This window comes from Brevibacillus ruminantium (assembly GCF_023746555.1).
Taxonomy (GTDB): Bacteria; Bacillota; Bacilli; order Brevibacillales; family Brevibacillaceae; genus Brevibacillus; species Brevibacillus ruminantium.
This window is the reverse complement of sequence record NZ_CP098755.1, coordinates 4985001-5042671: the sequence shown is the minus strand read 5'-3', so window position 1 is coordinate 5042671 and position 57671 is coordinate 4985001. Positions and strand designations below refer to the sequence as shown.

Sequence of the window (57671 nt, the reverse complement as noted above, 5' to 3'; positions counted from 1 at the left end):
TCGCAGCCAGCCCGATTCACCAGGTGTTGATTGAACGCAGTGTAAAAGGCTGGAAGGAAATTGAATACGAAGTGATGCGCGATGCCAGCGACACGTGCATCATCGTTTGCAACATGGAAAATCTAGACCCGGTCGGGATTCATACGGGGGACAGCATCGTGGTGGCTCCGTCCCAAACGCTGACGGACCGCCAGTATCAGATGCTGCGAAGTGTCTCTACCAAGGTTATCCGTTCGCTCGGCGTAGTGGGCGGATGCAATATCCAGTTTGCGCTGGACCCCCATTCAGACCGCTATTACCTGATCGAGGTCAATCCGCGTGTCAGCCGCTCCAGTGCCCTGGCCTCCAAAGCTACGGGCTACCCGATTGCCCGGATCGCGGCCAAACTGGCGCTGGGCTATCGGCTGGATGAAGTCGTAAACCCGATTACCGGATACACCTACGCCAGCTTCGAGCCGACGCTCGATTATATCGTGGTAAAGATACCGCGCTGGCCTTTTGACAAGTTCCCGCTAGCAGACAGACTGCTGGGCACACAGATGAAAGCAACCGGTGAAGTGATGGCGATTGCCCGCAACCTCGAGGCGGGTCTGCTGAAAGCCGTCCGCTCCCTGGAGCTTGGCTGCACACATCTGTCACGTTCTGAGCTTGCGGCATGTGACAAGGATACGTTAACCACGCTTGTGCAAGAAGCTACAGATATCCGTTTATTCGCTCTGGCGGAAGCAATTCGCCAAGGCTTTTCTGAGGAAGAGCTGCATCAGTTGACGGGGATCGATCCCTTTTTCCTGAGAAGCCTGAGCAAAATCGTTTCTTTGGAGAAAAAGCTGGCCGAAAGCGCAGATCTCCCGGCGGAGCTGCTCCGAGAAGCCAAGAAGCGCGGCTTTGCAGACGAGACGATTGCTGCATTGAGCGGACGCACAGCGGCGGAAGTGAAGCAGCTTCGCCAGCAGCACGGAATCGTGCCGCTGTATAAGATTGTCGATACCTGTGCAGCAGAATTCGACGCACAGACGCCATATTACTACTCAGATTGGCATGGTGTCGATGAGGTAGAGCCTCTGACCGGGAAAAAAGTGCTGGTGCTCGGGTCAGGACCGATCCGCATCGGTCAGGGCATCGAATTCGACTACTGTTCCGTTCACGCGGCCAAGGCTTTGCAGGCAAAAGGCATCGCGGCTGTCGTGGTGAACAACAATCCGGAGACGGTGAGTACCGATTATGCGACAGCCGATCATCTCTATTTCGAGCCCCTGCACATTGAAGATGTCCTCCAAGTGGCAGAACATGAGCAGGTGGACGGGGTGATGGTGCAGTTTGGCGGGCAAACGGCCATCAATCTGGCAGCGAAGCTGGAAGCAGCGGGGCTGGCCGTGCTGGGGACCAAGCTGGAAGCGATCGAAAGGGCAGAGGACAGGGAGCTCTTTTACACGATGTTGAGAAAGCTGGACATCCCGCATATCCCTGGCAAAGGTGTCTCCACACTGGAGGAAGCGGTGGCCGCAGCCGACACCATCGGCTATCCGGTGCTGATGCGTCCCTCCTACGTCATCGGGGGTCAGGGCATGGTAGTCGTGCAGGATCAGCAGGAACTGACGGCAACCATCAACGAGTGGCTGCATCATCCAAACAGCGAAGCCTTTTTTCCGCTGCTCGTTGACAAGTATCTGCCAGGCATGGAGGCAGAGGTAGACGCGATCTGTGATGGCGAATCGGTACTGATTCCCGGTGTCTTCCAGCATGTTGAAAAGGCCGGGATTCACTCGGGCGACAGTATCGCACTGTTTCCGGCGCCGTATTTGTCCGAATCGTGCAAAGAAACAATCGCACGCTATACGGAAGCGATTGGCCGCGAAATGAGTGCGGTGGGCTTGATCAACATCCAGTTTGTCATCAATGAGAACACGGTGTACGTCCTCGAGGTAAACCCTCGTGCTTCGCGTACGGTGCCGATAACCAGCAAAGTGACGGGAATCCCGATGGTGGAGCTCGCTGTCCGGGCGCAGCTTGGGGAAAAGCTGAGCGAAATGGGCTTCGGAACAGGGCTGCTGCCTGATATTCCGTTTGCAGTGGTGAAAGGGCCGGTGTTTTCTACAGTGAAGCTGACGGGTGTGGACCCCGTCCTCGGGCCGGAAATGAAGTCGACCGGTGAAGTCTTGGGGCTGGGAGCTTCTTTTGCAGAGGCGGCGGGCAAGGCGTTTGCCTATAAAGATAACATTTTTGCGGAGTGGCAAGAAGGTCAGGTTTGCTTGCTCTCTCTGGCAGATGCAGATAAAACGGACCGTCTTTTGCCTGCGCTCACCCGCATGCAGGAGCTGGGGGCGGTTTGGGCAGCGACGCCGGGAACAGCAGCTTGGCTAAAGGAACAGGGGTATCATGTGTCCAGGATCATTCAGGATGAACAGCAGCTGGTGGAGCTGGTACAGGAAGAGACGGCAGCGTTTGCCCTCATCACCGCCACCAAAGGAAACCAGCGCGGGCGTCGGGGATTTGCCCTGCGCAGCCGCGTGATGCAGCAAGGAGTCCCCTTGTTTACCTCGAGTGATACCTTTGATTTGTACGTGAAAGCTATTTCGGAGAAAAGAGGTGCAGGCAATGCAGTCTGTGAAGATATTGGATCACTTTCCAAACGTGCAGTGGGCCAGCTTTAAAGGAAAAGATCTGCTCAGAATCGACGAGTTCAGCGGAGAAGAGCTGATGCAGCTGCTGGAGCTGGCAGCCCATATCAAGAAATTGCAAAAAAACGGCCAGCCGTACCAGCCGCTGCTGGGCAAAACGATGGGCATGATTTTTGACAAGGCTTCGACACGCACACGTGTTTCTTTTGAGGTGGGCATGCATCAGTTGGGCGGCATGGCTATGTTTATGAGCGGAAAGGAACTGCAGCTGGGCCGGGGCGAGCCGATTAGCGACACAGCCAAGGTCATGTCCCGCTATGTCGATGTCATTATGATTCGCACCTTTTCCCACGCTGGTGTCGAGGAGTTGGCTGAACATGCCACCATCCCGATCATCAACGGCTTGACAGACGAGTTTCACCCCTGCCAGGCATTGGCAGACATGCTGACCATCTGGGAGCATAAAGGCAAGCTGAAAGGAATCAAGCTGGCCTATGTGGGAGACGGAAACAACGTGGCCAATTCGCTGGTGCTGGCGGGGGCACTGCTGGGCCTGGATGTCCGGGTGGCAACCCCGCCTGGGTATGAAATGAATGCAGAAATTCTGGAGAAGGCAAAAGTGTATGCCGCGGCAAACGGAGGAGCGCTGCTCGTCACGAACGACCCTGTGGAAGCGGTGCAAGACGCAGACGTGGTCTACACGGATGTCTGGACCAGCATGGGCTTTGAGGAAGAGAACGAACAACGCTTGAAGAATTTCGCAGCTTATCAGGTAAACGATGAGCTGGTCAGTCACGCCAAGCCGGATTATCTGTTCCTGCACTGCCTGCCGGCTCACCGGGAGGAAGAGGTGTCAGCCAGTGTAATCGACGGATCGAACTCCGTGGTGTTCGATCAGGCAGAAAACAGATTGCATGCACAGAAAGCAGTTTTGGCGGCTGTTGTAAGGATATAGTTCTAGGCACTTATTCCTAGCTGCAATTGAAGCTAATAGACTAGGAATCTACCATTGCCGAAAATTGTCATTTTCGTGTAAAATGTAGGCAAAGAAGGAGCGAAGAAGTACAGACTGTATCTGGTCGCTTGGTCTGTATGGAGCCAGTAGCGAATCCGCCCCCTTTTTATGCAAGGGGAAAGGCATGCAAGGGCTTTATTTGGTCGCTTGGTCCTTGCAGAAGCAAGTAGCGAATCCGACTTTCTCCATTATAAAAAGGGGAGGGAAAAGGCTATGAAAAAATGGTTCGTAGGTATCATGATGGTAGTTGCAATTGTAGCTGCTACATCGGCAAACTTCCACATCGGCTAATAACTTTTTGGAAGAAACACCGCTTGGTTGAGTGGTGTTTTTTCTTAAACTTTGGAGGAAAGTTACATGCTTTTGGATGTGATTTGTGTTTCTTTTCTTGTTGCCTTGATTCGGGGCGGAAGAATAAAGGAATTGCCCAAATTCTACAAAGTAGGGCTGCTGATTGGAAGTTTGGTGCTGCAAGCTTGCGCTGCGTTCTTTCCCTCTTTGAGCGGAATCTTCATATCGATTTCCTATGTGCTCATTTTGGGATTTTTCTTGTTTAATCGCCAATTTGAGGACATGCGAATTTTTATGGTGGGCTGGTTTTTGAATGCGCTTGCGATTTGGAGCAATCGCGGAAAAATGCCGATTGATCTGGAGCAGGCCAAACGATTGCCCTATGATTTGGAGCCGGTCATTAATGGCACCAACTTTAAACACAGTGTATTGACGGAAAGCTCCAATCTTCCGTTTTTGACGGATGTGATTTACATGCCTTCGATCATTCCGCGGGTGATCAGTATCGGCGATATCTTCATCATGCTGGGGGCATTTTTACTTGTTCAACGGCTGATGAATAAGCCAATCTCGCTATTACAACTTCGAGAAGGTAAAAGTTATGCAACCAAAAGTTAGCCTGCAAAGAATGACAAAGGGTATTGTTGTTCAAATTGGATTTGTTGTGGCTGCCATTCTGATTCTTTACTCATCCTTGTTTGAATGGCAGTCACGCGAACACTGGGGAGTATTAGTTGCCTATACTCTCCTTACCATTCTTTCAACCTTTACCCCGGTACGGTTATCCAATACGATTCTGACGGTAAACAATGCCGTCATTTTCTCGGGTATTTTGCTGTTTGGCACATGGATTGGCGTTTGGTGTGCAGTTATCGAGGCATTGATTATTGCCTTTTTGGTAAGAGTAAATCCGGTCAAAGCGGCGGTGAATATCGGTCAGCTGGTTATGACCATATGGACAGTCGGTGCGTTAAAAGACTGGCTCATCACGTTTGATTCGGTTTCTCCCATTCTCTCTGATCTGTTTTTGGCACTCGTTTATTGGTTCGTAAATTTGGTTTTATGCGGATTGGGAATTTCCTATTTTTATAATAAAGACTGGGTTGGGACCATTAAGGAAATGGCAAAGGGTTTTACTTCTACGTATTTGCTGCTGCTGATCCTGGCCGGGGTAGGCTCCCGTCTGGTTGAATCATACGGTCTAATGCCGTTGATTCCCATGATGGCAGCGTTTGTGACCATCAGCTACGTTTTCCATCATTACTATAGCAGTGTGCAAAAGCTGCAACAGAAAGTAGAAGAAATCAAAACCTTCAACCATAGATTCCTCACGACGATGGCCGCTTCCATCGATGCCCGCGATCACTACACCAGCGGACATTCCCAGCGCGTTGCATATTGGGGGCGCGAAATTGCCCGTGCGATCGGCCTGCCCTCGGATAAAGTGGAAGAAATATATTTCGGCGGAATCTTGCATGACATCGGTAAAATTGGCATCGCAGATGAGATTCTCAATAAAAAAGGGAAATTAACACCAGAGGAATACGACAAGATCAAGCAGCATACGGTGATTGGATATGAGATCATATTGCAGGCAGGGATGTTTCATGAGCTGTTGCCTGCCATCCGCTCCCACCACGAACGGATTGATGGAAAAGGATATCCGGATGGCTTGAAGGGATTGGATATTCCGCTTATGGCCCGAATTTTGGCGATTTCCGATGCGTTTGATGCCATGGTAGCGGACAGGCCCTATCGCAAAGGCCTCCCGGTAGAAGATGCATTGCAGGAGATCAGACGCGGTGCTGGCACACAGTTTGACAGTGAGCTTGCTGAGCAATTTATACGTGTCGTGAACCAGTTGTCACGTGAAGAGCTCGAAACCATTATTCAGCATGACGGACAAACCGAAAAGCAGTTACAGGAGGCGATTCACTAGAAGAACCTCTCTGTAACTGTTTTTCTGTGAAAAACGCCCCCCTCTTCGGGGGATTGAACGCCTGCTCTTTGCCTCATGATCTGGACCATAGACAAATGGGCGAACATGGATAATAATGGAAGGATATTCATTTCAAAGGAAAAGGAAGTGGCGAGTCAACATGATTCCTACCTATCAGGATGCTGACATTGTATTGAAGCTGTACGATCAGTTTGAATCAGAGCGGCTGCGCGAGGCGAAAAAATGGTTTTCAGTCACATTTCGGGATGAAGTCTGGACCTATGAATCCTTTATTCAGTCGAATCCGCGGGGAAGTGAAGGTTTTACCCAATTCGTGACCCTGTATGGTTTTTTTGAAATGGTGGGAGTGCTGCACAAAAACGGTCTGGTGCACCCTGATCTGCTGTTTGACATGTGGTTTATTAACGGCTACTTCATCCCGCTGTATCCCATCATTGCGGGCTGGAGAGCCGAAGGAGATATCCATGTGGCCGAAAATTTCGAGCGCCTCGCCCAGGCAGAACTGACGTGGATCGGAAAACATAAGGGAGCAGCTTTCGTGCCGCAGGTTCCCTACAAGACAGGCGCCTGAGCAGCGGAGGAGAGCGGCTGAGCGCATCATCCGTGAAGGATGGGCGGCAGATCGTCCAGATTGTATTTGACCTCGGAGAAATTGCGGATCATCAGCTCCTCCGAAATCCGGTTTCCCGTTTGTTTATCGTACACCAACCGCCATATCTCATTGCGGCGATAGTTCTTTGCTGCCTGCTGAAGAAACTGGTGGTTTCGCTCTTCCAGGTGATAGGAAAAAGGCCAGAGCTGATCGGAAAAAATGGCACCTTTCAGATGCTTGTCAGTCAGCCACACGCGCAGTTGAAATGTCTGTTGGGTGGGGTTGTGGAAGCGCAGGTCGACATAATTGTAAAAAACACTGGCCCCGCTGCCAAAAGGAAGAACCCGCTGGTCATCCGGAAAGGGGTCAAACTGGTGGTGGTGTCTTTCCGTTATCTCTAAAGGCGTATGGAGAGCCATCCAAAAGAGCAGGTTGGCAAGCTGACAAAGTCCGCCGCCAATACCTGTAGTGACTTCGCCCTGCGACAGGAGCAGGCCTTCCACATAGCCTTTCTCCGCCGTTGTCTTGCCAACCCGCTGCCAAAAAGAAAAGGTTTCGCCAGGCTGGATCAAAAGTCCGTCGAGAGCAGGGATGGCCAACTGAAGATTCATGATCTTGTTCTCCTGCAGCCGGGGATCGGATTGGCCCAGTTTTCGCCGGAGCAAGGATTGGTGTTTTTTGCAGGAGTACGTGTATTTCGTTGTATCTGCCTGCTGCCGGGCAAAGCGAGTGCCGCCGAAGCGATCAGACAGTTGCCTTCCCAGTCGCTTTTGGGCGACTCGCAAGTGGTAAAAAACGGGGTGAATGCGGGAAAGTTTCAAACCCTCAACATCTCCTTTTCAATTGCCACGGGTTGCGTTCCGAGTTGTGTGTATCATGAGACTGGATCTATCCTTATCGTAAAGGGATGAGGGTCTTATTTCAATTCAAATGTAAAAATTGAAAAAAAAGGGTGTGCCAACGCGGCAAGACGCTGGTACACCCTCTTCTTTTACTTCGTTTGACCCGTAAAAATCAGAATGGCATCTCGCAAAAATTCTGCCGTACCCGGTTGCTTGGCATCGTAATGGGCCTGAAACCGTTCATCCGCGACGTACATGTGGGCAAGTCCGGCATGCGCTTCTTTACTGTAATCACTCCAGTAATAAAGCAGCCATTGCTTGTGCAAACCCGCAGCTTTTTGGGCGAGCGGACTTGCGGGATCGCCGGTTTGCATTGCTTCCGCTAACGTGGATGTCAGCTCATTTTCGATACGGGTCGCTTCTTCATACTCTTCGGCGGTCATCTTCAGCAGCTTTTCATTCGATTTGTTGACAGCAGTCTCTCCATACTTTTCGCGGATCTCAGCACCGTACTTCTTCTCATTCTCATCGAGCATCTCTTGCTTGAATCCCTCAAATTTTTCACGATCGGACATGGTTATCTTCCCCTCCATAGCAGCAATTGTGTTTTCTACATTACGAATCAGCAGATCCAACTGCATTCGTTTGTCAAGGAGTTTAGAACGGTGTTCTCGCAATGCTTTTCCTCGATGAAAGGATGGGGACGTGACGATTTCCTTGATCACCTCAAGCGGAATTCCCAGCTCCTTATAAAATAAAATCTGCTGTAATCTGTCGATTTCCGCCTGACCGTAGAGGCGATATCCTGACGAATTGATCCTGGCCGGCTTCAGGATGCCTATTTCGTCATAATACCGCAGGGTTCGAGTGCTAATCCCCGCCAACTGCCCAAGCTTTTGCACTGTATATTCCACAGTGTTCACCTCCCGACAACATCACTGTACACCTTTACGTATAGGTGAAGGTCAACTCCTAATTTCAAAAAAGCTTCTTCAAATTAAAAGGAAGCTGCCCCCATCCGTTTTTTTCCGAACATAGCTCCCTTGGTTCTGTGCATTTTAAGAATGTACCACCATCATATAAAAGAGGTGACACCCTTGAAAAAAATTCTCTCTCTCGCGCTGGCCACATGTGTAGTATTTGCGGGTACGTCCGTTTTTGCAGAAACGGATCACAGCAAAAAGCACAAGACGCACCATAAAATGCACACGAAATCCATGAAGCATAAGGTGCATACCAAAGCAGCCAAAGGACACAAGCTGCATATCAAAGCAGCTCCTGGAATGCCAAAAACCGGTATGGGCGGAGCTAGCGAAAGCAACTAAGAAAAAAGAGGGCATGTCCCTCTTTTTTCCCCACCAATATCGTGAGGATGAAGAGGATGAGGAAAAGTTTTGTTCTGATAGGGGTCTTATTCATTATATGTACGGCTTGCTCTTCCGCAGCAAACGACGGAAAAACGGATGGATTGCTTGCCGCGGATCACATCACAAACCATTCAGCTGCGCTTAAGGCAGACGATCAAGCCAGGCTGTCAAACACAGAGGGAACGGGACAGACGAGCCACCCTCAAACAGGGCGGCCAACAGGGCTTGCCACACATTCAGCGGAATTAACGGATACTGCAAAATCAAAAAATGCGGTGCTGGGTACGGACACAACTGCTGCCGAAACGGTAAAGCATGCTACTGCAGAAGCGGTAAACCATACGTCGGCAGAAGCAGTTAACCATGCGGAGACAGAAACAGCAAACCAAGCGGCGACTAACGTAGACCATACTACTAATAAACCAGCAGATGCAGGCGACAAAATGGCGAAAACGTCCGCGCCAGAACAAGTAGCCGAAGCCAAACCGCAACAAGTCGTAAAGGGCTTTCAAGCCGCCAAAATTCGCATCCCCGCGATACGTCTGCAAACGGCCATTGAAAAAGTAGGGGTTTTGGCCAATGGCCAAATGGGAGTCCCCAAGTCTTTTGACAAGGTGGGGATTTTGGCGCCCTGGACCAATCCCGGAGAGCTGGGCAGTGCCGTGATTGCCGGACATTTTGACCATTACACCGGACCTGCTGTCTTTTATCGGTTGCGTGATTTAAAGGCCGGGGATGAGATCATCGTCTCCGATCCGAAAGGCTCTAGTCTAACCTTTCAGGTTACGCGGGTGGAATCCTTTAAAACCAGTGAAGCGCCTGTTGAAGAAATTTTTTCCCAGTCAAAGGGGGCTCACTTGAATCTCATCACCTGTTCTGGTAAATACAATCGCAAAACAGGAGAGCATGAGAAAAGGCTGGTCGTTTTTTCAAAGCTGGCGAAAACCATGTAACTTAGTTTTTCATGTGTACGGGCAGCTTTCCTCTGATGTGAATCAGTTCGGAAACCGTTACAAAATGAAAACCTCTCCGCTTTAGCTCGGGGAGGATTTTTTCCAAAGCCCGGACGGTTTGGGAACGGTTGCCGCCATAGTCGTGGAAGAGAACAATATCTCCTCGTCGGGCATTGTTTAATACCTTTCTGACGATTTTGTTCACGCCTGGATTACTCCAATCCCGGGTGTCCTGATGCCAGGACCACATAACTGTCAAAAGTCCCAAATTTTTCACCGTATTCACAATGGTTTCGTTATAGACACCCCCAGGAGGCCGAAATAAGACGGGAGTTTTGCCCGTGACAGCCGTAATGATCTCAGACGTGATTTCAATCTCTTGTTGAATCTGATCAGGCCGCAGCTTGAAAAAATTGGGATGACTGTACGTATGATTGCCAATTTCATGTCCTGCACCCACAATCGAACGTGAAAGCTCCGGGTTTTTCTTTACATGTGCACCCAAAACAAAAAAAGTCGCTTTCGCGTCGTACTTCTTTAAGAGCGCAAGTATTTGCGGGGTATACACCGGATCTGGTCCATCATCAAATGTGAGCGCGATCATGGGGTGTTCCGTCTTTACTTCCCAGACGACATCTCCCCGCTCTTCATAGTAATCTCTTCCTTTGTCGGGAGCTTTTGAAGATAAAGGATGTACCAACGACGACAAACTGAGGGATATACAAAGGAAAAGAGACGTTGCGGTCAGATTCATTCCATCGACCTCCTGTTTTCTCCATTACTGAATGAATGCAAACGTCGTTACTGAGACATCTTTATTATGGAACGACCTGGAGATAAATATGTGGTGACAATCTTAATGGAGGGCAGCTGCATGTTGAAAAAATTGGTGGCCGCGATCGTCATGACATTTCTTTTCACGTCGGTCCTCGCAGGGTCTTACACGCTAAAAGCGACAGAGGGAGTAGACGAGGAAAGCAGCAAACAGTTTTTGGAAAAGCTGTACAACGCGAGGGCCAAGATGTTGGTAGATCGCAACATTAGTGCATTGGAGCCCTACTATATCCTCGAAGAGAAGCAGGGGAGGGCGGCACTTGGGCGTGAAAAAGCGAGGATGAAATATATCCAAGCCTGGGCCAAAGAACGCGGTGTCGCCTTTACCGATGTCGAGACGCGCATTCGTATTGCGCGGATCAAAAAGGTCGGCGACGGCTTCAGAGTGGGATTGGTTCAATCCTTGAAGCTGACCTATCAATACCCAACGGATGGGACACTCCACTCTTTTGGGGTTGGGACCAGACACGGATTAACCATCAAACGGCAGGGCGGCGAATGGCGGGTAAAACAGGAGTGGTATCTGGACCCTCTTGATGAAAATCCTGAGTTGATCCCGGTACACAAAAAGCCCCATGTCAGCGGCGTTATTTCTCTTCCGCAGCAGCCTGTCGGAAAGGTGAGCGGAAAGCGGAAGTACAACCGGGAAAAGGCAGTCGAATACGCTAATAAATATGCAGGCACCGCTTTTTTTGCCGGGAATAACAACCGCTACAATCCAAAATACCTGGATTACACGTACCAAGGCGGGGATTGTACGAATTTTACTTCACAGGTGATCGGAGATCGTGAAGAAGGCGGCGGCTTGCCCATGAGAGGCGGCTGGTTTTACAAATACAAGCAGGGTGGATCTGCCGCGTGGGTAAGAACGGACTCCCTCAAGCACTTTTTATTGTCCAGCGGCTACGGGAAGCTGATTGCACGAGGAAACTACAATGCGGTCGCCAAGCCCACCAAGAAATTTCCGCACTCAGCCCTGGCAGAGCTGAGGCCAGGCGACTTGATCGGCTACGAAATGGGAGGCGATCTCGACCATTTTTCCGTTGTGACGGCACTTGATCCCAAGGGGTACGTTCTGGTCAATTCGCATACGGCTGACCGCTATCATGTTCCCTGGGATCTTGGCTGGGACAAGCATACAAAGTTTTTGCTGATTCGCATGGTCGATTAGATTCAGTTGGAAAAAGCATAACGAAGACAAGCCGTACATACGTTGATAACAACATATCCATGTTGGGGACTCAAACGTATGAGAGCAAAAAAAATCACAGGTGCTTTTGAACAATTGGTCATGCGTGCTGGACTGATTGCGATGGTGAAAGTGATTGGGACGATCGGGAAAATGTTTCTGTTTCGCGTGCTGGGAGCAGAAGGTACCGGTCTGTTCCAGATGGCGTATGCGTTGTTTGGTCTGTTGATCACGCTGGCCACAGGCGGATTCTCCACGGCGCTTACCTTTTTTACAGCTTCAAATGCCCGGGTAGGTGAGCGGCTCCTCCACGTTATTTTGCCGATTGTTGCGTTTCTGGCATGCGTCGGGGCGCTGCTCACCTATGTTTACGCTCCAGAGATATCGAGTTGGATGGGAAATCAGGACTTGATCATCCCCCTCCGCTTTTTGCTTCCGGCGCTGATCATCGTGCCGGTTTTAAATCTGATCCGAGGGTACCTTCAGGGAATGGAGCGGTATCGGAGTATTGCCGTATCGGAACTGGTTGAACAAACCGTGCGGATTGTCGGGATGATTCTCCTGGCTACCTTTTTGCTGGACGCCGGGCTAACTAAGGCGGTAGGGGGAGCTGTTGCGGCCGCAGCGATTGGTGCTCTCGGCGCATTTTTGTTTTTGCTTCCCGCGCTGCGGCGTTCTTTTTCGGAAGATACCGACTCTTTTGGCCGGGATTTGCGTCTGGTTGGCAAATTGCCAGTGGGAGGAGTCTTCCGAATGGCGATGGCCATTCTCGCTACGCGGATTATTTTGCCGTTGCATGACTTTCTTGATTCACTGATCATCCCGAATCGTCTTATCCAAGGGGGGATGAGCGAAGTAGAAGCGGCTACCGTATTTGGCGAGTACATCGGAATGGTCAGTACAATCGTCTATACACCGACGCTGATAACGGCTGCGTTGTCCCATATTATGGCCGCCAAGCTTGCCTCAGACTGGGAGAGAGGAAGGCTGCCCTCGTTTCACCAGCGCGTCCGAAAAGCATTGTCCGCGGGGGCTTGGTGGGGGCTGCTTGCCTCAACGGGGCTATTTCTGTGCGGACCGACTCTCTCATACCTGGTATACGGCAATACTTCGCTGGGCGGTGAAATCCGCTCGCTGGCACTGCTTCCCCTGCTCTGCGGGATCAGGGAGCTGACGACAACGATCTTGTGGACAGCGAACAACAAAAACGGTCCGATTCTGGGATTGCTCTTCGCTTCCTTTGCATCTACCGGTGTTACATACGTCGTGGTAGGGATTCCAGAGTGGTCACTTGCAGGGATTATTTGGGGGATGGTTGCGTTTGAGGTGGTCGGTGCCGCTGCCAATCTGCTGATGATTCACCGGATCAAGAGATGAAATATTGATACACTGTGAACTACTCTCCACTTAGGCTAACGCCTTGAAGTGGGAGCTTCTCAAATCCACGACGAAAGTAACCTTTCGTCTCCTCGAGCGTTACTTCGGGTAGTCCCTACCCTAGATGTCCGACGTTTCGGAGTTCTTTTGTTACCTTGGATATTTTACGCATGGAAGGATAAGCTTGGTTTTCGCATTTTGTTTCTCCATGCAACCCCATATATCCAGTTATCAAAGAACATCATAAGTAGATTTTACCAAAGTGTCGGACAACTGAACAGGCAAAAGCCTGTCCTTGTCCAAAGTCGATTCATCCCCTACTTACAACCAAACGCTGTAAGGTTTTAGAAGTGGGAGACTTCTCGACCTATAAGTTAAAAAAACGTATTGTATTTTTATAAATTCATTTGTATAATTACTCATGAACAATTCACCGATTTATTCTAAGGGGAGAAAACCGATGGCAAAAGAAAAAATCGTGTTGGCCTATTCTGGCGGTTTAGATACATCTGTTGCAATTAAGTGGCTCCAAGACACATACAACTACGACGTTATTGCTGTAGCACTGGACGTGGGAGAAGGCAAAGATCTCGATTTTGTTCAGAAAAAGGCTCTGAAGGTCGGCGCGCTGAAATCCATCGTAGTGGATGCCAAAGAAGCGTTTGCGCGTGAATACGTCCTCCCGGCACTGCAGGCGAATGCCATGTATGAAGGCAAGTACCCGCTGGTATCTGCGCTGTCCCGTTACCTGATTTCCCGCGTGCTGGTAGAGATTGCGGAAAAAGAGGGCGCAGTAGCGGTAGCCCACGGCTGCACCGGGAAAGGAAATGACCAGGTTCGTTTCGACGTTTCGTTTACCGCTCTCAATCCCAATCTGAACATCGTGGCGCCTGTACGCGAATGGGGCTGGACACGGGATGAAGAGATTGAGTATGCAAGCAAAAACGGTATTCCGATTCCAATCGATCTGGACAATCCGTACAGCATCGACCAAAACCTCTGGGGCAGAAGCTGCGAGTGCGGTGTTCTGGAAGATCCATGGGCAGCTCCACCAGAAGGTGCATATGATCTGACCAAATCAATCGCTGATGCACCAGAACAGGCGGAAGAAGTGGAAATTACTTTTGTAAAAGGCGTACCGACTGCGCTGAACGGTGAAGAGCTTCCCCTGTCTGAGCTGATCCTGAAGCTGAACAAAATTGCCGGAAACCACGGGGTAGGACGTATCGACCACGTAGAAAATCGTCTCGTGGGCATCAAATCCCGCGAAGTGTATGAAACCCCTGCTGCGACGACACTGATTCTTGCCCACCGTGAGCTGGAGTTTTTGACCCAACCGCGTGAAGTGGCGCAGTTCAAGCCGATTGTGGAGCAAAAGATGGCACAGGTGATCTACGAGGGTCTCTGGTATTCGCCGATCCGCAACGCGCTGCAAGCCTTTATCGAAGAGACGCAAAAACATGTAACCGGCGTTGTCCGCGTGAAGCTGCACAAAGGACATGCGATCGTGGTCGGCCGCAAATCTGACTCGACCCTGTACAGCCACGAGCTGGCAACCTATAATGCTGGCGATCAGTTTGATCATAAAGCAGCGATTGGCTTCATCAAGCTGTGGGGTCTGCCAACCAAGGTATACGCCCAGGTAAATGAAGGTGTGCTGCATGAAAACATCAAGACACCGATCAAGATTTTGGACGAAAAGGATGCGATCACGCAATGAAACTGTGGGGAGGACGCTTCACAAAGCCGACGAATCAGCTTGTAGAGGAATATACAGCTTCCATTTCTTTTGACAAGCAGATGTGGCGGCAAGACATCGTCGGCAGCCTGGCTCACGTAGCAATGCTGGGCAAGTGCGGCATCCTGCCGATGGACGAAGTCAGACAAATCATTGCCGGTCTGAAAAAGGTAAAAGAGAAGATCGAGCGGGGGCAAGTGCAGTTTCTCGTAGAAAACGAGGATGTGCACATGAATATTGAAAAAATGCTGATCGAGGAGATCGGTCCGGTAGGCGGCAAGCTGCATACCGGACGGAGCCGCAACGATCAGGTGGCACTTGATATGCACCTCTATTTGCGGGAAAAGCTGATGGAGATCATCCAGCTTTCCATGTACCTGCAGGAAGCACTGTTGGAGCAGGCGAACAATCATCTCGACACAGTGATGCCGGGTTACACCCACTTGCAGCGTGCTCAGCCGGTTCTCTTCGGCTACCACATGATGGCCTATGTTTCCATGCTGCAGCGCGACATTGAGCGGATGCGCGACTGCTGGAAGCGGGTCAATGTCCTGCCGCTGGGAGCGGGAGCGCTTGCCGGGACGACGTTCCCGATTGATCGCGCATTCGTCGCCGAGATGCTGCAGTTTGACGGAATCTATTTAAACAGCATGGATGCCGTAAGTGACCGCGACTTTATCGTTGAGTTCCTGGCAACCAGTTCTCTGCTGATGGCTCATCTCTCACGCCTGTGCGAGGAACTGGTCATCTGGAGCAGCCAGGAGTTCGCTTTTGTCGAGCTGGACGATGCCTTTTGCACGGGCTCCAGCATCATGCCTCAGAAGAAAAATCCGGATGTGGCTGAGCTTGTCCGCGGGAAAACAGGACGTGTCTACGGGAATCTGTTTGGGCTGTTGACGGTACTCAAAGGACTGCCGCTGGCCTACAACAAAGATATGCAGGAAGACAAGGAAGGCATGTTCGATACGGTGGCTACTCTGCACGGGGCTTTGGCGCTGTTGACGCCGATGATTCAGACGATGCAGGTCAGAGCTGACCGGATGCGCCAGGCGGTGACGCAGGATTTCTCCAATGCGACTGATTTGGCTGACTATCTGGTTCGCAAGGGGATGCCGTTCCGTCAAGCGCATGAAGTAGTAGGGCGTGCCGTGCTTTACTGCATCGAGCAGCAAAAATACCTGCTCGATCTCACGCTGGAGGAGTACAAAACCTTCTCTGCTCTTATCGACGGGGACGTGTACGAAGCTCTGGCTGTGGAAACCGTGGTAAACGCCCGCAATGTCTTGGGTGGAACCGCGCGCAATCAGGTAGAGGTACAGATTGCGGAATATCGGAAGCTTCTCGCCGATACGCATGGCTGGGTCCATCAAAACAGTCAGAAGGTCATGATCGAATCCTTGATTGACGTCGGATCACCAGCGTAAAGGTGAGACGTATACTGCAAGTAAAAGAGGGACAGAGAAATTTTGTCCCTCTTTTTGTCGTTCTCGATTTCAAGGAATGAAAGAGGGATTTTGTAAAAAATTTTGAACCAAATCATGATGGACGGTGAATATACAGCAAAGACCTTTCAAGGAGGCACCAGATGTGCAGGAAATGAAGGAAATAGAATGGCTCGCAAAGAGTCGAAACGGGGATAGTGCCAGCTTTGAGCAGTTGGTTCGGCCCCATTTGGAGACCGCCTATCGGACCGCTTATCTCATCATCCACGATCGTCAGCTGGCCCAGGATGCCGTGCAGGAAGCGTTGTTTGAAGTTTTTCGGTCGCTGGATCGCTTTGATCCCGCCAGAGGGACATCTTTTCGCACGTGGTTTGCCAAGATTGTGATGCATCGTGCGCTCAATGCCGTTCGGCGTCAAAAACCGATGGGTGAATTCCAGGAGTGGGCAGATATGTCGGCCAATCCGCTCGACAGTGTAATCGAAAGAGAGCAGCAGCAAGCGATTTGGAAAGCGATCTGTTCGATGAAGGTCAAGCATCGGACTGTCGTCATCCTGTACTACTATGGGGATTTTCAAGTCTCGGAAATAGCGCAGGTGCTGGGTCTGTTTGAGGGAACCGTAAAATCTCGGCTGCACTATGCGCGCAAACAGATTGCGGCACAGATGCAAGGCTGGGTAGAGGGAAGAGCGATGTCCAGGATGGGAGTGAGTGGAAATGAATAAGCTGGATCAGCAAATCTCAGCCGTACTGGAGCGAGTAGCCCAGCGCGAGCAAATGCCGGAGTTTACGATGCCGGAAGCAGACAGTATAAAGGAGGAGGCGGGTCGGCTCACGCGTAAACGGCACTGGTTTCGCTGGACCTCGATGTCGATTGCGACAGCAGGAGCCATCCTCTTTCTCGTCGGTGTCGGAACCTATGTCTCACCAGAGTTTGCATCCCAGGTAAAAGGTGTGCTGGGTCAAAGCGGGGGAAACACAGAACCGGGCAAAGAAGCACAGGTGCCTGCGGAAATTTCCCCCGTGTCCCCATCGGATGCTGCTGATTTCTTTCCGCCAGGAGAAGTGGATGGCGGCATCGAGAAAGCAGTGAAGGACGGGTTTGTTCAGGTGGTGAACGCCTCTGTTGCCGATCAGGGAATCACGTTTTGGGTGAAGGCAATCATGGCTGATCCAACCCGGGTCGTAGTTGCGTATCAAATCACCGGACCGGATGGCAAGCCGCTCAAGCGAGAGAAGCAAGAGAACCTTGTTGCAGAACTGGTGGGCAGCATCCGGCTAGTCAATGAACTTGGTGAAGGGATTATGAATCATCCCAGGCCCACGGCTACTGCGCGTGCTGCCGGTAAGCAGGGACCTGATATTGGCTTTCTTGATTTTTCAGACCTGGACGGAGAAGAAACAGAGCAGATGAAGCTTCTCGTCGATATCAGCACACTGGGAAACGTCGAGGGGAAATGGAAGCTTGAGGTGCCATTTTCCTTAAAGAAAGCAATGGAAGCCACCAAGACGATACCTATTAATAAGGAATACGTGACCCCACAGGGATTGAAAATCATACTGCATGAAGTCACACAGGCGCCATCGTCAACCGTACTCAAATGGGAAACGATGTGGGAGGAGCAAGCGAAGAAGAGACTGGAGCAGTATGCCAAGGAGATGTCAGGCAAAACGCAAAACAAAAGGTATGCTTCTGATCCCTTTCAACATTACGATGTGGAGTTGCGGATTCTGGACCGGAACGGCATGGACGTTGGCGTTTCCCAGAGAGAAGCGGAAATGGGAAGACGAGGGCACCTGGACGATTATAATCTCGGCCGTGATGAATTCGGTCACTTTATCCGGAATTCGAGATATACGCCGTTTGGCGATCAGGGCCCCTATACCTTCGTTCTGGACGCGGTTACCATGGTGGAGCCAGTCTCCCTGACCATTCCTTTTGAGCCGGCGAAGCTGCAAAATAGCCCAAAGCAGGCGGAATATGAGGGAAGTCTGTTCACCGTCAAGCAACTAAAGGAGGGGGACGAAGGCGATCGGAGGGCGAGAAAGAAGCTGGAGCTGGAAGCCTCTCTGCAGGATATTTCTTCGATTGAACATGTCTGGTGGGAGCTAAAGGATCAAAACGGAAAGTCATATCCGATCCGCGGTTCCAGTTATACTTGGAATGGCGAGGATGAGCAAGGGCGCAGTTTGGTTCAAATGGAGTTGAAACTGGAGGAAATGGAAGAAATTCCGACACAGTTGACGCTTTCACTCGCAGCAGTCAATAAGAGATATCCGGATGGAAAATGGAAGGTTGAATTGCCGAAAAAATTCCCATCTACAGTCAAGCCATAAGGTAACCGCTAAGTTCATTGGATAAATGCTTTGAAAACATCGTCTCCTAAAGGTGGCTAGTTTTAAGCAAAATGGAGCTGGTGAAAAACGAGTTGTTTTCACCGGTTCCATTATTAATTTAGCACCATTTTGGAAAGTCAAAGGCTTTCTTACTAACGGCGCCGTGCATGGAAAATGTCATGGATAAGAGGAGGCGAAAACGGTAAAAAGTAAAAAAAGTGAGTTGATTTCTAGATAATCTTGAGGTATATTAAGACCATAAATAAGCATACATTTTACTGAAATGTAAATTTAATACATATCCTCTTTGCCTCCCCATGAACCACTTTATTTAAATCTCACGTATAATTTCCCTATCAGATGAACCGTAAATGCAAACATCACAATAAGTTGCACAAAGCTGAAATGGAAACGTTTCAATTAAAGCTGGGAACGGAAAGTTCAGAAAATGAAAAAGTGAAAGCATTAACCTATGCACTAAATACGATGAGGGATAACATGATGAAAGCCATTCATACGAAATCCACCTCTCACTTAGGGATGGTGCACGTAAAAATTTCTTCTGATCGATTACAAGAATATATTGAAAGAGTGAAGAAGTTACAAGAGGAGTTTGATAAAGAATTTGACCGGGACAGTTCCGATCATGGAACAGCCGCTAAGATATGGTACTCCATGGTAATGTCCATTTTTCCAGGGCCTAATTTCCAGTGAGGTGGTAGTTTTGTGAATTCTAATTCTGCTCCTGTAATAAAAGAAAAACAATCTTCCACTTCCAGTAGCCATGTATTTTCAATAAAAAACTACAGATACTTGTTAATTGCTCAGGCCGTATCAGATTTAGGTGACGGCGTATACGCGATGGCGTTAATTTGGGCGATGAAGATAATGACTGGCTCTTCTCTTCAAATGTCAATCATACTGGTCGCTGAAATTGTACCCTTAATCTTGCTAGGTATGATTGCGGGAGTATTTGTTGACAGTTGGAGCAAAAGAAAGATCATGGTCGTTTCTGATCTTTTTCGCGGGGGAATTGTGCTTATTTTAAGTGTATTGTCTTTTCTTAGTTTACTGGCCCCCTGGATGTTAATTGTAGGTGCCGTTCTGCTTTCTTCGTTTAGCGCTTTTTTTTCACCGGCAAGGACTGTGGCAGTACGTTATATCGTTCCGGAAAATCTCATCATGCAAGCGCAAAGCTTCTCGACAACGGTGCAAACGATTGTTGGGTTGCTCGCACCGGTTATTTCAGGGATTTTGATCAGTATAGACATAAAGTATGCCTTTTTATTTAATGCAATTTCTTATTTGTTGTCCCTGGTTTTTATAGTTCTGATAAAGCATGAAGCTTTGATTAAGAAAACAACAGAAACACTGAGAATGAAGGAATTGGGGGAGAAAATCCTTATAGGATACAAAGCTGTCTGGGAAATTTCTATTTTGCGCGGATTGGTTATTTATTTAATAGCAATAAACTTCATTTTTGCTCCGATTAGCATATTATTTCCTCTCTATGTTACCAATGCTTCCGAATTGGCTACGTTGGAAGTGTTCTTCTTTATCGGGGTTCTGAGCGGCTCCCTACTGATTGGATTTTTAAAAAAGGTAAAGAAGATCATGATTATCCTGTTAGGGTTGAGTATGGTCCTCTTATCGTTTATAGGTATGGCGTACTCGGGTGACATGTTCATCACAGTTGCGTTTGTTTTGCTTATGGGGATGGGCAGTCCTTTGGCGAACATAACCCTCCAATCATTGTTTATTACAAAGGTTCCCAGTGATGTTCTAGGCAGAGCCGTTAGTTCCTTAAAAGTCTTTTTGGGACTTGCAAAGCCTGTATCTCTACTATTAACAGGTTCATTGTTAGTCATGTACAGCGTCAAAGATTTGCTTCTTTTTATGTCAATTTTGGGAATATTCGTGGTCATTTTAATCAGCCTAAACGCAAATTTTAGAAAAGAATAGTAGCTAGTAAAATTATGTAGAATGAGGGGATGAGCATTATGTTTGCTTTTGTCCAACCATCTTTGATGTCAAATGATTTTATTATGCAATTATTCGTCAAGAAGTACAAAAAAAATTCGAACATGTAACTCAGTTTATGGAAAATGGCTATTTTCATAGCTTGGGTTTGTCCGAACAAATGATGTAGAATTGTGGAAAGAAATTCTCCATCCCGTTTTTATCTTTTGGCTATCTCAGAGGTGGCAGCCAGTCGTTACGGCAGGTGACCAAGAGGGGATTAAAAAAGAACAATACGAATTGAATAGGTTTTTGTTGATCCCTTTGCTTCGAAGAAAGCTATTGTTACCTAGCATGAGTTTTCTATTAGATGACCGCGCCGAGTTGCGGTTTCTTGGCCATCCCTATTTTCTTAGATTTCATGTGCGGTATGCTAACCAACCCTTGGAGATGACTTTTCACAACAATACCATATCTTTAAGTGTTAATGAGTTGGTTAAAGAACTATCAATGGATCACTTGATTCCCGCTTCATACGAAGAACAAAACACACCGTATCCTGATTTTATTTGTAGGAAAATGGATTTGTTAGACGGGTACGTCGAATTAGATTCATCGGATAGATTAATACGAGAATATTTAGCACATGAATCCAATCAGTTGTTAAAGGATAATGGGAGCGATTCCCCCGTTCTTCCTCCTTATGAAAGATATAGCTTATTAGATTACTGGTATTTTAAAGGCTCACTAGATATTATTAGAAATTACTGGATAGAGATGTACAAGGAAATTATCGGACACCTCAGGCTAATCAGTCTACTTGACACAGATGCTATCGGAGGTGGGACAATATCATCCTTTCAAGGAGCTATCTTCTTACAATACCGTACAAATGATCAACTTTACACGGTTGAAAATATCATTCATGAAGCGAGTCACAACCGATTAAATCAGCTCTTGGAAGTTGATTCCCTATTTTTAAATCCACAAAATGAGCTTTTTCGTTCCCCCTGGAGAAAAGATCCAAGACCCATTAGCGGTATTTATCACGGGGCCTATGTATTTACTCGCGTTGCTTTTTGGTATGATCGTTTACAGGAAGTTCATCCTTATCCGGAGATACATGAAAGATTGCAATCGGTCATCGATGATTTGTTTGATGCACTGTCTACTTTAAAACAACATGGGAGATTCACAGAAATAGGTGCCAGCTTGTTGGAGGAAATGCTGCTATACTATAGTCAAATTTCTAAAAAGAACTCCAGACTTACCACCTTTAGCACTTAAAAATCTCGGGGGCTGTCTCAAGAGTCGATTTTTTCGACTAAGAGACGCCCCTTTTGCATTTTATCTGCGGGATATTCGCGGATTTGTCCGTTCCGGATAGCTTTAAGAATTAGGAGTTGGGTACGCTACAAACACATCCGCAAAATCTCCGCCACATCTGCACTGGTCAGCTGCTTAAAGCTTCCAATCGGCCCAAAGGGCGTAGCCTTTTCCGCCATTACTGGCAGTTTTTCCTCGCCGATTTTGTAATCCGCCAAGCGGGTCGGCGCACCGATTCGGGCGAAGAAGGCCTCCGTCGCTTCAATTCCGGCCAGAGCGATCTCTTCCTCCGATTTTCCTGACGGGTCGACACCCCATACCTCTACGGCAAAGCGCTTAAACCGGCTCACATTTTCACGGTAGACATAGCGCATCCATTTGGGGAATATGATTGCCAGACCGCCGCCATGCGGGATATCGTAGACGGCACTTACGGCGTGCTCGATTTTGTGGGTGGCCCAGTCTGTTTCGACACCGACGGGCAGGGTTCCGTTCAAAGCCATCGTGCCGCAGTACAGGATCGTAGCACGAGCGTCGTAGTCCTCGGGGTTTGCCAGGACCCGTTCAGCCGTTTCGATCACGGTTTTCAGAATCGATTCGGCAAACCGTGTCTGCAGCGCGATCTCCTCTGTATGGCTAAAATACTGCTCAAAGACGTGTGACATCATATCGCAGATTCCATAAATCGTTTGATCGCGGGGAACGGTGAAGGTGTGCTCCGGGTCCAGAATCGAAAAGGTGGGAAATGTGGTACTGGCGCCCAGCTTCTCTTGCGTCTCCCAATTCGTCACAACGCTGCTGCGGTTCATCTCTGAGCCGGTTGCTGCCAGTGTCAGCACGGTTCCGAGCGGCAATGCTGCCTCAGGAACGGCTGTACGCAGGTAAAAATCCCAGACGTCGCCTTCATACGGCACGCCCACAGCTACTGCTTTGGCCGCGTCAATCACGCTTCCTCCACCCACGGCCAAAATCCACTCCACATTTTCCTGACGGCAGATCTCGATCCCCTTTTTCACCGTCGAGAGACGCGGATTGGGCTCCACACCGGAAAGCTCATGCACTCGGCATCCAGCCTCCTGCAGCAAGCCGACGACTTTGTCGTAAAGCCCCGATCGTTTGATGCTCCCTCCCCCGTATACCAGCAGCACCGAAGTTCCGAGCTGCCGCGCTTTCTCTGTCAAATGGGACAATTGTCCCTTTCCAAAGAGCAATTCAGTGGGATTATGATAAATGAAATTGTTCATCAGGAGAGCTCCCTTCACGACTTTTTCCCCTCTATTGTAGCGAATCCAAAGCGTTCAAACCAGTTGCCCGCGCTTTGCAAAGTGCAATCTTCCAAAGCAGAAAAAACGGCAGATGTCGAACACATCCCGGAAGAATTGCCAATTCGACAAGAAATGAGAGATTTAGTGGATACCATCATCGAAACAGGGTGGTATAATAGATGGGATGACTATTCTTGTTGTCGCCTCATGCAACTGCTCGCGGCAAATGCCGGAGAATGTACGCAAGCGGTGTCGGAAAAACGGGCGACTGACATGTCTGCCTCGTCCGTCATTTGCAGGCGTACCCAAAAATCAAAGATCTGCCGAGTAATTGATAGATGGATCTGACAATGTAGGATGTGATTTGCTTGATCGAGATGTTTGACGTATGGAAGACTTATCCCAATGGTACCAATGCCCTCAAAGGGATTAATATTCGCATCGAAAAAGGTGAATTTGTATACGTGGTCGGCCCGAGCGGTGCAGGAAAGTCCACGTTTATCAAACTGATGTACCGCGAAGAAAAGCCGACCAAGGGACAGATTTTTCTCGGCGGCTTCAATGTCAGCCGCATCAAGGAGCGCCAAATCCCGACCGTGCGCCGAAGCATCGGCGTAGTCTTCCAGGATTTTAAACTGCTCCCGACCTTGAGTGTGTTTGAAAATGTAGCATTTGCGATGGAAGTGATCGAGGCTTCTCCCAAGCAGATCAAACCGCGAGTCATGGATGTGCTGGGACTCGTCAAGCTGAAGCACAAGGCGAAAATGCTGCCGAGAGAGTTGTCCGGCGGAGAACAGCAGCGCGTTGCATTGGCGCGGGCGCTGGTGAACAATCCCGGCATCATCATCGCGGATGAGCCGACCGGTAACCTCGACCCCGAGACATCCTGGGAAATCATGAAGCTGTTTGAGGAAATCAATCAGCGGGGGACGACGGTCGTCATGGCTACTCACAACAGAGAAATCGTAAACACCATGAGAAAGCGGGTTATTGCCATCGAGGCGGGACAGATTGCCCGTGACGAACAGAGAGGGGAATACGGTTATGAAGATTAGAACGCTGGGCCGTCACGCCCGTGAAGGGGTCAAAAACCTCGTCCGGAACGGTTGGATGACCTTTGCTTCCATCAGCGCCGTGACCATTACTCTGTTAATCCTCGGTGTTTTTCTGGTTTTGGCCATGAACGTCAATTTCTTCGCACAAAACGTCGAAAAGCAGGTGGAGATTCGCGCCTTTATCGACACGCTGGCGACAAAAGAGAATATTACTTCTTTGGAACAAAAGATTAAGGCGATTCCCAAGGTAGCCTCTGTTCAGTTTATTCCCAAAGATGAAGGGCTGAAGCAATTTAAGGAGAGTATGGGGGATAAAGCCTATCTGTTTGAAGGATTAGAGAAGGGAAATCCGTTGCCTGATACTTTTGTCATCCGGACCAAACAGCCGCAGGACACGGCACAGGCTGCCGATGAAGTTAAAAAGCTCGAACTGATCAGCAGCGTCACCTACGGTGAGGGAACGGTAGAAAAGCTGTTTGCGGCAACCGGCGCGGTTCGCAACGTAGGGATCGGCTTTATCATCGGTCTTGGCTTTACGGCGATGTTCCTGATTGCCAATACGATCAAACTGACGATCGTAGCCCGCCGCCGGGAGATTGAAATCATGAAGCTGGTAGGCGCCACCAACTGGTTTATCCGTTGGCCGTTTTTTGTCGAAGGCTTGCTGATGGGGATTGTCGGTGCGTTGATTCCCATCGTTCTGCTGATTGTCAGCTACCACTATGTGGTCAAAGCGATCAATGAAAGCATGATCGCCTCTCAATTATTCCAACTGTTGCCGCTGTTCCCACTCGTGTACCAAGTGTCCCTCGCCTTGCTGGCGATTGGCGCTTTTATCGGGATCTGGGGCAGTCTGGTGTCCGTACGCCGCTTCTTGCGGGTGTAATACATACTAGGGAGGAGAACCATGAGGAAGAAGATACTGTTATCCATTCTGGCGACCGGTCTGTTGACCGCGTCCGTGGCACCAATCACTGTTAGCTGGGCAGCCAGCCAGTCATCCCTAGACAAAATCAACCAGGAATTAAAGGCGATTCAGCAGAAAAGAAATGCGCAAAAGAAACAGGTAACAGAGACGGAGAATAAGATTGCATCTGTAAAAAAGCAGAAAAAGGATCTGGAAAATGAGCTGATGGCGATCGATCTTCGCCGCAACGAAACCCAAAACAAGCTGGACAAGCTTGAAGCGGAGATGGAAGTCACCAAGGTAAAGGCAGCGGAAGCGCAGGATCATCTGGATGAAGCGAAGGACCGCGTCGCCAAACGTGACAGTTTGCTTCGAACCAGGGTAAGAGTGATGTATGAGCGCGGCAATGTCTCGTATCTCGATGTGCTGCTCGGCTCCTCCGATTTCGGCGATTTCCTCACGCGCGTTCAAGGCTTGAAGCTGATTTTGGAGCAGGATACCAAAATTTTGGAAGATAATAAGCGCGACAAGGATACGATAGAACAGAAGAAGAATGAAATTGATCATCAATTGACCGTCTATGCGGGGATGTACGAAGATGCGGAAAATCTGAAAGCAGAATTGGACAAGCAGTACAAGCGAAGCGCCGTCGTGAAGGCGGAGCTGCAGAAGCAGGAAGTGGAGTTGAATGAAAGCCTGGAAGAATACGGACAGCAATTATTTGCTCTTGTCAAACAGGAAGAGGCCAAGTACGCTGAAAAGGTACGTTTGCTCAGTGCCAGCAGCAACGGTTACAAAGGCGGACGCCTGGGATTGCCGATAGACGACGGCCTTTTCCGCTGGTCTTCCGGTTTCGGTGTCCGCAAAGACCCGTTTACCGGTAAATCTGCTGGGCATAATGGAGTAGACATGGCAGCGCCAAAATCAACCCCGATTAAAGCGGCAGAATCGGGATACGTGGTTTTCGCCGGATACTACGGAGGCTTCGGCAACGCGGTGATGATCAAACACAGTCCGCAAATCACCACGCTATACGGCCATATCCGTGAGGGTGGCATCAAGGTTTCCGTGGGACAAAAAGTGGAGAAAGGCCAAAAGATTGCAGAGGTCGGCTCCACCGGCCGCTCGACCGGAAATCATCTGCACTTTACCGTATATCAAAATGAAGTGGCTGTAGATCCGATGCCGTTCCTGCGCTAGGCTTGATCCGGAGATCTTTCGGCAATATTGGCTGCCAGAATCGCATACACTAGCTGCATACCTTTTCCACCGGGGAGCACAAAGGATGGTGTCGTGACAATGAAATGGAATGGACGTTCCGTATTTGCCCTCGTGCTCGTTTCCATGGTAGCCAGCAGTTTTTTGACCATGGGATTGCTAAAAACATCTGCCAGCACAGGTAACGCACCTGCTATTACGGCTGCGGCAGGTTCTTTGTTTAGTGGGGGCCAACAAGAGTACCCGAAGGAATTTAAAAAACTGCTTGATGCTTTCTCTGCCATCAAGCAAGAGTACATTCAAGACGTAACGACAGACCAGTTGGTGGAAGGAGCCATCGGCGGCATGGTGGGCTCGCTGAAAGATCCGTACAGCGACTACATGGACCCGAGCTCAGCGCAAGAATTCAATTCGACCCTGCACTCCACCTTCCAGGGGATCGGGACAGAAGTGACGATGCAAAACGGACGTGTGACCGTGGTTTCACCCTTCAAGGGTTCCCCGGCCGAACGTGCGGGCTTGCGTCCCAATGACCAGATTGTCAGTGTAAACGGAGAGTCGCTCGAAGGGCTGGACCTCCACCAGGCCGTCACCAAGATCCGCGGACCCAAAGGAAGCAAGGCCGTCCTGCAAATCATCAGGCCGGGTGTCCCGGAACCTTTGACCATTGTCTGCATTCGTGACGATATTCCGATTGAAACAGTGACCAGCCATGTGATGGAGAAAAATGGAGTAAAAGTCGGTGTGATCAACCTGACACAATTCTCCTCGGAAACGGCGAAGCATTTTGCAGACCAACTGGCAGATCTGGAGAAACAGGGAATTGGCGGTTTGCTGATCGATGTTCGAGGCAATCCAGGCGGTTATCTGTTGGCTGTAAAAGAAATCGGTGAGACACTGATACCGAACAAGGGAAAAATTGTAGAAATCGAGTACGGTTCAGCCAACAAGCAGCGTGAAGAATACTTCTCCAAGCTGGACGCGGCCAAACCGTATCCAATCGCTGTACTGATCAATGGCGGCAGCGCGAGTGCGTCCGAGATTCTCGCCGGAGCCTTGAGCGAAAGCGGCGGCTACAAACTGATTGGGGAAAAATCCTTTGGTAAAGGCACCGTGCAAAGCACCATGGAGATGGCGGATAAGAGTCAACTGAAGCTGACCATTGCCAAATGGCTCACGCCGAAAGGAAACTGGATTCACGAAAAAGGCATCGAACCGGATGTCAAGGTAGAACAACCGGCATACTTTAATGCTACACAGCTTCCGGCAGACAAGGTGCTGGGCAAAGACATGGCAGGCAATGATGTGAAAAACCTGCAGTTGATCCTGACAGGTCTGAACCTGCCAACCGGTCGTGATGATGGATACTTTGACGAGAAAACGGAGCAGGCCGTAAAGAATTTCCAGACGGCTCACAAGCTGCCGACTACCGGTGTGGTGGATCAGGCGACACGGACGGCTATGGAAGACAGCCTGCGTGAGGAAATGCGCAAACCGGAAAACGATCTCCAGCTGCAAAAAGCACTTGAGGTTGTGGCCCAGCAGGCAAAAGCAAAATAATCCAGGAGACAAAGGCAGGGAATTACCGCCTTTCCGTAGAAATGGTAACCACGGCTGAAAGCGGCCGTGGTTTTCTTTTGAACGGTATGAGTAGCTGTTCACATGTGAGGTGTAACAGATGACAATGCACGGAGATATTCTGTCGATACTTGCAGGGTTTGGCCGTTTCTTTCTGAACCCTGTCTTTTACTTGTTTTTGCTGTTGATTTATTTGCACTACCGACGTCAGATGCTTTTGGAAAGACAGCTTTTTGCCGTTCGCATTCAAAGCCCTCTCCAGCAGACGGTACGCGCCCTCGGAATGGGGGTGGCAGGGGGTCTGTTGATCTCATGCTTGTCGGCGGCTCTGGGAATTGTCATCCAGATGCAGGATTTATGGCTGTTGTGGGGACTGGCTGCTCTGTTGGCCCTGATCAGATTGCGTTATCTTTGTTTTGCCTATGCCGCTGGCTTGTTAGCCATTTTCCAACCAGTGGCGAGCCTTCTGCCCGGACTTGAAAGTGCGCCGGTGATCGGAGGGGTGTGGAACATGATCGCTCAGGCAAAGCCTATGCCGCTTCTAGCTTTGGTGGCCATCATGCATCTGATCGAGGCGCTCTTGGTCCGTTGGAACCGAGGGAGAGACGCTTCGCCATTATTTGTAGAGGGACAGCGCGGGCGGATCGTCGGCGCCTATCTGCTGCATTCCTTTTGGGTGACGCCGCTCGTGCTGTTTGTTCCCGTAGATGCGGGCGGATTTAGCGGTACGCTGTATTCCGGTTGGCCCTTCTTTGCATCCGGTGCAGCGTCCTATGGTCTTTTGCTGCTCCCCTCGGTTACCGGCTTTTCTGCGCTGACACAGACGGAAACAGCCGAGCGAAAGGCTGGGCAAATTTCCAGACAGCTGACAGCCTACGCGCTTTTGCTGCTTGGACTCACGGCCCTGGCTTTATTGTGGTCGCCGCTGACCTTCCTGGCAGCACTGTTCGCACTCCTGGGCCATGAAGGCTTGTTCTGGCTGGGCGAGTGGCAGGAAAGACAAAAAGCGCCTTACTTTATTCAATCCTCACGCGGGGTGAAAGTGATGGCCGTGTTGCCGGGGACACCTGCGGAGGAGATCGGGATTCGTCCCGGTGAAATCATCGTGAAAGTAAATGGACAAGCTGTGCATAAAAAAGAAGACCTTTACCCTGCCCTGCAGGTCAACTCCGCCTTTTGCAAAATGGAAGTATTGACGCTGGAAGGAGAGGTCAAATTCGTGCAATGCGCCGTCTATGCAGGCAACCATCATCAATTGGGGATCATCGTCGTACCGGATGCGTCCACACGTGTGTTCGTGGATATGCAGCAGGCAAGCGTTGTGCAGTTGGTAAAGCAAAAGCTGGAAAAATTGAATCTTGGTGCGTGAAAAGAGCGTGCGCGTCTTGTTTGCAACTCCCGGGTTGAAATGGCTGGCAGTCAATTCAACCCGGTTTTTTGTCGTTTGAAAACTCTTCAGAATTGTTCATTTTAATTTATGGTGAGGGAATGTAACGAGACCATTTATCCGGCCGTCTTATGAGCGAGTAGAAAAAGGAGGAATTAACCAGCATGAACAGATACAGAAAACATGCCGTGAAAATATGTGCCGGTGTAGTGGCAACAGCCGGTCTGCTTTCGTTCCCGCTTGCCTCTTCCTCGCTTGCGCTGGCAGCGAACGCAGAAACACCCGTAACACCCACTCCTGTACCGATCTCTAAGGGGATTCAAAATGTAACGCGGCTGCTCCCTGACTTGAAGAGCATGTCCGTGCAATACGAGGGACCCGTCGACGGACCAGGTGTCAGCGGTGATATGGTGTCATTCGTAACGGCATCCAAAGCGGCAAACGCGGCAACGAACAACCGGGCCATTTTTGATTCACAGACTGGCAATCTGTTGGTGCTGGAGCTGCAGCCTGCGGAGGAGAAAGGTCAGACAGGCAAACTCAGCGATGAAATGGTCAAGACAAAAGCGGCTTCTTTCCTCTACGGCCTCCATCCATATGGAAAAATGTACGAAGCGAGCAGTGTGACCCGTCAAGACGGTACCTCTGTCGTCCGCTTTGTCCGTAAACATAATCAGATCGCCCTGAGCGATCCCTATGATTGTTTGGTGACAGTCGATGCGACCGGACGGATTGTCGGCTTCCAGACGTTTAGCGGTGCCATGTACGAAACGATTGATCCCAAAGGTATGCCGTCTGCCCAGCGCGTGATGTCCTATGCGACGGCGATGCAGCGTTATACGGAATCAAAACCGCTTGAGCTGGTCTATCTCGTCGAGGATCAGTTGCAACCTGCAGCTGCTGTGGAAAATGAAAAAATACAAGCGCCGCTGAAAGCCCATCTGGTTTACGCAGTCAAAGGCGGAATCGTCAAAGGATCGCATACAGGAAGTGCTCTTGATGCGATGACAGGAAAAACGATGTCAACTGCGGACGACCAAGCGAAGACGCTCTCCATCACAGGAAAAGGCAACTATGCGACTCTGAAGTCTGAGGCAGAAGTAAAAGCCTTTGCCAAGGATATTACAGGAGTGGACCTGGGCAAGTTGCCGCTCACTGACTTCTCCTATGACCGGGGTGACGGGAAAAAGGCGCAGGTCTACCTGTGGGGAAGCTTTGACAAAGAGATTGCCGACGAGGAAAAACCATTTCACCTGGGCCAATTTCCAAGCGATGTAAAGGCAGACAGCAAGCTGCATATTCTGGTCGAGGTGGATGAGAAGACCGGAAAGCTGATTCGCATGGTGAAAAACGACGGAACAGAGCCGCGGAAACAGACGGACAAGGCAAGGGATTTGAAAGCAGCGGTGTCCTGGATCGAGCGCTTGCTGCCGGCAGGGGCGCAGCAGTTCCGCATCTATGATGCCGGTACGACGGAAATGAGCCGCTGGATTGCCGACCCGCTCAAAGAAGGAGTGCCTGTTTATCGGAAAGGACAGTTCACAGAAGACGGGGCATTTGTCATCGCGGTCAACCCGGTGAACGGTTCCATTCTCGAGCTGACTGCAGAACCATATGATCAAGTAACCTATCCTGAACGGAAAAAAGCCGTTACGGAACAGGCAGCTCTGTCCGCACTCTTAAAAGCGTACCCGCTTGAGCTTTCATACGTGAAGATCTGGAGCAAGGCAGAAAGGGCAACGGAAGCAACAGAGCCAGCACCGGAGTGGAAATTGGCTTATGACTTGTCCTTCCGGCAGTCCCGCGCACATTGCTTCTGCGGGGGAGAGGAAAAAGTGGACACGACGGTTTACATCGATGCCTTGACTGGAAAAGTGGTTGTAGATGAATAAATGAGATTGTGCATTGGCAGCCATATTCGCATGTTAAAAACCGTTCGGGGATGAAGCCGAGCGGTTTTTTCAGAGCGACAGTATTGGTTTCAGGTTCCTGCCACAGGGAAACGAAATATCAGCAAAATTCCCCAATCACAGAGAGTTAAGTATTTCAGGGTGTCGTGATTCCCAATCTCGACTGATTTTCCAATCACCATTTTCGTTTACAATGTCCGCCTGGCATTTTACGGTTTCAGATTTTGTCTCTTTTTTATCATAAGAAGTATAAGTAAGCGTCATCGTGTAGCTAACTTGAAATTTGTCCGTATCTTTTTCGATTTGATCAATAACAACACTTTCTACGAGCACAGTATAGCTCTTCTCAGCTGAATGAACTGCTGTATAAGCATCTCGATTATTTACAAACAATTGGTGTGTATGATCGGTCAAATACGGCTTAACTTTTTCGTTAATTTCATCCGCTACTTGCTGTCGATTTGAGGTAGTAATGGTGACAGGTTCTATTTGATATTGGGCCTGCTTATAGCTGGTAATAAGCTTAGATGCATTCTCGCCTGGTTCTGCAGAAGATGAGCAACCAAGTAAGGTGAAGAACAACAGCACAAAGGTGATAAGGAATTTCACTTTCATTAATCGTCCTCCTTTAAATGACTTAACATTTACCAGATTATACCACATATTCCACGGTATATATCCCGGTAAAAGCGTTATCTTTTAGCCGATTTAAGGGGCAAAATGAAAAACACCGTCACGGTGTTGATAGCACCATGCCGGTGAAGTACTTGACGGTTCCCTTCGGTATATCGGCTTAGCTTACTTGCAAAGTGTGCGAAATGACCGCCTTAGCCAGCCACAGCTCAAGGGTGGTCATTTCTTTTGATCAAGGCAATGACGATAATAAAAGCCACCGGCTAAGCCGATGGCTATAGCGATACGAATAGAGGCTATATGAGGAAAGTGGTTCTTAGGTATAGGCTTGGGCCTCGTATCCCGTAATTTGATTCAGCTTCACCTTTTTCCCGTCGTCCAGGACAAATTCGACCAGACCGTTTTTCATGCTGACCGCTTTGATCAGCCCGCTGCTCTCGGTTGTCGACGAGCTGCCGTCAGGCTGCGTATTCGACTCGGTAAAGGTGATGGAGTAGCCGATCATCTGCGCGTATTGCAGCGTATGGTCCATGGGCAGGTTTTCCGGCTTGACCGACATCCCGGTAATATTCTCTACGCCGATGGAAGACCCATTGTCCAACTGAAATTGAACGGCATTGTTTTTCATGGTAAAGCCGACGATCACACCGTTTTTGATCTCGTCTACCGTGCTTGACTGTCCATTTTGATCTACCTGTCTGGACTCCTTGTAGGAGACCTCTTTGCCGATCATGTCGGCGTATTTCAGACTGTTGTCCAGACTGTTGCCGGAGAAGCCTTTGGACTCCAGGCCTTCAACCCAGTCGCGGGCAATAGGTGTTGGCTCGTCTTTCATGCGGAAATAGATTTTCCCCTGATCGAGGTAAACGGACTCGATCATCGCTGTTTTTTTCGTATGTGTGACATCTCCAGTCAGCTCATCTTTCTGCTGCAGATCATAGGTGGCTGTTCGGCCGATCAGGTTTTCGTATTCACGCAGGGTAAGCATGCTGTTGTTGGATTGCTCCATCAGCATGGTCATTTTGGTCAGCTTTTCGACCATCGTCATCATGCTGGTCTGCTGCAGGAATTGCGAGTTGTCCATTGGCGAGAGCGGGTCTTGCTGCTTCAATTGCTCCAGCATCAGCTTCATAAAGGCGTTCTGGTCCAGCTCGGTGGAGAATTCCTTTTTTCCTTTGTAGCTGAGATGGGGCTGTATATTCGAACTGTTGTTGACTTTGACTGTATCTGACATGGTGAACCTCCCTGTCTTTGACGGGTGCTTCAATGCAAAACGTTCTTCTTTCAAAGGTATCGGCAAATGGGGCTCCAAAGTAAAGACAAACATTTGTTCGAATTTCCGGCTTATTTTTTGAACGAATGTGTTATAATGGAAATGAGATGTGACAAGGAGATGAACGAGGGAATGGACCGTTTTGAATTGGTATCGGAGTTTCAGCCGTCCGGTGACCAGCCGACAGCCATTGCCGGTCTGGTCGAAGGAGTGCTGGCCGGCAAGCGGCATCAGACACTCCTGGGGGCGACAGGTACGGGGAAGACCTTTACGGCTGCCCAGGTAATTGCCCAAGTGAACAAGCCGACGCTGGTCATGGCCCACAACAAGACGCTCGCTGCGCAGTTGTGCGCCGAATTCAAGGAGTTTTTCCCGAACAACGCCGTGGAATACTTCGTCAGCTACTACGATTACTATCAACCGGAAGCGTACATTCCCCAGTCGGACACGTATATAGAAAAGGATTCCAGCGTCAACGACGAGATCGACAAGCTCCGCCACTCCGCGACGAGTGCGCTGTTTGAGCGGCGCGATGTGATCATCGTCGCTTCGGTGTCTTGCATATACGGCTTGGGTTCACCGGAAGAATACCGGGAGCTGCTGCTGTCGCTGCGTGTTGGCATGGAAAAAGGCCGGGATGAGATCCTGCACCGTCTGGTGGACATCCAGTACGACCGCAATGACATCAACTTCACCCGCGGCACATTCCGCGTCCGTGGAGACGTGGTGGAGATCTTTCCGGCGTCCCACAGCGAACAGGCCATTCGCGTCGAGTTTTTCGGTGATGAGATCGAGCGGATTACATCCATTGATGTCCTGACCGGAGAAATCTTGGGGCAGCGTGATCATGTCGCGATCTTCCCTGCTTCCCACTACGTCACGCGGGAAGAGAAGATGAAGCGTGCAGTTCAAAACATCGAGCTGGAGCTGGAGAAAAGACTGGCGGAATTCCGTGAGGCCGGCAAGCTGCTGGAGGCCCAGCGTCTGGAGCAGCGCACCCGCTACGATATTGAGATGATGCTGGAGATGGGCTTTTGCTCCGGCATTGAAAACTACTCGCGTCACCTCACGGGCTTGCCCGAGGGGCACGCGCCGTATACCTTGATCGATTATTTTCCTGATGATTTTCTGCTCATCATGGATGAGTCGCATATGACACTGCCGCAGGTTCGTGCGATGTACAACGGGGACCGCGCCAGAAAGGACGTCCTGGTAGAGCATGGCTTCCGCCTGCCGTCCGCGCGCGATAACCGCCCGCTTAAATTTGAAGAGTTTGAAGCCAAGGTACACCAGGCGATTTACGTGTCAGCTACGCCTGGACCCTATGAGCTGGAGCGTTGCCCAGAGGTCGTACAGCAGGTGATCCGTCCGACCGGTCTGATCGATCCTACCGTAACTGTCCGCCCGATCAAAGGGCAGATTGACGATCTGATCGGAGAGATTCAGGCGACGATTGCCAAAGATGAGCGTGTGTTGGTCACCACCCTGACGAAAAAGATGTCGGAAGATCTGACTGACTACCTGAAGGATGTCGGCATCAAGGTGCGTTATCTCCACTCGGATATCAAGACGATTGAGCGCATGCAGATTCTGCGTTCCCTCCGTCTTGGCGAATTTGACGTGCTGATCGGGATTAACCTGCTGCGGGAGGGCTTGGACCTGCCGGAGGTCTCGCTTGTCGCGATCCTGGATGCGGACAAAGAGGGCTTCCTGCGCAACGAGCGCTCTTTGATCCAGACGATTGGCCGCGCTGCCCGGAATGCTGAGGGACGGGTCATCATGTACGCGGACAAAATAACGGATTCGATGCAGGCGGCGATCCGCGAGACTGAGCGCCGTCGTGCGATCCAGACAGAATACAATGAGAAAAACGGAATTACGCCGCAGACGGTCAAGAAGGCGGTCCGTGAAGTCATCGAAGCGACCAAAGTAGCGGAAGAGAAAGCGGACTACCTGCCGCATGCAGAATTTAAGAAGATGCCGAAAAAAGATCGTCTGCTGGTAATCGAACGGATGGAAGAAGAAATGAAAGAAGCCGCGCGCAACCTTTTGTTCGAGCGCGCAGCCGAATTGCGTGATTTGATTCTTGAGCTGAAGGCAGAGCTCTAAGGAGAGGTAACGACATGCCATTGGAACATATTGTGGTAAAAGGTGCCCGTGCTCACAACCTGAAAAACGTCGATGTCGTCATTCCGCGTGACAAATTCGTTGTGCTTACGGGATTGTCCGGCTCGGGTAAATCATCGCTTGCATTTGATACGATCTATGCAGAAGGACAGCGCCGGTACGTGGAGTCGCTTTCTGCTTACGCCCGACAATTTCTCGGGCAGATGGACAAGCCGGATGTGGACTCGATTGAGGGACTGTCCCCTGCCATCTCGATTGACCAGAAGACGACCAGTCGCAATCCGCGATCCACGGTTGGAACTGTAACCGAAATCTACGATTACCTGCGCCTCTTGTACGCCCGTGTCGGCAGAGCCATCTGCCCGCATCACGGCATCGAGATTCAGTCACAGACCATCGAACAGATGGTGGATCGTGTGATGGAATACCCGGAACGCACTCGTTTGCAGATTCTGGCGCCGATGGTGCAGGGACGAAAAGGGGAGCATGTCAAGCTTCTGGAGGATATCCGCAAACAGGGCTTTGTCCGCGTGCGGGTAAACGGAGAGATTCGCGATCTCTCCGAAGAAATCAAGCTGGAGAAAAACAAAAAACACAGCATCGAGGTCGTCGTAGACCGGATCGTGGTCAAACCGGATGTACAGGCGCGTCTGGCTGATTCTCTGGAGACAGCGCTTCGTTTGGCGGACGGGAAAGTGATCGTGGACGTCATGGAACAGGAAGAGCTGCTGTTTAGCGAAAAGCATGCCTGCCCGATCTGCGGTTTTTCCATCGGTGAGCTGGAGCCGCGCATTTTCTCCTTCAACAGTCCGTTCGGTGCCTGCCCGGAGTGCGATGGATTGGGTGTCAAGCTGGAGGTAGACCCGGATCTGGTCGTCCCGGATATCACGAAATCGCTGAATGACGGAGCGGTCGGGGCCTGGGAACCAAAATCCTCCACGTATTATCAACAACTGCTGGAGTCAGCCTGCCGGCACTTTGGCATTCGGCTGGATATCCCCTATGAGGAGCTTTCAGACGAACATAAACAGATCCTGATGTACGGAAGCCAGGGAGAGAAAATCCAGTTCCGGTATGAAAATGAGTTTGGACAGGTTCGAGAGGCGACTGTTCCGTACGAAGGGGTCATCCCCAACCTGCAGCGCCGCCATCTGGAGACCAGCTCTGATTATATCCGCGAGCAGATTGAAGGCTTCATGAGCCAGAAGCATTGTCCGGTCTGCAAGGGACATCGCCTGCGTCAGGAAAGTCTTGCGGTGCGGGTGGGAGATCGCAGCATCTCGGAGTTGACGGATCTGTCGATCATCGATGCCCGTCAATTCGTCGATTCGCTGGATCTGACGGAAAAAGAGGCGAAGATCGCCAACCTGATCCTCAAAGAGATCAAGGCTCGCCTTCACTTCCTGATTGACGTCGGTCTTGATTATCTGACACTCAGCCGCGCCGCCGGTACGCTCTCAGGCGGAGAGGCGCAGCGAATCCGGCTGGCCACCCAGATTGGGTCCAGCTTGATGGGGGTTCTCTACATCCTGGATGAGCCGAGTATCGGGCTGCATCAGCGTGACAACGCCCGTCTGATCAAGACTTTGGAGCACATGACCAAGCTGGGCAATACGCTGATCGTCGTCGAGCATGACGAGGATACAATGATGGCGTGTGACTATATCATCGACATTGGTCCTGGTGCCGGCATACACGGGGGAAATATCATTGCCGCCGGAACGCCTCAGGAAGTAATGGAAAACCCTGATTCTTTGACCGGAGCTTATCTGAGCGGACGCAAATTCATCCCGGTTCCGATGGAGCGCCGTCAGCCCAATGGTAAATGGCTGACGATTGAAGGGGCCAAAGAGAATAACCTCAAGAACGTAACGGCAAAGCTTCCTCTTGGTCTTTTTGTTGCTGTGACCGGGGTGTCGGGCTCAGGAAAAAGTACGCTGATTAATGAAATTCTCTACAAAACACTGGCCCGCGATCTGAATCGGGCCAAGGCCAAGCCGGGCGAGCATCGGCGAATTAACGGACTGGAGCATCTGGACAAGGTCATCGATATCGACCAGTCTCCGATTGGCCGGACACCGCGCTCCAATCCGGCAACCTATACCGGCGTGTTTGACGATATCCGCGATCTGTTTTCTTCGACCAATGAAGCCAAGGTTCGCGGCTACAAAAAAGGCCGCTTTAGTTTCAACGTAAAGGGAGGCCGCTGCGAAGCGTGCAGCGGTGACGGGATTATCAAAATCGAAATGCACTTCCTGCCGGATGTGTACGTGCCATGCGAAGTATGCCACGGAAAACGCTATAACCGGGAGACGCTGGAAGTGAAATACAAAGGGAAGAGCATCGCCGATGTTCTGGAGATGACGATCGAGGATTCCCTGGAGTACTTCCGCAACCTGCCGAGAATTGAGCGGAAGCTGCAAACGCTGGTTGATGTCGGACTCGGTTACATGAAACTGGGCCAACCAGCCACGACGCTCTCTGGAGGAGAAGCGCAGCGTGTCAAGCTGGCTTCGGAGCTGTATCGCCGAAGCTCAGGCCGCACACTCTACATCCTTGACGAGCCTACTACCGGCCTGCACACAGATGATATCGACCGCCTGCTGAAGGTCCTGCAACGTCTGGTAGAGAACGGTGATACGGTACTGGTCATTGAGCATAATCTGGATGTGATCAAAACCGTCGATTACATCGTCGACCTGGGGCCGGAGGGCGGTACCCGCGGCGGACAGGTTATTGCCACGGGGACGCCAGAAGAGGTGGCCACCGTGAAGGGCTCCTACACAGGCGAGTATCTGGGACCGATTCTGGAGCGGGATCGCGCGCGTACGCTGGAAAAATGGGAGCAGCTTGTCTCCAAGTAGGGAGGAGACCTGTACCCCTCCTCGATCCAAACTATGTAAGCAGACACATCCAAGGTGAAACAAACCCGGAGTGTATACTCCGGGTTTCAGACTGCCGACAGGTACTTTGTTGACAGTCTGAAACCAGTTTAACTGGTAAGTAAAAGTGACAATTACACTGAGCCTGAACAAATTTTTTGTCAGGCTAGCGTCTTTAGGCGCAGTTTGGCAACAGGGGGTTATACCCCAAGAGCAAACCACCCGTGTGACGGGTGGTTATGATTGGAGACGGCCTGGGTCGGGCAAGACAAACTTCCGCTAAAACACAGTCGTTTATAATGAATTGGCATCAATTAAGGTTTCACCATTGAAAATATATGGTAAATAAGTAATAGTGGAAATAGAAAAATACCACCCAGAGGTGCATTGCATGAAACAAGGAGAACGCCTTCACTATGTCTTAAGTACCATAAAAGAGCGTCCAGGTATAACTGCGGAGGAATTGGCAGATTTGTGCAAGGTCTCGACGCGCACGATTTACCGCTACATCCGAAGCATGGATAACCTCGGCGTCCGTATCGTGACGGAAACGAACAAAGGCTACAAGCTGATCGAATCTCCCGTCCCGACCACATCCCAACTAAGTCCAGAAGAATTTTTGGCGATCTCCCTGTTCCCTCTAATAACGGGCCAGACGAAAATGAAGCAGAACGCCTTGTATAAGCCGTTTGAGTCAGCTATGCAGAAGATTGTGAACCGTTTTAAGGTAAACGATGATTTGCTCAAATTAAGCAAGAAGATACGTATACACGCTCCAAAAGAAGAGCGGGAACAAGAGCAGGTGCTGCAGGCGATCCTGGAGAGCATCGCGCGCGAGGTGACGATCATCTGCGATTATTACACGATGTCCCGTGATTCGCTGACAGAAAAAAGGATGATCGACCCATACGAGCTGGTACTTCGCCAAGGCAATCTCTATGTAATTGGGTACTGCCATACACGGGATGACGTGCGGACGTTCCGGCTGAGCCGCTTCCAGGCAGTGGAGATGACAGAGAAAAAGTACTACGTGCTGGATGATTTCCATGTCGATACCCATTACCAAAATACATGGGGAGCTACGGCAGATGCCGAGCAGGTCACATTCACGATCCGCTTTTCGAAGGACGTGGCACGCTATATCCGAGAGGAGCGCTACCATATTGACGTGCGCTACGAAGAAGAAGCAGACGGCTCCCTCTTGATGCAAGTCACCACGCGAGGCGCAGAAGAGTTCCTCCGCTGGGTCAAGCAGTACGGAGAGCATGCGGTTATCCTGGAACCGAAGGAATACCGGGAAATGATGTTGGAAGAATACAGCGCGCTGGTCAAAAAGTACTTGGAAGAACCCTGTCGGTAGAGCATTCTCTGACAGGGTTTGATTTTTTTAGGGGCGTCCGCATCATTCAATAAACGGATTATACGGGAACTCTTCTATATCAACTCCATCCTTGTCAGAGGGAAACCGAACAGTCAGCGCATACGTGAAATGCGTATGAGAATCATAGACTTTCAGGTGATACCCAAGTGTCTCGTAACGATAGAAGGGGATGGTTGCGTCCAAATGCTCCGTGGGAACGGCATACGTTTTGTGGATATATGAGATGGCTTGGCTAAGTGCCTCCATCCTCCCAGTGATGGTTCCGAAAAACGTCGAGCATCCGCCGACCGACGAGATGGCGAGAACGAGAAGCAGGATGTACGTAATGACTCGTCTGCGCAACGGTTACACCTCCTTTTGTCTAGAACGAAAACACCAGAAACACCTGTTCTCTGACAGGGTTTGTCTTATTCCCTAGTAGGATGAGAGAAAAGAGACGATTCTCTCGTTTCATGGGAAAGGGGCAGGTAGAGATGAACTACATCCTGTTTGACCTTGAATGGAATGCCGTAACGAAGAAGCATCATTGTCCGGAAATCATCGAGATTGCGGCGATTAAGCTAAAAGAGGTGGATGGCATGCTGGTATCCGGCGAGACATTTCATTCGTTCGTCAGGCCTTGCTTTCCTCTTTCTAAGCGAACCAAAAAATTGCTTCCAGTAAAGACTCCCGACACGTGGTTGGCCGGCCGCTTTTTCAAAGTGCTGCAACGATTTCACAAGTGGATCGGCAGGGAGCCGCACGTCCTCGTTTCCTGGGGCCCAGATGACAAAGATGTGTTCAGGAAGAACTGTGAGTTTCATAGGCTTGACGCAAGCTGGCTTGAGCGGCATGTTGATTTTCAACGAATATGCATGGAGCTGTTCCAATTTCCAAAAGGGCAGCAGATTGGATTGAAAAAGGCGGTGGAGCTTATCGGCTCGTCATTCGAGGGGATTCACCACTCTGCAAAAGACGACACCCGAAATACAGTACGCGTATTTCAGGCGGTGTACCGCAAGCTGACACAGAATCAAAATTGGCTGGAAGAAGCACTGCAACCAGTGAAAAAGCAGAAAGAAGAATTTACAGAAGAGTATGTCACCAAGATCCACGAGTTGATCAATAAGCGAATGCATTTGCGGTTGGGGCGAAAGCAGCTTGCGGCTTCGTGTGGCATGAGCAACAAATCATTGTTGAAAATCGAGAATTTGGTCAGAGTCGCTACAGAAGAACAACTGCATTTGCTGGAGACAGAATTGAATAAACTGCACAAGCAGATGAAGTCAGACATGCAGGAAACAGGCAATCTTGATTGCGGGTTCTATTGCATCAAGAATATGTCAGATGGCAAACATACCAACCTACAGGAATCATTGAAATCGATACTGTGAAGGACTCTAGGTTTGTTATTCTGTAAGGAAGTGGAAAAATGAGTTGCGTGCTAAAGATAGCCACTCAAAAATAGCGATTATCACATTCAAGTAAACGAGTCGCAAAAGTATGGTTCTATGGGAAAATTTATCTATAAAGTTATTTACCAAAAGTTGGGTTTGTGGTATAAATATGAATGGTAATGATAACCATCATTTCCGAAAAATACATTTCGAGGGGAGTGACATGTTGAACTACTAGACTAGTAGAATCAACGATTATTATGTTAAAAAATCAGTGGTGGTTAACAGTTTTATTGATCGTAGGGCTTTTATTTGTAAATGCCAATGGTGTTTTCGCTAACACGAATGATGAAGATGAAGGATATATGCAACGAAGTGAAATTGAGCATTTCATGGAAATAACGTCGGAAGATGGTACAGAACAGTCAATGCAAATGATTACTGAACTGGCTAAATATTTGGAAGAACATGAGGAGTACCTATTTGAAGAAGTAGCGTCAATTGTTGATAAATATCGTGTAATGAAAACAACTAAAGATACAAATGCGATTCGATACATAAAGGAAGTAGATCAAGAATCACTACAGAGGGATTTTGAGCGGATAGATGCACTCGCTCGAGAATACTATGATTACTACCAGATACACAATGAGTTCCCGAAAGAAGAGTCTTCAAAGGTAATGACCATAAGAAGTATTGCTACGAGTGAAGCTTTAACAGTATTAAGCAACGCTGGTATTCGTATGACCGAAAGACAGTTGGCAGCACGTTTAGCGGCATTGGGAGTTATTGCAGCGATTGATGGTCCGTTGCCTGTAGGTGATTTTATTGCTCTTGTCACTGGGGCAGTAATAATTAGTGATTACCTAAATGATTATGTGGCAAGAAAGGATCGGCTTGCTAGGGACATTGGAAATAATGAAGGTAGATCCTTCATTAAAGTAGTGACAGAAAGTCTTGTAATTAGTGAAACAGTTGCTTACGAGATTAAAAAGAATAAAATAAAGCATTTTCGAGCTTTCTTGAACCCTGTTGGAGGAGTAATAGTTGGTGATCCGCTGACACTTAGTGAGGCAAGATTATTAGCTCGTCAAGAGAGAGACACATTCAGTGTAAGAAAGGATTATGCTGAAAAAGTTGTTACACAGCCGAACTTTAAATATGTGTATGAGGACCCTCATTACACAGATGGAAGAGGCAGAATTAAGTTAGCCAACCTTCCTCATTTCCATTTAATGGGGAGGGTTAACGGTTCATGGGATAGACTTGAAGGACATCATTTCTTCCCATGGGTAGGAATTTAAGTTGACTTATTGGGCGTAACATTATTTACTGTTACGCCCATTCTTGCTATGATTGCTAAAAAATGGGGGATATAATGAGACTAAAGGTTGTCGAAATTGAAGATATATTAATTGTTGGTATTGAAGTGGATTTGGATTTTGATTGGGACGAATTTTTTGAAGCGCCCAATCCGATATTATCGAAGATTGCTGATGTTGTTGAAGATAATACGTTTTATTATGTTGCGGATGCGGAAAAATCCATTTTTGGCAGGCGAGTTCACCTAATAACGCAAATCCCTGAAGGATGTGTAGTTGTGACAGTGCCTTCTGGAACCTATGCAAGATTGCATAAAAGCCAATCTACGTATGAACATGATATGTTTGCAATGACAAATTATGAATCGATAGAAAAGGTTGAATTCAGAACGATTACCCCCAGACTTGAACACAGTGCTGTGGAGTACTTATTTCGTCCAGTAGAATATTTGCAGGATGCTATTAATATACGTAAGATACCAGTTCTGTCGAAGGAATTGTCGCTTCAATTGCGAGAGCATTACATTAATAAATTTTTTGATGTAAAAAGTAATTGTGTGAAAGATTATTTTTATAAAAGGTACATAACTCAAGGGAAAGGTTATTTATGGAACTTCATCAAAGATGAAAAAAAAGCTGGGTTAACAGTTTCAGAAGTATGGGATTTTTTTAATGAAAAGGAAGAAATATTATTTTTCTGGGATTCTACTAGTTCGATCGGAAGAGAATTCACCCGTAATAAAGTATTTAAACTAAACGCAATACAATTATTGCAATCATACACACGTTTTGCTTTCGATTTGTACATCTTTGACACAACATTAACTTGGACAGTTATTTTTCAACATGAAGAGGACGATGAAGGATACAAATGCTTTCTCATTAAATCCAATTAACATTGCCGCTGTACACGGAATATCCTGTCGGTAGAATCATCTGCTCACGGTTTGTTATTTTTTGGTAACCGATCGTTTCGTAACGAAGGGATGTGATGTTATCATGGAGATGCCCCCTTCATTCTCCCTATGATCGTGCCGAAGAATTTCGAGCATCCCCCGACTAACAAGATGACAGTAGCAAAAATCATAACCAACTTAAATAGTGTTTATCAAATTTTTCCGCCCGAATTCTTAAAGCAAAAGAAGATTGGATAGCAGCAGACCGTTCAGGTGACAACGCGAAGAAAAAGGCTGCAGAAGCTGAGGCAAAAGATGCCCGTGAAAAAGGCGGGAGAATCGGTAGAGATACAAGTATAGATCGTGTTAAAGAGTTGAATGAAAAGATCGAAAAAGCGAAGGATAAATATAGAGAGGCTGAAAAAATTAAGGATCCTGTAGAATGACAAAAGGTTAAAGACGCAGCTCACGAAGAAGCTAATAGGTACAGATCCGAAGGTGGTACTTTAAGATAATAATAAATTAACCTTTTCGTTTCGACAGGAGATGTTAAAATATTCTTAATATTACTAGATGGTACTACCAGGGGGAAGTCTATGAGGATACAACGACAACTGGGAATTTTGCTACATATTTTTTGGGTGATTTTGTTGTTAGGTTGTTCCCGGGTTCGACAGTTCGTAGATACACAAACCGCCTCAACCCTAGAGCCAGCAAGGGATTGGACGGTTTGTGGATAACTTGGCGTATGCCTACAGTTTTTCGGGTCTAACTCGGTGAAATGTCCCATATTAGCTGGGGTTCGGGCAATTCAAGCTGCGAAAGAATACCCCTGTGTTCATCTGTTAATTCCGTTCGCTGTAAGACCGTACCATCGACGGAGCGAGTCTTTACCAGATGAACGCGCTGGAACAGTTTTCGTACATCGCGCCATGTCCTGCCCGTCTTGTTCTCGACGATCCGGATCAGCATCAGTCCGAGCCAGCAAAGAAGAACATGGGAGCGGATGCGATCATCTTTTCGATGGTAGACGGGACGAAGGGCCAGCGACTGCTTAAGCGTACGAAAGGCGGCTTCGACTTTGAGAAGCTGTTTGTAGCCGAGGGCCACATCTTCGGAGGAGAGCGTATCGTCTGAGGTCTGAATCAAATACTTCCCGTCGAGATGTTCTATAGCTTTGACGGCCTGCTTGTCAATACGAAGGTTGCCGCGCTTGTCCATTTTCAGATAGCGCTTGTACGTGATGTGGCTGTGCAGGCGACAGTGGGCTTTGCTGTGAGCTTCGCCATCAAGCTGCTTTAGACCATCAAGCGCCTCTTGCAGTGCCTTCAGATGCTCCTCGCGCTGGGCAGCGTCTCGCTTCGCTTCTTCGGGATTACGCACCAGTACGTATCGTTTGCGGGCTTCTCCATCGCCGATCGTAATGTCTTTGACCTCCAAATTATCGCGTACGGTCTTAAATCGCCCTGGATGAGCGAGTGCTGCCTCGACCGACGGCTTGCCGGAAGATAGCTTCTCGCCAATGATGTAATGACCGCCAGACTGCTGGAAAACGCGGAGATTCGCTTCAGACGAAAAACCGCGGTCCGCCACGGAGATGACTCGCCCGAGTTTCCAGCCGATTAGGTCCTTCTTCACCTCGGGCACGACACTCATGTCCGCAGTGTTGCCCGGCCATACCCAGCAGCGGATGGGAATACCGTCCCGTGTAACGGCGAATCCGATGACCACTTGCGGCAAGTCGGGCCGATGATCCTTGGAGTAACCGAGTTGACGAAGCGACTCCTCGTCTGTCTCCTCGGTCTCGAAATAGGTGGAGGTCGTGTCAAAAAAGAGCAGGTCGACCTTAAGGTTCAACAAGTCGGCAACCGAATGAAACACTTCCCGCTGAATGGCCTCATCCGACTCGGTGAGAAAATCCATAGCGCGGTAGCCCTGCTGGACATCGAAAACAGATAATCCGGGAATGACGACATCTTGAGCCACCCACTCCTCCGTCGCAAGCTTACTGGATGGATCAAGTGCACGATTCGCCACCATAGCATCTACAGGAGAGTGGAACTTGCGCTCTGATAAATGTCGAGACAACGCCTCGCCAATCTTCAGCTTTTTCCAAAGTGAGTCCAGCAGCCAAGCGCCACCCATCGACTTGCTGCTGACAAGCTTCAATGGGGCGGCAGCAGTCTTTGCTCCCTTCACAACCGGTTCTTCGCCAAGCAACCGTGCGATGCTCTGAGCGAGGCCGCGTAGCTTTTCTTTGTTATAGTCATGACGTCATAAGTTTTGAAAATATTACGGAAAATTTAGAATTATTTTTCCGCGTTAGTGGGGGCTTCAACAATGGCTTTACCGTATCGGGAAGACGCCAAGCAAGAACCTTATTGCAGAGCTGTATGAAGCCATGCAACGATTTGAAGCGAACACCAATTGGGCAAAAAAGAAGTGTGTCGCTACAATTCCAAGTCAAAAAAAGTGATGAAGAATCTCCATGATGTATGTTGGAGATTTTTTTTCATAATATCGGAAAGTATATATTTTTGGGGGCGTAAGCCCCTATATTTTTTGATAAAATCATTGCATGAATACAAATGTTCTAAAGCGAATTTTTATTGATCATTGGAAGCCTTTTGTTGAAAAGTATGGAAAGAGAATTCGGCCATCGGTTCTGAAAGAAGTTGAGAAGTTTCTAAACTGCGGGGACCCAAAAAAGGGGTTTAAATTATTAGTGCTTCGCTCCGGGTTTTCTTACCATAGAAGATATAAAAAGAGAGGAGAAACGGGATGGAGTACGTGAAGTCTGCTATTGCCTGCTTGCCGGAATCTTTAGTAAACACGGCCAGGCGCTTTTTTGATGGACAGGACCCCGCCCATGATTGGGAGCATAATCTGCGAGTAATCGCTCTGTGTGAAAGAATCGGCCGGGAAGAGTCAGCTGACATGGATATTTTGCGCCCTGCGGCCTTGCTCCACGACATCGGCCGGGCAGAAGAGAGGAAAACGGGGGAGTGTCATGCGGAGATCAGTGCCCGTCTCGTCCCGGAGCTGCTGGTTCCGTACGGTTATTCCGATGGGAGCATCACTTGTATCCAACAGGTGATTCTTGCCCATCGTTTCCGCAAAGAACGGCCCCCAACTACAGTGGAGGAGCAAATCTTGTTTGATGCAGACAAACTGGATTCAATCGGTGCGATTGGAATCGCCCGCGTTTTCACGTATTCGGGCGTGATCGCTCAGCCGCTTTCTTCAGATGATCCTCATCAGCATACGCCGCTGGCCGAATTTGAATGGAAGCTGAGCCGCATCAAAGAACGGCTGTTCACCAAGACGGCCCGTGAGATTGCGGAAGAGCGAGATACCTTTATGGTTCTGTTTTTTGAAAGGTGGAAAAAAGAGATAGAGGGGGAGGTATAGATGATTCGTTGGGTCATCAAGCTTATATTGAACGGTGCAGCTCTTTTGATGATCAGTCAGTGGTTCGAGTCGATCACGATTTCCAGCTTTGGGGTAGCGGTGTGGGCAGCATTTATACTGGGGGTGGTGAATACGATCATCCGTCCCATTTTGCTGTTTTTTTCGCTGCCCCTGCATTTGCTTACGCTGGGGTTATTCTGGTTTGTCATCAATGCGCTTACGTTTGCCCTGACTGCCTATATGATCAACGGCTTTGAGGTGGGGAATTGGCCGGATTCGTTCTGGACTGTTCTGATGGCTGCTGCCCTGATGAGCCTGTTCGGTTGGATCATCGAGGGAGTGGTTCCCAAACAGAAAGGTTGAAGAGGGAAAAGAGAAAGACCGCTCTGATCATGAAGAGCGGTCTTCTTGTATGGTCCGGGGCAAGGATGTGATTTCATTAAAGGGAACGTTATGATTCAAAACTAGGACAGTTTGTCACGTTGACCAGGAGGGAGAGGTTCGTACATAAGTCCTACTTTTAATACACCGGCAACACTTAAGGCAGACAGGGATGCAAAGAAACCACACGTCAGCTTACGCAATTTCTTCATGATAAACCACCCTTTTCTCTCATTTTTTCGAGACCGGCCACCAACCGGTATGAGACCGGATGGAGGTGAAGTGACTGAAGCAGTACCGCGAGTGAGTAAATCAATGCTAGTTTCTGGTGATATACTACCAGAAAAAGTATAAAGAAACAACCTATCAAGATTGAAAATAGTGCAATTTTTTTACAAATTCCCCTAATTTTCTCGTTCGTGGGCAAATAGGTGTGGGCAGCAGGGGCATAACGGAGGTTGATCATGAAGGAAACACTCATCGACACGATTATCCAAATCGATGCCGCCGATGTGGATAGCAAAGGCAAGTGAGCCCCCAAATATCCGATGCCGGAAAGGGTAAGCGTACCGACAATCAGGCAAGAGAAAGGAGTGCTCATATGAACACCCCCGGTGACTAGACGATGAAGATAATAGATGATGGAGAGGAAAAGGACCTCCCAAACGATGCCAAGCAAATAAGAAATGATGAAGAGGCAGACAAAATTCAGCAGATTTAAGAGAAAGATTTCGATACCATGGGAGAGCTGCTCCTCGGTATGTTCCGTGTTATCTCCCTTGATCCCTTTTGCGATGCGAGTCGAAATTTTTTCTGACCATCCCATGCTAACACTCCTTTTTTACACGTGAAAGGAAATACGGAAGCTGGTAATGCCTTGTTCAGATTGTACCTTGATCTTGCCGCCATATCGTTCTGTGACCGATTTTACGACTGCCAGTCCAACGCCTCCTTCGCCATTGCTTTTGGTTGTATATCCAAGCTGAAAGATCTCTGCCAATTTCTCTTTAGGAATCGTAGGTCCGCTGTTTTCAATATAGAAGAATTGTTCCCTGTTTGTTTCGCCCCACTCCAGCTTAATATAGCGGTTTTCCTCCAGTTCGTAGGAAGTGGCCCGAATCGCATTGTCAAACAGGTTACCGACGATTTTGATCAGGTCGTATGTACGGATAAAAGGAAACTGATGATTGCCGGATATCTGGATATGGCAGGAGATTCGTTCGGCGATACAGATCGCCATCTTTGATTGGAGCAGAGAAGACACGGCTGGATTTTCAATTCCCTCCAGAACCTGCACGCTGGTTTCGACAGCTTGTTCGATTGATACGGTTTCCTGCAGCAGATGTTGGACGTACTCTTTGCCTCTCTCGTCCATGCCCTCCTTCAGAAAACCGTGGATCGCCGTGTAGTGGTTAAGTGAATCATGTTTGATCGAGCGTATCGCAGTAAGCAAGTCATTGATATTTTGCAGATAAGGCGTTTCCGTTTCAGCTTCAACCCGGTTGATCGTGAGTTTGACGTATATGCGAAATAAGAGAACAAGTACGATAAATAGAGCCAAGATAAAAAGTTGAAAAAGAAGCTGATAATCGGGCGAATAAATTTGGATGATGGGTGAATTATTCTTTCTGAGAAAGAATGTCGTGTTCATAAACAAGATTAATAGGAATTCGACGCTGCCAACCAGAATCAGCATGAACAGGTAGCGGTTATGTCTGTTTTGAGGAAGCATTTTCCGCAAGTCAAACTTGACCATTCGAATCAGAAAAGAGATCAGCAGCAATACGGAGAGATACACAGCACTAACCAAGTTTTGCATAAATGTGGTGGACAGAATATCTTGCCAATAAATCTGCATGCTGTTAAAAAGAAGCAATAACGTAAATTCAGCGAGAATCATACTGCCCATCGCAGCAATCGACATGGAAAATCCGACGTACGGCCTGACTCGAAAGATGACGAGGATAAACACAATGTACAACAAGAACATCATGGCGATCTTTGGCTGATAAGAGACGTTCAACAGGCCTAGCACTTCTCCTGAAAGCGAGAAAAGAATACTGAACAGCAGCGTTTTCTTCCGGTGTGTAAAAATAGATTGATTGAATAATGCGAAGCCGATGGCGAGAAGCAAGAGGGCCTCAGGTATATCGACAAACAGAAAACGAAGCAGGAACTCCAAATGCCTTGCCTCCTCTCAATCTGCAAACAAACATCGAAACAGGGCGGCAATTCGTAAATACTAACAAAGAAAATATGTAACAAATAATGAAACACTAATCTTATCTTATGAAATTACTTGATTAATGTAAATGATGTTGCGAGAGAAGAGAGTCCGATGTTGTCCCACACCGTGGACTTTCGATACAATGAGGAGACATAAAACGGGACGAAACTATGAACGGAAGAGGGGGAAGGCAAGTGCGGAAGACAAAAGTAAGTCATCTGATGGATCAGTTTCATATGAAGCTGTTAAGTGGAGAAGAGGGTTTGGGTAGAGAGATCACCGTGACGGACCTGAGTCGTCCAGGTCTCCAGCTTGCTGGGTATTACTCCTATTACGCCGAAGAGCGCATACAGCTATTCGGCCTGACCGAAATCAATTTTCTTCAGACATTGGGCAGAGAAGAAAAGCTGGAGCGGATGCGCTTTTTGATGCAGGACAAGACTCCCTGTCTATGTGTGGCACGCAATCTCCAGGTTCCGGAGGAAGTGCTGCAGGTATCCAATGAACGCGGACTTCCCGTGCTGCAGTCTTCGCTGGCCACAACTACGCTCGTAGGCAAGGTGACCAACTATCTGGAGAACCGGCTGGCTCCGACCACCACGATTCACGGTGTGCTGACCGATATATACGGGGTGGGTGTCCTGATCATGGGCTCCAGCGGAATCGGGAAAAGCGAGGCAGCGTTGGAGCTGGTGAAGCGCGGGCATCGTCTGGTTGCCGATGACGCGGTCGAAATCCGGCAGACACAGGGAGAGCAGCTGGTCGGCAGCGCACCGGAGTTGATTCAGCATCTGCTGGAGATTCGTGGGGTAGGCATTATTAACGTGATGACCATGTTTGGCGCCGGGGCTGTGCGCAATGTGAAAAACATCGCGATGGTTGTACAGTTGGAGCTGTGGGAGCCGCATAAGCAATATGAGCGTCTCGGCCTCGATGAAGAGACGATCAAAATTATGGATACGGAGATTCCTATTATCACGGTACCGGTCCGACCAGGTCGAAATCTGGCCGTCATTATCGAGGTAGCGGCGATGAATTTCCGTTTGAAGAGGATGGGCTACAATGCAGCCGTTCACTTTTCCAAAAAGCAGTCTGAGATGATTTTTGAAGATACCGATTCCGACCTGTAGAGGTTAGGCAGAAAGGGACGAACAGATGAGCAGACAGACCAGACGATTTCCCGTCCACGGGGCAAATCCGCTGTGGCAGTTATATCGCACCGTCAGCTTTTGGAAGGTGGTCAAGAATTTTGCCGTGATCCAGCTCGCCCGCTATACGCCGTTTCTCTCCTGGAAAAATTGGCTCTATCGAACGTTTTTGCGCATCGAGATTGGCGAGCAGACGGCTGTAGCGCTGATGGTCATGATGGATGTGATGTTCCCCGAGCTTATTAAAATCGGTCGCAACTGTGTGATTGGCTACAATACGACGATTCTTGCCCATGAATATCTGGTGGAGGAATACAGGCTGGGAGAAGTCCGGATCGAGGATCGCGTGCTGGTAGGGGCCAACAGCACCATATTGCCTGGTGTGACGATTGGAGAGGGAGCCATTGTCGCTGCGGGGACGGTTGTTCACAAGAATGTTCCCCCTGGGGCATTTGTAGGAGGAAACCCGATGCAGATCATCCGCGAGGGAACGGCTAGTCAGTCGAATGAAGAGCGGACAACGTAATACTGCGAGTAGAAACCGTCGAGGAATCGGCGGTTTTTTTATGCGGTATTCTTTTAGTGCTTCTTGTCAGCCAACTGAAAATTCAGATTAATTTGTATGTGGTTGACCGGCGTCAGTCAACGTGGTAATCTTCAACTATTACTTTAGTTTGCTACCATATTAGCATAGTAAAGCATTTGGATACGGAGGGACATGCGATGACGAAGCCGTTGGGATTTGAAAAGCCTTTGGGCATGCGGGATATACTGCCGGAATCACTGGCAAAGCAACGGCATTTGGAGCGCGAACTTCGCGCGTGTATCGAACCATGGGGGTACCAGGAGATTATTACGCCGTCGCTGGAGTATTACGACACAGTGGGGATCGCCAGTGTCACCCTGACGGACAGGATGTTCCGGCTACTGGACAAACAGGGGCATACGGTCGTGCTGCGCCCTGATATGACATCGCCAATTGCGCGGGTCGTCTCCTCTTTGTACAAAGACGTGCCATTTCCCATTCGGTTATTTTACCAAAGCAATGTGTTCCGGGCGCAGGAAAAAGAGGCTGGTCGAAATGCCGAGTTTTTCCAGACAGGGATCGAGCTGATCGGGGATGCCAGCGTGGATGCAGATGCGGAAGCGATTGCGCTGGCGGTGTTCTGTTTGCAGGCTGCGGGAGTGGAGACCTTTCGAATTGCGATTGGCCATGTGGACTTTGTAGAAGGACTGCTTGAGGAGATCGTACAGGATGAAGAGGAGCGCTCCCAATTTCGCCGTTTTTTGTACGAACGTGACTTCGTCGGGTTTCGCCAGTTGGCCGATCAGCTTGCGATATCGCAGGAGGAAAAAAGAAGACTGCATGCGCTGCTGACCCTGCGCGGAGGGAAAGGGAAAATCGAGGAAGCACGTGAGCTCACCGGAAACGGCAAAGCGCGGCGAGCGGTCGAAACGGTTTACTCTTTGTGGGAAGCGCTGGAGGCGTATGGCGTGACAGAGGCACTGCTGCTCGATTTCAACCTGATCAGCAACATGGATTACTATACCGGCGTCGTGTTTGAAGGCTATGCCGCCGACTTGGGTTCACCGCTCCTCGGAGGAGGCAGGTACGATCGGCTGCTGGAGCAGTTTGGGCGTCCTGCCCCAGCGACCGGTTTTGCCATCAAAATGGATCGCTTGTTGCAGGTGGCGCCATCGCTCGAACAGCCGCAATCACGGCCTGTTCACTTGTACTACACGGATGACAACCGAGGCAAAGCACTGGCAGCAGCTCAGCAGATGCGCCAAGAAGGCCGGATCGTGGTGACAAAGCGGGTGCGTGATCGGGTGGAAGCGGATTTGGAACTGGCAGAAGATGTCGTGCTTTTCTTATAGAAGGTTTGAAGAAGTAAGCTGATGATTTCTTGCAGGACGGGAGGCGTAGAGGATGAGCTTGTCTGATCAAGAACGGAAATTGACGATTGCCATGCCAAAGGGAAGAATTTTTGAAGAGGCTGTCAGCTTTTTGCAGCAGGCGGGCTTGCAGGTAACCGCTGAATTGCAGGATTCTCGAAAGCTGGTGATTCCTGTGAAAAACACCAGTCTGGAGTTCATACTGGCCAAGCCGACCGATGTGCCTACGTATGTCGAATACGGGGTAGCGGACGTGGGTGTGGTGGGCAAGGACGTTTTGCTGGAAGAAGAGCGTGATGTATATGAGCTGCTGAACCTGCAGATCGGCTATTGCCGGATGATGGTCGCGGGTCTGGCGGATTGGAAGCCGACCGAAGCGCCTCGGGTAGCGACCAAATATCCGCGCATCGCTTCCCGCTATTTCCGCGAACAGGGACAGCAGGTGGAGGTTATCAAGCTGAACGGCTCCGTTGAGCTTGCCCCGCTGATCGGTTTGGCTGACCGGATCGTCGATATCGTCTCCACAGGGCGGACCCTGCAGGAAAATGGTTTGGTCGAGCTGGAGCATATTTGCGAAATTACAACGAGACTGATTGCTAATCGGGCCAGCTATCGGATGAAAAGTGAAGCGGTGGATGCAATTGCGCAGAAGTTTTTGGAGGTAATCCCCAAGTGACAGGGCCGGGAGATAGGAGAGATGACAGATGATCCGGATCATACAAGCAGATGGCTATGATGCCAAGCGTTCGGTTGAGGCGGGCAGCGAACAGCAGCGCCAAGCCGTGCGAGCGATTCTGGAGGAGGTTCGTCAGCGGGGGGATGAGGCTGTCCGTGATTATACGGAGCGATTTGACCGCGTCCGTCTGGAGCAGTTTCTGGTCACCGAGGAGGAATTTGCAGAAGCAGAGGATCTGGTTTCGCCAGAAGTGAAGGCGGCCCTTGCCGAGGCAGCAGAGAATATTCGCGATTTTCACCAGCGGCAGGTACGCCAATCGTGGTTTGCCACCAAAGAGAGCGGCACACTGCTCGGACAAATTGTACGTCCGTTACAACGGGTGGGCCTCTATGTGCCGGGCGGAACTGCGGCGTACCCGTCCAGTGTGCTGATGAATGCTGTTCCGGCGAAAATAGCCGGAGTACCTGAAATCGTGATCACCACGCCTCCGGGAGCGGATGGAAAAATCAATCCGGCGATTTTGGCAGCGGCTCGGATTGCCGGCGTAACGGAGATCTATAAGGTTGGGGGAGCACAAGCGATTGCAGCACTTACCTACGGAACGGAGAAAATCAAACGCGTGGATAAAATTGTGGGACCGGGCAATATCTACGTTGCTCTGGCCAAGCGGGAAGTCTTTGGGCTGGTCAGCATTGATATGGTTGCGGGACCGAGCGAAATCGTGGTGTTGGCTGATGAGACGGCCAATCCGCGTTATGTAGCGGCTGATCTTTTGTCCCAGGCTGAGCATGATCCGATGTCGGCCGCTGTGCTGGTTACACCTTCGCAGGCATTGGCAGAAGCCACAGCCCGGGAGATCGAGCGGCAATTGGCAGAGCTTCCGCGCCGTTCAATCGCTACCGCTTCTTTGGAGAATTTTGGAGCTATTTTGCTGGTGAAGGATCTGGAGGAAGGGTTTGCTGTAGTGAACCGATTGGCACCCGAGCATTTGGAAATCATGGTGGAAAATCCGTTTGAGCAGCTTGGGAAAGTGGAAAATGCAGGCGCCATCTTCCTCGGTCCGTACTCATCAGAGCCGGTGGGTGATTACTTCGCCGGAACCAATCACATTATTCCGACCAACGGAACCGCCCGTTTTTCTTCTCCCTTGTCGGTGGATGACTTTATCAAAAAATCCAGTGTCGTCTCCTACAGCAAGCAGGATTTGCGGAAAAACGGACACAAGATCGTGGCGCTGGCCGAGCAGGAAGGGCTGCAGGCACACGGACGTGCTATCCAGGAGCGGTTGAATGATTTTGCCAAAGAAGAGGAGGAAACCGGCCAATGATGAACGAGATGAAGAAACGGACGGCACAAATCGCGCGCAAGACTAATGAAACAGACATTGCCCTGACGTTTTCCGTCGATGGAGCAGGGGAGAGCCGGCAGGATTCGGGCGTGCCTTTTTTGGACCATATGCTCGATCTGTTTACGAAGCACGGTCATTTTGATCTGACTGTGAAGGCCAAGGGAGACATCGAAATTGATTACCACCACACCGTCGAGGATATCGGCATATGTCTCGGGCAGACGCTGCGGGAAGCGCTCGGCGATAAAAAAGGCATCAAGCGCTACGGCAATGCATTTGTCCCCATGGACGACGCCCTGGCCCAAGTCGTAATCGATATCAGCAATCGCCCCCATCTGGAGTATCGAGCGGTCTACCCGTCGCCGGTCGTGGGCCAGTTTCCCACAGAGCTGGTGCATGAATTTCTCTGGAAATTTGCCCTGGAAGCGAGAATCAATCTGCACGTCATTTTGCACTATGGTCACAACACACATCATATGATCGAAGCGATATTCAAGGCGTTGGGACGTGCCCTGGACGAAGCGACTGCGATTGATCCGCGGGTAAAAGGAGTCCCGTCAACCAAAGGGGTTTTATAACATGATCGGCATTATCGACTATGGCATGGGCAATCTGTACAGCTTGAGCAAAGCGGTTGAAAGACTGGGCTACCGCTATGAATTTGTCTCGCGTCCGGAGCGTCTGGACGATTTTTCCGGAGTCATTCTGCCGGGAGTAGGTGCTTTTGGGGATGCCATGAAGAATATCCGTGAGCTCGGGCTGGCTGAGGGCATTTCGGCTTTCACGGCATCGGGTCGACCCGTCTTGGGGATATGCCTGGGAATGCAGCTTTTATTTGAGAAGAGCGCGGAGCACGGGGAGCATGCGGGACTCGGACTCTTGGGCGGGGAAGCTGTGCGCTTTGTCGGAAACTATAAGGTGCCGCATATGGGCTGGAATCAGTTGACACTCCAAAAGGAGCATCCCTTGCTTCGGGGCGTGTCGAGCGGGGAGTACGTCTATTTTGTCCACTCCTATCATGTTCGGGTCAGCGATCCACAGGTTCTGCTGGCTGCCGCGGATTACCATCAGCAGGTGACAGCTATCGTCGGGCAGGACCAGGTGTATGGCATGCAATTCCATCCGGAAAAGAGCGGAGAGACAGGAATGAGGCTGCTGGCCAACTTTGCGCAGCTGTGTAAGGGGGAGAAGAGATGAGTGTGAAGCAAAGCTTTACCATTTATCCGGCGATCGATATTCGCGGCGGCAAATGTGTGCGGTTGTTCCAGGGTGATTACGCCCAGGAGACGGTCTACGCCGATTCACCGCTGGAGATGGCAAAGGAATGGGAGGCCCAAGGGGCTGACTGGATTCATCTGGTCGATCTGGATGGAGCCAAAGACGGACTGCCGGTAAATGGGGAGCTGATCAAGGAGATTGCCCGCTCCGTTCGAGTTCCGGTGCAGGTAGGCGGAGGGATTCGTACAGAGGAGCAGATCAGTGATTATCTGGATGCGGGCGTAGCCCGTGTCATTCTGGGAACGGCGGCTATCGAGGATGAACCGTTTACGGAGCGTATTCTCCGTCGTTATCGGGAGAAGATTGCCATCGGTCTGGACTGTCGCAACGGCATGGTCGCGACACGCGGCTGGCTCACTACGACGGATGTCAGTGCGGCTGAATTGGCGGGGCGTCTCGTATCCTATGGCGCGGAAACCTTTATCTACACCGATATCGCTCGTGACGGCACTTTGACCGGTCCCAATGTAGATGAGATTTCTGCACTGGCGCGCGCGACCGGAAAAACAGTGATTGCCTCTGGTGGAGTCAGCGTTCTGGACGATCTGGTGGATCTGCACCGCTTTTCCGGTGAAGGGGTAGGCGGTGCTATTGTAGGAAAGGCGTTGTATACCAAGGCATTTTCGTTGACGGAAGCAGCGGCTCGCCTGAGGGAGTGTGAATAGAATGCTGGCCAAGCGAATCATTCCCTGTCTTGATGTCAAGGACGGACGAGTTGTAAAAGGCGTGCAATTCGTGGGCTTGCGTGATGCAGGCGACCCGGTCGAGCTGGCGAAAAAGTACAGTGAGGAAGGGGCAGACGAGCTTGTCTTCCTCGATATCTCTGCTTCACACGAAGGGCGGAAAACGATGGTAGACGTGATCGAACAGACCGCGGCCAACATCACGATCCCCTTTACCGTAGGTGGCGGAATCAACAGTGTCGATGACATGAGACGCATTTTGCGGGCGGGGGCCGACAAAATCTCGTTGAACACAGCAGCGGTGCTGCGGCCTGAGCTGATCCGTGAGGGCGCCACCGTGTTTGGTTCCCAGTGCGTCGTCGTGGCGATTGATGCTCGTCAGGTGGGAGAGAAAAAGTGGGAAGTGTACACCCATGGTGGTAGAAATGCGACAGGCAGAGATTTGATAGAGTGGGCCAGGGAAGCGGAAGCCTTGGGTGCAGGTGAAATCCTTATAACAAGTATGGACGACGATGGCGAAAAGAAGGGCTTTGGGATTGAATTGACTCGTCTTGTCGCCGAAGCCGTAGGAATACCGGTGATTGCCTCAGGCGGTGCGGGCAGTCGGGAGCATTTTTTCGATGTGTTGACCAGAGGGAGTGCGGATGCTGCTTTGGCTGCTTCTATTTTTCATTACGAAGAGACCTCGATACAGGCAGTAAAAGAGTATTTGCTCGCGAAAGGAGTCGACATCCGGCCATGACAGCGATGTTAAATATAGAAGAACTTCGTTTTGACGAGAACGGTTTGATTCCTGCCATCGTACAGGATGCTGTCAGCAAAGAAGTGCTGACGCTCGCCTATATGAATAAAGAGTCACTGGCCTTGACGTTGGAAACAAAAGAGACGTGGTTTTGGAGTCGATCCCGCCAGGAACTGTGGCATAAAGGGGCGACTTCCGGTCACACACAGCGGATCGTTTCGCTGAAGTATGACTGTGATGGAGATGCGCTTGTGGTGCTGGTGGTGCCCCAGGGACCTGCCTGCCACACCGGAGTGTACAGTTGTTTCTCCGCCCAAGTTTGTCTGGAAGCTGGGGAGGATACGGTAGTTGCAAAGGAGAGCGTGTCCTCGGCAGTCGAGCGTGACCGCTTTGCTATTTTCAATGAGTTGGAGCAATTAATCGCTTCACGTGAAGCTGAACGTCCAGAAGGTGCGTATACCACGTATCTATTTGAAAAAGGTGTCGACAAGATTTTGAAAAAGGTAGGCGAGGAAGCGGCCGAGGTGATTATCGCGGCGAAGAATCGCAGTCATGAGGAGCTTCGTTACGAAGCCGCTGACCTTCTATACCATCTTCTGGTTCTGCTGCGAGAGCAGAAGCTTCCGCTAGACGAAGTATTGGCTGAGTTAAAAAAGCGCAGGTAACATAGTCTGTAAATTTAGGCAGGAATCCTTTCAATCTAGTTACGGAGAATGATAGAACAATTGGTAGAGGCCTTTGGCAAGCGTGAGGGCCTCTTTATTTTACAGGGTTTTTGCCAAGGTTCTGCTGAGAAAGAGAGAGAAGGCGTTTCTAGTAAGTTAAAAAAACG

The 57671-nt window shown here is 49.7% G+C and carries 49 protein-coding genes and 2 pseudogenes (1 of these 51 only partly in view); 41 read left to right on the top strand and 10 right to left on the bottom strand.

The window, feature by feature from the left end; all coding sequences use genetic code 11:
• From carB to NDK47_RS24810, 5 genes are all read left to right on the top strand, one after another.
• Positions 1–2651, top strand: the 3' portion of a protein-coding gene (gene carB / locus NDK47_RS24830; RefSeq protein WP_251872387.1) for a carbamoyl-phosphate synthase (glutamine-hydrolyzing) large subunit. Its footprint begins 586 nt before the window's first position; only the last 2651 of its 3237 coding nucleotides appear in the window; its start codon lies beyond the left edge, outside the window; its stop codon occupies positions 2649–2651.
• Positions 2596–3573 carry an ornithine carbamoyltransferase gene (argF, locus tag NDK47_RS24825; protein WP_251872386.1) on the top strand — a complete coding sequence of 326 codons (978 nt, stop codon included), beginning with the start codon at positions 2596–2598 and terminating at the stop codon, positions 3571–3573. The genes carB and argF overlap by 56 nt, the downstream gene beginning before the upstream one ends.
• Positions 3574–3990: 417 nt before the next feature.
• Entirely contained in the window at positions 3991–4542 is a 552-nt protein-coding gene (locus tag NDK47_RS24820) for a DUF5317 domain-containing protein (RefSeq protein ID WP_251872385.1), read from the top strand.
• Positions 4526–5863: an HD-GYP domain-containing protein gene (locus tag NDK47_RS24815; RefSeq protein ID WP_251872384.1), complete on the top strand. Its 1338-nt coding sequence runs from the start codon at positions 4526–4528 to the stop codon at positions 5861–5863. Before NDK47_RS24820 ends, NDK47_RS24815 begins: the two co-directional genes overlap by 17 nt.
• Positions 5864–6023: 160 nt before the next feature.
• A complete protein-coding gene (locus NDK47_RS24810; RefSeq protein WP_251872383.1) occupies positions 6024–6455 on the top strand; it encodes a DUF4760 domain-containing protein in 432 nt (143 codons plus the stop codon).
• 26 nt (positions 6456–6481) lie between these two features.
• On the opposite strand, the gene NDK47_RS24805 is transcribed toward NDK47_RS24810, so the two are convergent.
• Both NDK47_RS24805 and NDK47_RS24800 read right to left on the bottom strand, forming a co-directional pair.
• On the bottom strand, positions 6482–7297 hold the full coding sequence (locus NDK47_RS24805; protein ID WP_251872382.1) for a VanW family protein: 816 nt from the start codon (positions 7295–7297) through the stop codon (positions 6482–6484).
• Between the two features lie 170 nt (positions 7298–7467).
• Positions 7468–8232, bottom strand: coding sequence for a MerR family transcriptional regulator (locus tag NDK47_RS24800; RefSeq protein WP_251872381.1), 765 nt, complete (start codon positions 8230–8232; stop codon positions 7468–7470).
• A gap of 174 nt (positions 8233–8406) precedes the next feature.
• Between NDK47_RS24800 and NDK47_RS24795 the strand changes: the two genes are divergently transcribed.
• Both NDK47_RS24795 and NDK47_RS24790 read left to right on the top strand, forming a co-directional pair.
• The gene (locus NDK47_RS24795) at positions 8407–8643 is read left to right on the top strand and encodes a hypothetical protein (protein ID WP_407653349.1); all 237 of its coding nucleotides are present in this window, start codon (positions 8407–8409) and stop codon (positions 8641–8643) included.
• Positions 8644–8699: 56 nt separating this feature from the next.
• Positions 8700–9638 carry a class F sortase gene (locus NDK47_RS24790; protein ID WP_251872379.1) on the top strand — a complete coding sequence of 313 codons (939 nt, stop codon included), beginning with the start codon at positions 8700–8702 and terminating at the stop codon, positions 9636–9638.
• A gap of 1 nt (position 9639) precedes the next feature.
• On the opposite strand, the gene NDK47_RS24785 is transcribed toward NDK47_RS24790, so the two are convergent.
• Entirely contained in the window at positions 9640–10392 is a 753-nt protein-coding gene (locus NDK47_RS24785) for a polysaccharide deacetylase family protein (protein WP_251872378.1), read from the bottom strand.
• A 120-nt stretch (positions 10393–10512) separates the two neighbouring features.
• Between NDK47_RS24785 and NDK47_RS24780 the strand changes: the two genes are divergently transcribed.
• The 9 genes from NDK47_RS24780 to NDK47_RS24740 all read left to right on the top strand — a co-directional run bounded on the left by NDK47_RS24780 (position 10513) and on the right by NDK47_RS24740 (position 21800).
• Entirely contained in the window at positions 10513–11643 is a 1131-nt protein-coding gene (locus NDK47_RS24780) for an amidase domain-containing protein (RefSeq protein WP_251872377.1), read from the top strand.
• Positions 11644–11721: 78 nt separating this feature from the next.
• Entirely contained in the window at positions 11722–13038 is a 1317-nt protein-coding gene (locus tag NDK47_RS24775; RefSeq protein WP_251872376.1) for an oligosaccharide flippase family protein, read from the top strand.
• A gap of 460 nt (positions 13039–13498) precedes the next feature.
• On the top strand, positions 13499–14758 hold the full coding sequence (locus NDK47_RS24770; RefSeq protein ID WP_251872375.1) for an argininosuccinate synthase: 1260 nt from the start codon (positions 13499–13501) through the stop codon (positions 14756–14758).
• Positions 14755–16200 (top strand): argininosuccinate lyase, encoded by a 1446-nt coding sequence (gene argH / locus NDK47_RS24765; protein WP_251872374.1) that lies wholly within the window; start codon positions 14755–14757, stop codon positions 16198–16200. Before NDK47_RS24770 ends, argH begins: the two co-directional genes overlap by 4 nt.
• A 172-nt stretch (positions 16201–16372) precedes the next feature.
• Positions 16373–16942, top strand: coding sequence for an RNA polymerase sigma factor (locus NDK47_RS24760; protein ID WP_251876368.1), 570 nt, complete (start codon positions 16373–16375; stop codon positions 16940–16942).
• Complete coding sequence (locus NDK47_RS24755) at positions 16935–18554, top strand: DUF4179 domain-containing protein (protein ID WP_251872373.1); 1620 nt, start codon at positions 16935–16937, stop codon at positions 18552–18554. Before NDK47_RS24760 ends, NDK47_RS24755 begins: the two co-directional genes overlap by 8 nt.
• 498 nt (positions 18555–19052) lie before the next feature.
• Positions 19053–19268, top strand: coding sequence for a hypothetical protein (locus NDK47_RS24750; RefSeq protein WP_251872372.1), 216 nt, complete (start codon positions 19053–19055; stop codon positions 19266–19268).
• Between the two features lie 12 nt (positions 19269–19280).
• Positions 19281–20516, top strand: coding sequence for an MFS transporter (locus tag NDK47_RS24745; protein WP_251872371.1), 1236 nt, complete (start codon positions 19281–19283; stop codon positions 20514–20516).
• A 189-nt stretch (positions 20517–20705) separates the two neighbouring features.
• A complete protein-coding gene (locus tag NDK47_RS24740) occupies positions 20706–21800 on the top strand; it encodes an aKG-HExxH-type peptide beta-hydroxylase (RefSeq protein ID WP_251872370.1) in 1095 nt (364 codons plus the stop codon).
• Positions 21801–21925: 125 nt separating this feature from the next.
• On the opposite strand, the gene NDK47_RS24735 is transcribed toward NDK47_RS24740, so the two are convergent.
• Positions 21926–23083 (bottom strand): iron-containing alcohol dehydrogenase, encoded by a 1158-nt coding sequence (locus tag NDK47_RS24735; RefSeq protein ID WP_251872369.1) that lies wholly within the window; start codon positions 23081–23083, stop codon positions 21926–21928.
• A 389-nt stretch (positions 23084–23472) separates the two neighbouring features.
• Here NDK47_RS24735 and ftsE point away from each other — a divergent pair, with 389 nt between their 5' ends.
• From ftsE to NDK47_RS24705, 6 genes are all read left to right on the top strand, one after another.
• Positions 23473–24159, top strand: a complete 687-nt coding sequence (gene ftsE / locus NDK47_RS24730) for a cell division ATP-binding protein FtsE (RefSeq protein WP_251872368.1) — start codon at positions 23473–23475, stop codon at positions 24157–24159.
• On the top strand, positions 24149–25045 hold the full coding sequence (gene ftsX, locus NDK47_RS24725) for a permease-like cell division protein FtsX (RefSeq protein WP_251872367.1): 897 nt from the start codon (positions 24149–24151) through the stop codon (positions 25043–25045). Before ftsE ends, ftsX begins: the two co-directional genes overlap by 11 nt.
• A gap of 21 nt (positions 25046–25066) precedes the next feature.
• Positions 25067–26266, top strand: coding sequence for a murein hydrolase activator EnvC family protein (locus tag NDK47_RS24720; RefSeq protein ID WP_251872366.1), 1200 nt, complete (start codon positions 25067–25069; stop codon positions 26264–26266).
• A 99-nt stretch (positions 26267–26365) separates the two neighbouring features.
• On the top strand, positions 26366–27844 hold the full coding sequence (locus NDK47_RS24715; protein ID WP_251876366.1) for a S41 family peptidase: 1479 nt from the start codon (positions 26366–26368) through the stop codon (positions 27842–27844).
• A gap of 118 nt (positions 27845–27962) precedes the next feature.
• Positions 27963–29231, top strand: a complete 1269-nt coding sequence (locus NDK47_RS24710) for a PDZ domain-containing protein (protein ID WP_251872365.1) — start codon at positions 27963–27965, stop codon at positions 29229–29231.
• Between the two features lie 182 nt (positions 29232–29413).
• Positions 29414–31141: a hypothetical protein gene (locus NDK47_RS24705; RefSeq protein ID WP_251872364.1), complete on the top strand. Its 1728-nt coding sequence runs from the start codon at positions 29414–29416 to the stop codon at positions 31139–31141.
• 135 nt (positions 31142–31276) lie between these two features.
• Here the strand turns inward: NDK47_RS24705 and NDK47_RS24700 are convergent, their stop codons facing one another.
• Together NDK47_RS24700 and NDK47_RS24695 are read right to left on the bottom strand one after the other, a co-directional pair.
• Positions 31277–31774 (bottom strand): hypothetical protein, encoded by a 498-nt coding sequence (locus NDK47_RS24700; RefSeq protein WP_251872363.1) that lies wholly within the window; start codon positions 31772–31774, stop codon positions 31277–31279.
• Between the two features lie 334 nt (positions 31775–32108).
• On the bottom strand, positions 32109–33026 hold the full coding sequence (locus NDK47_RS24695; RefSeq protein WP_251872362.1) for a flagellar hook assembly protein FlgD: 918 nt from the start codon (positions 33024–33026) through the stop codon (positions 32109–32111).
• 171 nt (positions 33027–33197) lie between these two features.
• Between NDK47_RS24695 and uvrB the strand changes: the two genes are divergently transcribed.
• From uvrB to NDK47_RS24680, 3 genes are all read left to right on the top strand, one after another.
• Positions 33198–35174, top strand: coding sequence for an excinuclease ABC subunit UvrB (gene uvrB / locus NDK47_RS24690; RefSeq protein WP_251872361.1), 1977 nt, complete (start codon positions 33198–33200; stop codon positions 35172–35174).
• Between the two features lie 14 nt (positions 35175–35188).
• Positions 35189–38056: an excinuclease ABC subunit UvrA gene (gene uvrA / locus NDK47_RS24685; protein WP_251872360.1), complete on the top strand. Its 2868-nt coding sequence runs from the start codon at positions 35189–35191 to the stop codon at positions 38054–38056.
• 409 nt (positions 38057–38465) lie between these two features.
• A complete protein-coding gene (locus NDK47_RS24680; protein WP_251872359.1) occupies positions 38466–39434 on the top strand; it encodes a helix-turn-helix transcriptional regulator in 969 nt (322 codons plus the stop codon).
• 42 nt (positions 39435–39476) lie between these two features.
• Here the strand turns inward: NDK47_RS24680 and NDK47_RS24675 are convergent, their stop codons facing one another.
• Positions 39477–39797: a hypothetical protein gene (locus NDK47_RS24675; protein WP_251872358.1), complete on the bottom strand. Its 321-nt coding sequence runs from the start codon at positions 39795–39797 to the stop codon at positions 39477–39479.
• 131 nt (positions 39798–39928) lie between these two features.
• Here NDK47_RS24675 and NDK47_RS24670 point away from each other — a divergent pair, with 131 nt between their 5' ends.
• The 3 genes from NDK47_RS24670 (at position 39929) to NDK47_RS24660 (ending at position 43049) form a co-directional block, all read left to right on the top strand.
• Positions 39929–40828 carry a 3'-5' exonuclease gene (locus tag NDK47_RS24670; protein WP_251872357.1) on the top strand — a complete coding sequence of 300 codons (900 nt, stop codon included), beginning with the start codon at positions 39929–39931 and terminating at the stop codon, positions 40826–40828.
• 263 nt (positions 40829–41091) lie between these two features.
• Positions 41092–42135 carry a hypothetical protein gene (locus NDK47_RS24665; RefSeq protein ID WP_251872356.1) on the top strand — a complete coding sequence of 348 codons (1044 nt, stop codon included), beginning with the start codon at positions 41092–41094 and terminating at the stop codon, positions 42133–42135.
• A gap of 74 nt (positions 42136–42209) precedes the next feature.
• On the top strand, positions 42210–43049 hold the full coding sequence (locus NDK47_RS24660; RefSeq protein ID WP_251872355.1) for a hypothetical protein: 840 nt from the start codon (positions 42210–42212) through the stop codon (positions 43047–43049).
• Positions 43050–43817: 768 nt separating this feature from the next.
• On the opposite strand, the pseudogene NDK47_RS24655 reads toward NDK47_RS24660, so the two are convergent.
• A pseudogene (locus NDK47_RS24655) lies at positions 43818–45317 on the bottom strand (IS1634 family transposase); the annotation flags it as partial.
• A 310-nt stretch (positions 45318–45627) separates the two neighbouring features.
• On the opposite strand from NDK47_RS24655, the pseudogene NDK47_RS27940 reads away from it, so the two are divergent.
• From NDK47_RS27940 to NDK47_RS24645, 3 genes and pseudogenes are all read left to right on the top strand, one after another.
• Positions 45628–45777 (top strand): annotated as a pseudogene (locus NDK47_RS27940) (IS91 family transposase); the annotation flags it as partial.
• Positions 45778–45830: 53 nt separating this feature from the next.
• Positions 45831–46460 (top strand): HD domain-containing protein, encoded by a 630-nt coding sequence (locus tag NDK47_RS24650; RefSeq protein WP_251872354.1) that lies wholly within the window; start codon positions 45831–45833, stop codon positions 46458–46460.
• On the top strand, positions 46461–46823 hold the full coding sequence (locus NDK47_RS24645) for a phage holin family protein (protein ID WP_251872353.1): 363 nt from the start codon (positions 46461–46463) through the stop codon (positions 46821–46823).
• A 226-nt stretch (positions 46824–47049) separates the two neighbouring features.
• Here NDK47_RS24645 and NDK47_RS24640 read toward each other — a convergent pair whose 3' ends face one another.
• Positions 47050–47667, bottom strand: a complete 618-nt coding sequence (locus NDK47_RS24640) for an accessory gene regulator ArgB-like protein (RefSeq protein ID WP_251872352.1) — start codon at positions 47665–47667, stop codon at positions 47050–47052.
• Between the two features lie 15 nt (positions 47668–47682).
• Positions 47683–49023: an ATP-binding protein gene (locus NDK47_RS24635; protein ID WP_251872351.1), complete on the bottom strand. Its 1341-nt coding sequence runs from the start codon at positions 49021–49023 to the stop codon at positions 47683–47685.
• Between the two features lie 239 nt (positions 49024–49262).
• Between NDK47_RS24635 and hprK the strand changes: the two genes are divergently transcribed.
• The 10 genes from hprK (at position 49263) to hisIE (ending at position 57504) form a co-directional block, all read left to right on the top strand.
• Entirely contained in the window at positions 49263–50198 is a 936-nt protein-coding gene (gene hprK, locus NDK47_RS24630; RefSeq protein WP_305883351.1) for an HPr(Ser) kinase/phosphatase, read from the top strand.
• Between the two features lie 25 nt (positions 50199–50223).
• Complete coding sequence (locus NDK47_RS24625; RefSeq protein WP_251872350.1) at positions 50224–50742, top strand: acyltransferase; 519 nt, start codon at positions 50224–50226, stop codon at positions 50740–50742.
• A gap of 197 nt (positions 50743–50939) precedes the next feature.
• On the top strand, positions 50940–52094 hold the full coding sequence (locus NDK47_RS24620; RefSeq protein WP_251872349.1) for an ATP phosphoribosyltransferase regulatory subunit: 1155 nt from the start codon (positions 50940–50942) through the stop codon (positions 52092–52094).
• Between the two features lie 52 nt (positions 52095–52146).
• A complete protein-coding gene (hisG, locus tag NDK47_RS24615) occupies positions 52147–52788 on the top strand; it encodes an ATP phosphoribosyltransferase (RefSeq protein ID WP_251872348.1) in 642 nt (213 codons plus the stop codon).
• 31 nt (positions 52789–52819) lie between these two features.
• The gene (gene hisD / locus NDK47_RS24610; protein ID WP_251876362.1) at positions 52820–54115 is read left to right on the top strand and encodes a histidinol dehydrogenase; all 1296 of its coding nucleotides are present in this window, start codon (positions 52820–52822) and stop codon (positions 54113–54115) included.
• Positions 54115–54714, top strand: coding sequence for an imidazoleglycerol-phosphate dehydratase HisB (gene hisB, locus NDK47_RS24605; RefSeq protein ID WP_251876360.1), 600 nt, complete (start codon positions 54115–54117; stop codon positions 54712–54714). Before hisD ends, hisB begins: the two co-directional genes overlap by 1 nt.
• A 1-nt stretch (position 54715) precedes the next feature.
• Positions 54716–55333 carry an imidazole glycerol phosphate synthase subunit HisH gene (gene hisH, locus NDK47_RS24600; protein ID WP_251872347.1) on the top strand — a complete coding sequence of 206 codons (618 nt, stop codon included), beginning with the start codon at positions 54716–54718 and terminating at the stop codon, positions 55331–55333.
• Complete coding sequence (gene hisA, locus NDK47_RS24595) at positions 55330–56079, top strand: 1-(5-phosphoribosyl)-5-[(5-phosphoribosylamino)methylideneamino]imidazole-4-carboxamide isomerase (RefSeq protein WP_251872346.1); 750 nt, start codon at positions 55330–55332, stop codon at positions 56077–56079. Before hisH ends, hisA begins: the two co-directional genes overlap by 4 nt.
• A 1-nt stretch (position 56080) precedes the next feature.
• On the top strand, positions 56081–56839 hold the full coding sequence (gene hisF / locus NDK47_RS24590; RefSeq protein ID WP_251872345.1) for an imidazole glycerol phosphate synthase subunit HisF: 759 nt from the start codon (positions 56081–56083) through the stop codon (positions 56837–56839).
• On the top strand, positions 56836–57504 hold the full coding sequence (hisIE, locus tag NDK47_RS24585; RefSeq protein ID WP_251872344.1) for a bifunctional phosphoribosyl-AMP cyclohydrolase/phosphoribosyl-ATP diphosphatase HisIE: 669 nt from the start codon (positions 56836–56838) through the stop codon (positions 57502–57504). The genes hisF and hisIE overlap by 4 nt, the downstream gene beginning before the upstream one ends.
• Positions 57505–57671 lie beyond the last annotated feature (167 nt).

Coding starts and splice junctions, on each gene's coding strand:
- hisF (WP_251872345.1), top strand. CDS start 56,081: ATGCTGGCCAAGCGAATCATTCCCTGTCTTGATGTCAAGGACGGACGA.
- NDK47_RS24785 (WP_251872378.1), bottom strand. CDS start 10,392: ATGAATCTGACCGCAACGTCTCTTTTCCTTTGTATATCCCTCAGTTTG.
- NDK47_RS24720 (WP_251872366.1), top strand. CDS start 25,067: ATGAGGAAGAAGATACTGTTATCCATTCTGGCGACCGGTCTGTTGACC.
- NDK47_RS24625 (WP_251872350.1), top strand. CDS start 50,224: ATGAGCAGACAGACCAGACGATTTCCCGTCCACGGGGCAAATCCGCTG.
- NDK47_RS24735 (WP_251872369.1), bottom strand. CDS start 23,083: ATGAACAATTTCATTTATCATAATCCCACTGAATTGCTCTTTGGAAAG.
- NDK47_RS24680 (WP_251872359.1), top strand. CDS start 38,466: ATGAAACAAGGAGAACGCCTTCACTATGTCTTAAGTACCATAAAAGAG.
- NDK47_RS24775 (WP_251872376.1), top strand. CDS start 11,722: ATGAGAGCAAAAAAAATCACAGGTGCTTTTGAACAATTGGTCATGCGT.
- NDK47_RS24695 (WP_251872362.1), bottom strand. CDS start 33,026: ATGTCAGATACAGTCAAAGTCAACAACAGTTCGAATATACAGCCCCAT.
- NDK47_RS24790 (WP_251872379.1), top strand. CDS start 8,700: ATGAGGAAAAGTTTTGTTCTGATAGGGGTCTTATTCATTATATGTACG.
- hisG (WP_251872348.1), top strand. CDS start 52,147: ATGAGCTTGTCTGATCAAGAACGGAAATTGACGATTGCCATGCCAAAG.
- NDK47_RS24815 (WP_251872384.1), top strand. CDS start 4,526: ATGCAACCAAAAGTTAGCCTGCAAAGAATGACAAAGGGTATTGTTGTT.
- argF (WP_251872386.1), top strand. CDS start 2,596: ATGCAGTCTGTGAAGATATTGGATCACTTTCCAAACGTGCAGTGGGCC.
- uvrB (WP_251872361.1), top strand. CDS start 33,198: ATGGACCGTTTTGAATTGGTATCGGAGTTTCAGCCGTCCGGTGACCAG.
- NDK47_RS24770 (WP_251872375.1), top strand. CDS start 13,499: ATGGCAAAAGAAAAAATCGTGTTGGCCTATTCTGGCGGTTTAGATACA.
- NDK47_RS24760 (WP_251876368.1), top strand. CDS start 16,373: ATGAAGGAAATAGAATGGCTCGCAAAGAGTCGAAACGGGGATAGTGCC.
- ftsX (WP_251872367.1), top strand. CDS start 24,149: ATGAAGATTAGAACGCTGGGCCGTCACGCCCGTGAAGGGGTCAAAAAC.
- NDK47_RS24755 (WP_251872373.1), top strand. CDS start 16,935: ATGAATAAGCTGGATCAGCAAATCTCAGCCGTACTGGAGCGAGTAGCC.
- NDK47_RS24645 (WP_251872353.1), top strand. CDS start 46,461: ATGATTCGTTGGGTCATCAAGCTTATATTGAACGGTGCAGCTCTTTTG.
- NDK47_RS24710 (WP_251872365.1), top strand. CDS start 27,963: ATGACAATGCACGGAGATATTCTGTCGATACTTGCAGGGTTTGGCCGT.
- NDK47_RS24640 (WP_251872352.1), bottom strand. CDS start 47,667: ATGGGATGGTCAGAAAAAATTTCGACTCGCATCGCAAAAGGGATCAAG.
- hisH (WP_251872347.1), top strand. CDS start 54,716: ATGATCGGCATTATCGACTATGGCATGGGCAATCTGTACAGCTTGAGC.
- NDK47_RS24750 (WP_251872372.1), top strand. CDS start 19,053: ATGATGAAAGCCATTCATACGAAATCCACCTCTCACTTAGGGATGGTG.
- NDK47_RS24810 (WP_251872383.1), top strand. CDS start 6,024: ATGATTCCTACCTATCAGGATGCTGACATTGTATTGAAGCTGTACGAT.
- NDK47_RS24620 (WP_251872349.1), top strand. CDS start 50,940: ATGACGAAGCCGTTGGGATTTGAAAAGCCTTTGGGCATGCGGGATATA.
- hisB (WP_251876360.1), top strand. CDS start 54,115: ATGAACGAGATGAAGAAACGGACGGCACAAATCGCGCGCAAGACTAAT.
- argH (WP_251872374.1), top strand. CDS start 14,755: ATGAAACTGTGGGGAGGACGCTTCACAAAGCCGACGAATCAGCTTGTA.
- hisA (WP_251872346.1), top strand. CDS start 55,330: ATGAGTGTGAAGCAAAGCTTTACCATTTATCCGGCGATCGATATTCGC.
- NDK47_RS24780 (WP_251872377.1), top strand. CDS start 10,513: ATGTTGAAAAAATTGGTGGCCGCGATCGTCATGACATTTCTTTTCACG.
- uvrA (WP_251872360.1), top strand. CDS start 35,189: ATGCCATTGGAACATATTGTGGTAAAAGGTGCCCGTGCTCACAACCTG.
- NDK47_RS24650 (WP_251872354.1), top strand. CDS start 45,831: ATGGAGTACGTGAAGTCTGCTATTGCCTGCTTGCCGGAATCTTTAGTA.
- NDK47_RS24660 (WP_251872355.1), top strand. CDS start 42,210: ATGAGACTAAAGGTTGTCGAAATTGAAGATATATTAATTGTTGGTATT.
- NDK47_RS24665 (WP_251872356.1), top strand. CDS start 41,092: ATGTTAAAAAATCAGTGGTGGTTAACAGTTTTATTGATCGTAGGGCTT.
- NDK47_RS24670 (WP_251872357.1), top strand. CDS start 39,929: ATGAACTACATCCTGTTTGACCTTGAATGGAATGCCGTAACGAAGAAG.
- NDK47_RS24700 (WP_251872363.1), bottom strand. CDS start 31,774: ATGAAAGTGAAATTCCTTATCACCTTTGTGCTGTTGTTCTTCACCTTA.
- NDK47_RS24820 (WP_251872385.1), top strand. CDS start 3,991: ATGCTTTTGGATGTGATTTGTGTTTCTTTTCTTGTTGCCTTGATTCGG.
- NDK47_RS24705 (WP_251872364.1), top strand. CDS start 29,414: ATGAACAGATACAGAAAACATGCCGTGAAAATATGTGCCGGTGTAGTG.
- hisIE (WP_251872344.1), top strand. CDS start 56,836: ATGACAGCGATGTTAAATATAGAAGAACTTCGTTTTGACGAGAACGGT.
- NDK47_RS24715 (WP_251876366.1), top strand. CDS start 26,366: ATGAAATGGAATGGACGTTCCGTATTTGCCCTCGTGCTCGTTTCCATG.